A 44,691-nucleotide genomic window follows, 5' to 3' on the forward strand; every position below is an offset into this window, starting at 1 on the left:
CGTCGGCAGCGTCAGATGTGTATAAGAGACAGGCTCGAGATCACCGGGCGCATTCCGGGGCGACTGCACGCCTGGGCGCGAGCGGCGGACGGAACGTGGTTGGGGCTGGTGGAATTCGAGTTGCGCACCGGGAACGGGCGCAGCCGATTACCGGTGACCCAATGGTGCCCGGCGCACGCGCTGATCATGCGCGGCGGGTGCGGGCCGCCCGAGTAGACGGCCCGCGACATCGCTACGCGGAGCGGAGATTTCCGGCCGCCGCGGGCGCGCCGACCGGGACCAGACCGGTCAGTGCCGTGGGCAGCGGGTCTCGGTGCAGCACCCCGAGCCGCTGCGTCGCGCGAGTGAGGGCCACGTAGAGTTCGGCGGCGCCACGCGGCCCGTCGGCGAGGATGCGCTCGGGTTCGACGACGAGGACGGCATCGAACTCGAGGCCCTTGGTCTCCGACGCCGGGACCGTGCCGGGCAGCCCGGGCGGGCCGATCACGACGGCGGTGCCCTCACGGCCTTCCTCCTCGCGAACGAATTCCTCGATGGCGGAGGCCAATTCGTTCTCGTCGACTCGGCGCGACCACGGGCGCACGCCACAGGCGCGCACCGACTCGGGCGGGCGCACGGCCGGGGCGAACTCGGCGAGCACCGCGGCGGCGACCGCCATGATCTCCGCCGGCGTGCGGTAGTTCACCGTGAGCGAGCGGTAGCGCCACCGGCCGGGGACATAGGGCTCGAGCACGGCATCCCACGACGTCGCACCGGCGGTCGACCGACGCTGGGCGAGATCGCCTACCACGGTGAAGGAGCGGCCCGGACACCGCCGCATGAGCACCCGCCAATCCATCTCGGAGAGTTCCTGCGCCTCGTCGACCACGATGTGGCGATAGGTCCAATCCCGGTCGGCGGCAGCGCGTTCGGCGAGATCGCGGGTGTCCCGATCAGCGAATCGGTCGGCGAGGTCCTCGGCGTAGAGCAGGTCGGTGGCGAAGAGGTGGTCCTCGTCGTCCATCGAGTCCTCGCGGCCGGTCATGAGCTCCAAGACGCCTGCGGCATATCGGGCTTCGGCCGCGCGTTCGCGTTCCGCGGTGTCGTCCGCCGGTTTCTCCCGGCCCAGCAGATCGACCAATTCGTCGAGCAGCGGTACATCCGACACCGTCCACGCGGCGCCGTCGGCACGCCACAGGGCCGGGTCCGCACCTGCCGCGCGCAGCCGCTCCGGGGACGAATACAGCTCGGCCAGCAGCTCTTCCGGGGTGAGTACGGGCCAGAGCCGGTGGAGGGCGGCGGTGAACTGCTCACTCTCGGCGAGTTCGGCGACGAGATCAGCGCGCAGGTTCTCCCACGCCTCCCGGTCGTCGCGGGTGATCCAGCCCTTGCCGATCCGGGCGATCGCTCGCTCGGTGATCACATAGGTGACGATCTCGCGGAACACCGCACGCGCCTCGTTGTGCGGCAGACCGCTCGTGCGCGCCTCCTCCCGCGCCCATTCCGCGGTGGCCGCGTCGATGCGTGCGGTGACATCGGCCAATTCGATGGTCAGCGGTTCCACCGGCAGGCTCTGCCGGTCCGCGACCGCGGCCGCGAGCACATCGAGCATCCGCAGCGAACCCTTGACGCGCACCGCGTCCGGAGTGTCCTCGGCGGTAACGTGCAGGCCCGGCACCAGATCGCCCGTGGTGGTGAAGACGACGTTGGTTTCACCGAGCGACGGCAGTACCCGATCGATATGGCGCAGGAAGGCCGGATTGGGGCCGACCACGAGAACGCCGTGACGTTCCATCTGCTCGCGCTGGGTGTAGAGCAGATAGGCGACGCGGTGCAGCGCCACCACCGTCTTGCCGGTCCCGGGACCGCCCTCGATCACCAGCACGCCGGGATGATCGAGCCGGATGACCTCGTCCTGTTCGGCCTGGATGGTGGCGACGATGTCGCGCATCCCCTCGCCGCGGGGCGCGTCGACCGCCGCGAGCAGCGCCGCATCCCCGCGCTCCCCGGCGCCCGGGCGGCCGAAGATCTCGTCGGTGTAGTCGACGACACGGCGGCCGCGGGAATGGAACTGGCGGCGCCGCCGCATCTGCTCCGGGCTGGCGGCGGTGGCGGTGTAGAACGCGCGTGCCGCCGGCGCCCGCCAGTCCAGCAGCAACGGCTCGAAGTCGTCGTCCTGGTCGAACAGCCCGATCCGGCCGATATAGGAGCGCTCGCCGGAGTCGCTGTCCAGTCGGCCGAAACACAGTCCGTTGTCGGCCACGTCCAACCGCTTCACCTCCCGCGCCAGCGTCCGCACCTCCACATCGCGATCCACCAGCGCACCGCCGCTGCCACGCAACGCCGCGCTGTAGCGGCGCTTCGCCTCGGCGCGCTCGCCGTCGAGTCGCGCGTAGAGCGCGGACACGTAGTCCTGTTCGGCCCGCAACTCGTCCTGGTACCCCGGATCCGACATGTGTCCCTCACTTCCCTGGCTCGACATGGTTCATGTGGACACCTGTGTCCGTCCCGGCCGCTGCGGGTCTCCTCCCGTTTTCGCAGGTACACGGCCTCGGCGGGCCATTGTGCGGCACAACCGGGGCCTTGCCGCAAGCCCCCCACTCCGCTATATATTGAATATGGAAAGAGGTGCAGAGCCCTCTTCCGTCTCCCCCACTCGTCGGATCATTCTCCCGTGAGCTGCGTGGCCACCTCGCGGACCGCGGCCCGCACCATGTCCGTGTAGTCGTCCACATCCACCACCTGCGGATCGGCGTGGATGGACAGGGTGACCGTCGTTCCCAGCCCGTGCAGGCCGTGGGTCAGATGCATCACCGCGCCGAGGGCGGGGAAACCGGCGGTGAAGCGGACCGCGCCGCCGGCGATCGACAGATCCGCCTCGCCGCGATGGACGCTCGACAGCACGGTATGTCCCGATATCCGCTCGGGGACCAGGTCCAGCGGATAGCCGGCGATATCGCGACGGAGAACCGGGGCCGGGATCGCGTCGGTGACGCGGTCGCGCGCGGACTGCAGCGGATGGGTGGCGCGGACTCGTCGTTCCGCCAGCGCCGAGGCGATGCGGCGCGCCCGCAGTCGCAGGTCAGGTTCCGCGGCGCACAGATCGACGCCGAGGTCGCGGTAGTTGTTGTGCGGGATCACTTTTCGATCCGCCGGCACGGGCACGGCCATCGAGACCTGCGCACCCAACGGGTCGCCGGATTCGCCGTGGCCGGCGAGATAGCCGCTCAGCGCGACGGATATCGCGGTCAGCGCGACGACCGTGACCGTGTACCCGGGAACGTGCAGGTTCTCCCCCACGATCACGCGGACGACCCGGCGGGCGGGCGCCGGCGGGCGGTTCAGTGCGGTGGGAGCGAAATTCGGTGCGGCGGGCGGGATCTCACCCGCCTCGGCGAGGCTGTGCAAATCCCTGTCCGCGCGTGCCGCGACGAGACCCCGGCGCACCGTGCGCGCCATACCGGGCAGAAACGAAACCAGCGATATCGCTTCGGCAGCAAAGGTTTCCACGTCTCGCCCTAGTGCGGGGCGGGTCCACCTGCCGTAGCGCCGATTCACCGCCGAACCGTCGGGTGGTCCCGCGCCGTCGGGCGATCCCGCATGACCCGAACCGCCACCGAAATCGGCGTCCCCCCGCGCTGCCGTATCCCGGCCCCGCAACAACTCGCGCGCGATGGCGGCGGCCCGTTGCCCGTCGGCCAGCGCGTGCGAAAGTTGCAGCACCACAACGAGTGCGGGCATCGAGCCACCCGGCGCGTCCCGGATTCCGCGATACAGATGAACGCGCCAGGTGTATCGCTGCGCCGGTACCGATTCCCCGAGAATCTCCCCCAGTGAGGCTTCCACAGTCGTCCACAACGGCTCCTCGAGTGTGTGGACGACGACCTGCGCATCATCGAAATCCGCAGGCTCCCAGGTGGGATAGGCGAAGCGGTGTTCGCGGATCCGGACGCGCAATTCCGGGATTTCGGCGCTGCGGGCGATCACCGCCGCCCGCAGCGCGTCTGCGGACCATCCGGTGTCGTCGAAGCAGTAGAGCAGGAACAGGTCGTTGCAGGCCCGGCGCGACAGCCAGAACCTCGTGGCATCCTGCGGCGTCAATAGATCCACCCGCCGACGATATCCACAACCGTCCACAATTCCCGCACCGACACTATCGACGCAGGTCAACTCCAGTGCTACGCTTTGTAGTAGACAATCTCGACCACACCCGGGGCGGGGTGAGTGCCATGGCAATCCCGGACGGCGCCAACGAGAGATTTCGCGCGGCGCCCTTCCTCAGAAGATCCATCAACAAGGTCTTTCCGACACACTGGTCGTTCCTGCTCGGGGAGATCGCGCTCTACAGCTTCGTCATTCTGCTGCTGTCGGGCGTCTATCTGACGCTGTTCTTCGATCCGTCGATGACCGAGGTCGTGTATCAGGGCTTCTACCAGCCGTTACGCGGCGTATCGATGTCGCGGGCCTACGAATCGGCGCTGAACCTCTCCTTCGAGGTGCGCGGCGGCCTGTTCGTGCGGCAGGTGCATCACTGGGCCGCATTGCTTTTCGCCGCCTCGATCGTCGTGCATCTGTGCCGCATCTTCTTCACCGGCGCGTTTCGCAAACCACGCGAAGGTAATTGGGTGATCGGCTCGTTGTTGCTGATCCTGGCGATGTTCGAGGGTTTCTTCGGCTACTCGCTGCCCGACGATCTGCTGTCCGGGACGGGCCTGCGGGCGGCATTCGCCGGAATCACCATGGGTATTCCGCTGATCGGCACCTGGCTGCACTGGTTGATGTTCGGCGGCGACTTTCCGGGCACGATCATTCTTCCGCGCCTGTACATCGCGCACGTACTGCTCCTGCCCGGCATCATGCTGGCATTGATCGCCGCGCACATCGCCATCGTCTGGTATCAGAAGCACACGCAGTTCCCCGGCCCGGCGCGCACCGAGAAGAACGTGGTGGGCACGCGGATCGTGCCCGTCTTCGTCCTGGATCAGGGCGCGTTCTTCATGTTCACTCTCGCCGTGGTCGCGACCATGGGCGGGGTGCTGCAGATCAATCCGCTCTGGAATCTGGGTCCCTACAACCCTTCCCACGTCTCGGCCGGCACCCAACCCGATTTCTACCTGATGTGGACCGACGGCTTCCTGCGCCTGTTCCCGCCGTGGGAACTGTATCTGTTCGGGCACACCGTGCCGAGCGCATTCGCGGTGGCGGTGCTGATGACGCTGGTGTTCGCTCTGCTGATCGGCTATCCGTGGATCGAGAAGCGACTCACCCACGACCGTGCGTCACACAATCTGCTGCAGCGCCCGCGCGATGTGCCGGTGCGCACCGCGATCGGCGCGATGGCCCTCGCCTTCTATCTGGTCCTCACACTGGCCTGCGTCAACGACATCATCGCGCTGAAATTCGATATCTCGCTCAATGCCACGACGTGGTTCTTCCGGATCGCGCTGCTGCTCGTTCCGCCGCTCGCCTACTTTCTCGCGTACCGGATGTGCCTGGCGTTGCAGCGCGCGGACCGGGCCGTCCTGGCGCACGGCATCGAAACCGGCATCCTGCACCGGCTGCCGCACGGCGAGTACATCGAAATCCATCAACCGCTGGGACCGGTGGCCCGCGACGGGCGGCCGGTACCGCTCACGTATCAGGGCGCCCCCGTGCCGAAGCGGGTGAATCGCCTGGGGTTGTCCGGCGCACCCGGCAGCGGGAGCTTCCTGCGCCCGGATCCGGCCGGGCAGCGCGAACAACTGGATGCGGCCGCCCACGAACAGGAACACCTTCTCACGGCCGCGCTGCGCGGGCACCAGGATCAGCCGCACTGATCGGGGTGGGGCGACCGGCATCGGCGTCACACCACAAGGCCCCGAGTCGGCGATGACTCGGGGCCCATCACCTGTCGCCCGAGGTCAGGCGGAGCCTAACTTCCCGTCGGTCACGCCCGAGACGAACGCATCCCACTCGCCGGGTGTGAAAGCCAGAATCGGCCCGCGGCCGCAGTCTTTGGTATCGCGAACCCCGACATTGCCGTCACCCAGAAATGCGACCTCGACACAGTTTCCGTCGGGACCGCTGTATTTACTCTTGCGCCACACCGCACCGGTCGAATCAACCTTCACCTGAACCTCTCCTTTACCACCGTAGATAACGCGACAATCGTGCTTTCCTCGTCGCCGGACCCGGACTTCTCGAGACTCGACGGCTCCACAATGCGCCTGGTCATAGCGCACGAACTACTCAGTGAACGGACTGGTTCACGAGTCACACACCGCCGTGGTGCGCCCTCGCGTTCATCCCGGGAGAGCACCCTAGCAGCACCCACAATCGCTGTCCCGCGTCTTTTCATTTTCAATCACTCGAATTGCCGGTAAAGAATTCCCGTTCACTAATAGCGGGAGAATTGCCAAATGACCGGAGAATGATCCGCTAAACAAAACCACCCTGGGAAATTCCCCGATCCGCGGCCGCGCCCCGCCCCGGATAAACCGTGCGGTTGCTCGGTATGGATCATGGAGTAGTGGTGGAACGAGATCGCGACGATGCCGGACACGCCCGAAATGCCCGTCCTCGAGACCGGTTCGGGCGACCACTACCGCCCGGTAGCGTGGGCGTCGCCCGTATTCCGGATGATCTCGACCTCCCACCGGGCGAAACCCTGGACTATGCCCAACGCCTCCTGGACGAGGGACTGGCCTTCAACGCACACGAGGTACTGGAGGCGGCATGGAAGAACGGACCGTTCGCGGAAAGGATGCTGTGGCAGGGTCTGGCCCAGTACGCGGTGGGACTCACCCACATCCAGCGCGGTAATCCGAAGGGCGCTCGCACCCTGCTCGAGCGGGCGATCGGCCGATTGTCGGCCACGCCGGCACCGCCGTACGGCATCGATGCGGCCGGGCTCGTCGCACATGCCGAGGGTCTGCTGGCGGATCTGGCTGCCGGTCGCGAGATTCCGGAGGACGCGCTGTGTCCCCGGCTGCGCGGATGATCCCGCACACCGCCGGCGCCGGCCGCTTCGCCCCCAGCCCCTCCGGCGATCTGCATCTGGGCAATCTCCGCACCGCCCTGCTGGCATGGCTGTTCGCACGCAGCACGGCCCGCAATTTCCGGCTGCGCATCGAAGACCTGGACCGGGTGCGGGCGGGTGCGGAGCAGCGCCAGCTCGAGGATCTGGCCGCGATCGGACTGGATTGGGACGGCGAGGTGGTCCGGCAATCGGACCGCACCGCGCGCTACGCGGCGGCGATCGAGCGACTCGGCGCGGCCGGAATGACCTACGAATGTTATTGCACGCGAAAAGAGATTCAGAAGGCCGTCTCCGCACCACACGGCCCGATGGGCGCCTATCCGGGAACCTGCCGCGACCTGACCGAGGCGCAGCGGGCGGCCAAACGCGCCGAAGGACGGCCCGCCGCACTGCGGTTGCGCTCACAGACAACGGAATTCGAGATCACCGACGAGATCCACGGCCGGTACCGAGGGCTGGTCGACGATTTCGTGCTGCGCCGCGGTGACGGAACGGCGGCCTACAACCTCGCGGTGGTGGTGGACGATGCGGCACAGGGCTTCGACCAGGTCGTTCGCGGAGACGATCTGCTGCCCTCGACACCGCGGCAGGCCTATCTGGCGACCGTCCTCGGATTCGCCGTGCCCGCGTACGCGCACGTCCCGCTGGTGCTCAACACCGACGGTGCGCGGCTGGCCAAACGCGACGGAGCCGTAACCCTGCGCGACAGAATCGCTCTCGGTGAGACGCCGCGTCAGGTTTTCACCATGCTCGCGGCCTCGCTCGGCCTGCGAGGCGAGACACCGCGAGCACTCCTGGATCAGTTCACTCCGGCGACGGTGCCGCACGCACCGTGGATTCTGGATCCCGCACATCCGGATCCGCTGCGGCACAGCTGATCCTGCGAACGTGCGCCCGGCGGTCCGGACGCACTGCCGCTCCTACCAGTTCGCCGCCGCGATGTTGACGATCACCCACACGATGGTGAGCACGATGCCGACGGCACCGACCCAGATTCCGCCGAGCGCCATACCGCGGCCCTGGCCGCCGCGCTCCTTGATCTGGTTCAGCGCGATCACACCCAGGATGATCCCGACGATCGATCCGATACAGGTGCACAGCCCCAAGATCGACGCGATCAGCGAACCGATCGCCAGGCCGTTGGTGCCCTGCTGCGGCGCCGCGTAGCCGTAGGGCTGATACGGCGTCGCGGCCGGATAGCCGTAACCGGGCTGGCCGTAGGGCTGCTGCTGCGGATAGCTCGGATAGGACTGCTGCTGTTGCGGCGGCGGGGTCGGCTGCTGGTAGGGAGACGACTGCTGATGCGGAGCCGAGGAGTATCCGGCCTGCGGATTGGGCGGCGGGGTGGGCTGCTGCGGCGGGGTCGGCGGAACCGACTGGTGGCCGCCCGAATCGGACGAGACACCTTCGCCGCCGTACTGTTTCCACCATTCGTCGGAATCGCCGGGATTCGTCATCGGTCCAGCCTATTCCACCGGGGCGGTTGCCGGTATCGTGCACAGGTCGTGAGTGAGACACAAGAAACGACACCGACCGGGGAGTCTGGACGCCCCGCGGTCGAACACGCAGCATTCGCGCAGGCCGCGGGGGGTCCCTTCACGTTGATCGTGACCTTGTTCACGGCGACGCTGATGATTTCCAACATCTGCGCGACCAAGGGCGTGCAGTTCTTCACCGGCCACGAGGTGTCCCTCGGACCCATCGAAATCCTGCCGATCACCACCGACGGAGCGTTCTTCCTCTTTCCGCTCGCCTATGTGATCGGCGACGTGCTGAGCGAGGTGTACGGCTTCAAGGCCGCCCGCCGCACCATCTACTACGGCTTCGGCATGCTGATCCTGATGGTGGTCTGCTTCTGGATCGCGATCGGACTGCCCGCGGCCGGGTTCTACGAGAATCAGGACGCCTTCCGCACCGTCGCCGGGACCACACCGCAGCTCGTCGCCGCCGGGCTCGCCGGCTACGTGGTGGGCCAGTTCCTGAACTCGGCGACGCTGGTGCTGATCAAGGAGCGCACCAAGGAGAAGCATCTGTGGGCGCGGCTGCTGGGCTCCACCGTCGCCGGCGAATTCGGTGACACGCTCGTGTTCTGCTCGATCGCGGCGACCGCCATCGGGATCAACACGTGGGGCGCGTTCATCAACTATGTGATCGTCGGCTTCGTGTGGAAGACCCTGTGCGAGGTGCTGATCATGCCGATCAGCTATCGCTGCATCGCCTACCTGAAGAAGCACGAACCCAGCTACGCACCGCTGGACAAGCCCGCGCTCTACAGCTGACGCGGCACCGGGGGCAGGGCCGTTCCGTTCAGTCGAAGCGGATCCGGCCCTGCCACCGTCCCAGGAATTCCGCCTTGAAGTCGTCGTAGTAACCGCCCTCGATGCTCGCGCGGATATCGTCCACGAGCCGAATCGTGAAGCGCTCGTTGTGAATCGTGCACAGCGTGGCGGCGAGCATCTCCTTCGCCTTGAACAGGTGATGGATATAGGCGCGGGTGTAGTGGGCGCAGGTGTAGCAGTCGCAGGTGTCGTCGATCGGGGTGAAATCACGGCGGAACCGGCTGGTGTTGATGTTGAATCGGCCGGCGGCCACATAGATCGCGGCATTGCGCGCGACGCGGGACGGATTGACGCAGTCGAAGGTGTCGGCGCCGTTCTCGATCGCGACGAAGAAATCCTCGGGTTCGCTGATGCCCAGCAGATGCCGCGGTTTCTCCGCCGGCAGTTCGTCACAGCACCAGCCCACGATGGTGCCGAGATTGGCCTTCTCCAACGCTCCGCCGATGCCGTAACCGTCGAAACCCGTTCCGCCACTTCCCCGCATCGCGTCCAGATCGCGACATGCCTTGCGGCGCAGATCTTCGTACTGCGCGCCCTGAATCACCGCGAACAGCGCCTGGTACGGCCGGTGCGTGCGTTCGGCGGTGAGCCGCTCGTGTTCGTCGATGCAGCGCTGCGCCCACTCGTGCGTGCGGCGCAGCGACTTCTCCTGATAGCCACGGGTATTGAACAGCGTGGTCAGTTCGTCGAAGGCGAACATGATGTCGGCGCCGAGGCGGTGCTGGATCCCCATCGACACCTCCGGGGTGAACCGGTGGCTCGAACCGTCCAGATGGGAGCGGAAGGTGACGCCGTCGTCGTCGACCACGGCCAGCCGTTCCTTCCCCTTCGCGATCACCTCGTCGCTCTGCACGCCGACGGCCTCCATGGCCAGCACCTTCTTGAAGCCGACACCCAGCGACATCACCTGGAATCCGCCGCTGTCGGTGAACGTGGGGCCGGGCCAGTTCATGAACCGGCCCAGACCGCCCGCCTCGTCCACGATGTCGGAACCCGGCTGCAGATACAGGTGGTAGGCGTTGGCGAGCAGGGCCTGCGCGCCGATCTCGGCCATCGCCTCCGGCAGGACCGCCTTGACCGTGGCCTTGGTGCCGACCGGGATGAACGCCGGAGTGGCGATCTGCCCGTGCGGTGTGGTGATCACCCCGGTGCGGCCGTGTCGCCTCGGTAGCGACGTACCGACGGAAAAGGAGAACTGGGCGGGATCGGACACGCCGCTATCCTGCCAGGCGGCCCGGCTAGACCACGTCCAGTGTCTCCTCGTCGACCAGATCCTGGTCGACCGCCGCACCGGTGAACTGCGCGTTGTAGAGGCGGAAGTAGGCGCCGCGCGCGGCCAGCAGCCGCTCGTGGGTGCCCTGCTCGACGATGTGGCCACCCTCCATCACCACGATCAGATCGGCATCGCGGATCGTCGAAAGACGGTGCGCGATAACGAAACTGGTGCGATCGCGGCGCAGCGCGGCCATGGCCTGCTGCACCAGCAGTTCGGTGCGGGTGTCGACCGAACTGGTGGCCTCGTCGAGGATCAGGATGGTCGGCTTGGCCAGGAAGGCGCGGGCGATGGTGATCAGCTGCTTCTCACCGGCGCTGACCCCGGAGCCCTCCTCGTCGATCACCGTGTCGTAACCCAGCGGCAGCGAATGGACGAAGCGGTCCACATAGGCGGCGCGGGCGGCCGCGAGGATCTCCTCGTCGCTCGCCTCCGGATTGCCGTAGGCGATGTTCTCGCGGATGGTGCCGCCGAACAACCAGGTGTCCTGCAACACCATGCCGATTCGCGAGCGCAGCCGGTCGCGGCCGATGCCGGTGATGTCGACCCCGTCGATGGTGATCGCGCCGGAATCCAGTTCGTAGAACCGCTCCAGCAGATTGACCAGCGTCGTCTTACCGGCGCCCGTCGGACCGACGATGGCGACCACATGGCCGGGCTCGGCGACCAGGGAGAGATCGTCGATCACCGGCTTGTCGGCCTCGTAGCGGAACGACACCGCGTCGAATTCGACCCGGCCGCGATCGATCGGACGCGGGTCCTCTTCGCGCGGATCCGGGACCTGCTCGTCGGCGTCGAGGATTTCGAAGATCCGCTCGGCCGAGGCGACACCCGACTGCAGCAGGTTGATCATCGAGCCGATCTGGGTGAGCGGCTGGCTGAACTGTCGCGAGTACTGGATGAAGGCCTGTACCTCACCCAGCGACAGGCTGCCCGAGGCCACGCGCAGACCACCGACGACGGCGATCAGCACATAGTTCAGGTTCCCGATGAACATCATCACCGGCATGATCAGCCCGGAGATGAACTGCGCCTTGAAACTGGCCTGGTAGAGCCTGTCGTTGCGCTTGTCGAACTCCTCGCCGACCTCGCGGATGCGACCGAAGGCCGTGACCACCTCGTGGCCGGTGAAGGCCTCCTCGACCTGCGCGTTGACCAGGCCGGTGTACTTCCACTGATCGACGAAATGCGGTTTCGACCGCTTCGCGATCTGGGCCGTGACGATCACCGCGGCCGGCACCGTGAGCAGTGCGATCACCGCCAGCAGCGGCGAGATCCAGAACATCATGATCAGGATGCCGATCACCGACAGCACCGATATGACCAGCTGGCTCATGGTCTGCTGCAGGCTCTGCGCCACATTGTCGACGTCGTTGGTCACGCGGGAGAGCACATCGCCGCGGGCGTTGGTGTCGAAGTAGCTCAGCGGCAGCCGGTGGATCTTGTCCTCCACCTCGCTGCGCAGACGCTGCACCGCGCGGTTGATCACGGTGGCCAGCAGATACGCCTGCAACCAGTTGAACAGCGCGGCCAGTACGTACAGCACCAGAACCAGCGTCAGCACCTGGCCCACCGCGCCGAAGTCGACGCCGTGGCCGGGGTTGATGTTCATCGCGGACATCATGTCCGCGAGCCGGTCCTGGCCCTGCGCACGCAGGGAAGCCACCGCCTGATCCTTGGTCAGTCCCGCCGGCAACTGCTTGCTGACGACACCGTCGAAGATGAGGTTGGTGGCCTTGCCGAGGATCTGCGGCCCCAGGGTGTTCATGACGACCGACGCGACGGCCAGCACCAGGATCGCGATCACCGCCACCCGGTCCGGGGCCAGGCGACGCAACAACCGCTTCAGCGTCGGCCCGAACGATTTCGCCTTCTGCCCGGGAGCACCCGGCATCGGCCCCCCGGGCCTCATCGCGCCGCCTCCTGTGTTCTGGGGCTCATCGGGCCGCCTCTTCCGGACTGAACTGCGATTCCACGATTTCCCGGTACTCCTCGCATTCGCGCAACAGCTGTTCGTGGGTGCCGAGGCCGACCATGGCACCGTCCTCGAGGACGACGATCTGGTCGGCGTCGCGGATCGTCGACACACGCTGGGCCACGGTGATCACCGCGGATTCGCGCGTCTCCGGACGCAGCGCGTCGCGCACCCGGGCGTCGGTGGCGACGTCGAGTGCGGAGAAACAGTCGTCGAACAGGTAGATCTTGGGCTTCTTCACCAGAGCTCGGGCGATGGCGAGCCGCTGCCGCTGACCGCCCGAGACGGTGGTGCCGCCCTGGGCGACGGGTGTCTGCAACCCTTCGGGCATGTCCCGCACGAAATCCGCGGCCTGCGCGATCTCCAGTGCGTGCCAGAGTTGTTCGTCGGTCGCCTCGGGATCGCCGTAGCGCAGATTCTCCGCGATGGTGCCGGAGAACAGGTACGCCTTCTGCGGCACCAGACCGATCTGCGAGCGCAGCAGCTCCATATCCACCTGCCGCACATCGGTGCCGCCGACGCGCACCACGCCGGAGGTGACGTCGATCAGCCGCGGAATCAGATTGATCAGCGTGGTCTTACCTGATCCGGTGGAACCGACGATCGCGGTGGTCTGCCCGGGCGAGACCCGGAAGCTGATATCGCGCAGCACCGGTTCCGCGGCGCCCGGGAACGCGAACTCCGCGCCGGCCACCTCGACGGTCCCCGGGTCGGCGACGAAGGCCTGCGGCTGTGCGGGCGGCACCACCGAGGAATCGGTTTCCAGCACCTCGGCGATGCGCTCGGCCGACACCGCCGCGCGCGGGGCGATCATCGCCAGGAAGGAGGCCATCATGACCGCCATCAGGATCTGCATGATGTAGGACAGCAGCGCGGTCAGCGAACCGATCTGCATACTGCCGGAGTCGATGGCATGCCCGCCGAACCAGATCACCGCGACCGTGGTCACGTTGCTGATCAGCATCACGGCCGGGAACATCAGCGCGGCCAGCCGGCCCACGAACAGCGAGGCCGAGGTCAGCTCGTCGTTGGCCACGCCGAACCGCTGCGATTCGTAGCGCTCGCGCACGAACGCCCGCACCACACGGATACCGGTGATCTGCTCGCGCAGCACCCGGTTCACCGCGTCGATGCGCTCCTGCACGCGCCGGAATCCGGGAACCATCCGGGAGATGATCAACGCCATCGTCAGGCCGAGCAGCGGCACGGCGACCAGCAGGATCCAGGAGAGTCCGAGGTCCTGGCGCAGCGCCATCACGATGCCGCCGATGCACATGATCGGCGCCATCACCAAAATGGTCACACTCATCACGACCAGCAGCTGCACCTGCTGCACATCGTTGGTGTTGCGGGTGATCAGCGACGGCGCGCCGAAGATGCCGACCTCGCGGGCGGAGAAGGTGCCCACCCGGTGCAGCAGCGCCGCGCGCATCTCCCGCCCCGCACCCATCGCGGCCTGTGCGCCCAGATAGACCGAACTCGCCGACGCGACGATCTGCACTCCCGACACCAGCAGCATCCAGAGACCCGTGGACCAGATGTAGCCGATATCGCCCTTGGTGACGCCGTTGTCGATGATGTCGGCGTTCAGGCTGGGCAGATAGAGCATCGCGATGACGGAGATGAGCTGCAACACAACAACCCCCACCAACTGGGTGCGGTAGGGGGCGAGAAAGGCGCGCAGCAACCTGATCAACATGATGGGTGCAGGCTACCGTCATTCCGGAGCGGTGTCGGCAAGATTTTTCGCTCGGCGAAAGCCGGCCCCGGCAGCGGTGAAACCGGCTCGACCGGCACAGTCACCACCTCCCGGCCTAGGCGTCGACGCCGGGCGGAACGGGGGCGGGCCGCCGCGTCCAGGCCCCGGGATCGGCCACCAGGTCAGCGACGAAAGCCGGCAGCTCGTCGGTGGCGATATCCGCGATCGAGACCTGTTCCAGCACCGCGCGGATATTGACCCGCAGCGCGATCCACACCCGCTGCAGCGGTTCGGCCACCCCCGAATACACCACGTCCTCGGGGCGCTGCCCGCGTACCGAGGCGAGCGGCCCCTCGACCGCGCGGATCACATCGGCGATGCTGATCTCACCGGCCGTGCGGGCCAGCCGGTATCCGCCGTCGGGGCCGCGCCGGCTGACCACCAGGTCGGCCCGGCGCAGTTGCGCCGCAATGGATTCCAGAATCTTCGGCGAAATGTCCTGCGCCGTGGCGATCGTCTCCGCCTTCACCGAATTCGGTTGTGCGCGAGCGATTTCCAAGAGGATGCGGACCGCGTAGTCGATCCTTGCCGAGATGTGCACTAGCGCTGTCCACCCGGTCCGTTCAGTACGCCGAGAGCGGCCTCGATCAGGACCCGCTCGATCACCTCGTCGCCGGCATCGGGCACGAGTTCGTTCGACCACAGCGCCGTGCCCAGCACCTCCAGGGCGGCGCTGGCTCGCAATTGCGCCTCGTGGGAGGGGTCGGGCCCGGCCAGCCAGACGCACAGACGCCGGTGCATATCGAACATGTCGGGGTGCCGATCTCCGATCGCGTTGAGGATGGCCACGGTGTCGCGCACACACATCGCGCCCGCGGTGCGGTGCCGTAACAGCGTCCGGAGCTGGCGATTCAGCACTTCCCGAGCACCCGCCGGACTGTGCGGCACCCCGTCGAGTTCGTCGACCACGAGCTTCATGTCGTCGAAGATCGGTTCGATGATCGCGAGCAGCAGATCGAGCTTGGACGCGTAGTGATAGTAGAGCGACGCCTTTGTGATTCCCACCGCATCCGCGACCTCGCGCAGGCTGGTCTGCTCGAATCCCTTGTTCGAAAAAAGCCGGATCGCCGCCTCACGAATCGCGTCCTTGGTGCTCTGACCTGCGGCAACAGATCCGGAGGTAGTTCGGGCGCTCATGCGATGATCCTCTCACCAACCGATCGAAGCGCCAGGACACGCCCCGAAAATCGAGGTTGTTCCTCCGCTTATCGATTGGGTAGTCTACCTACCGCACGGTAGGCAGAAAGCGTCGATGGAGGCGGATCGCAGTGCGGCGTCCGCAGTAGTGCTGTCTACGGGGCCTGAACTCAGCACCGCAAATCAGCTATCGCTAGGAGATACCGCGTGTCCGTGTACCTCTATCGGTGGGGGAAGTTCGCCTTCCGCCGAAAATGGATCGTGCTACCGGTCTGGTTGCTGATCTTCGTGATCGTGGGCGCCGTCGGCGTCGGGCTGAAGAAACAGAGCCAAGACGACTTCAACATGCCGGATCTGCCCTCGCAGAAGGCCACCGACATCCTGGACAGGGAATTTCCCGGACAATCGGCGGCCTTCAAATTCGACGCGGTGACCGGCACTTATGTCGCCGCGGCCACACACGGCAAGCTCACCGATCCGGACAATCACAAGGCACTCACCGCGCTTGTCGAGAAGATCAACAACCTCGACATCGTCGACAAGTCCAAGATCAAGCAGGACCCGCAGAACCCTGGCGTCCTGACCGATCCGGTCGCCGCGACGACGGCGATCGGCTGCACCTCCGGTGATCGCACCGACCCGAACTTCGTCGCGAAATGTGGTCTGGCGCCGCTGAACGTGCTCGGCAAGAACAACAATGCCGATACCGTCGCCTACTTCAGTGTGCCGTTCAAGATCAAGTCGTTCTCCGATATCACCAAGGCCGATCGGGACCAGGCCTACAAGGTCGCCGACGAAGCGCGCGCGGCCGGACTGGACGTGGAGATCAGCGGCACCATCGCCACCGAGCAGGCGCCGCCGGGCGGACAGTCGGAAATGATCGGTTACGCCGTCGCCTTCATCGTGATGATGATCGCCTTCGGCGCACTGATCGCGGCGTTCGTGCCGATTCTGACCGGCATCGTGGGTGTCGGCATGGCGTCCTCGCTGATCATGGCCGGCACCTCGATCGCCAACATCCCGAACTTCACCACCGTGCTGGCGGCGATGATCGGTATCGCGCTGTCGATCGACTACGCGCTGTTCATCGTCTCGCGCTACAAACATGAACTCGCCGTGCAGGATTCGCCGGAAGAGGCTGCGGGCGTCGCCATCGGCACTGCCGGTTCCGCGGTGGTCTTCGCCGGTATGACGGTCATCATCGCGCTGTGTGGCCTGAGCATCGTCGGCGTCAGCTTCCTCACCTGGATGGGTCTGGGTGGCGCGCTGGCCGCGCTGTTCGCGATCCTGGTCGCGCTGACCCTGCTGCCCGCGATGATGGGCGCCTTCGGCCGCTTCCTGTTCAAGCCGAAGCTGCCGCTGGTCGCGCGCACCGATACCGAGGACGACAACGCCGTCACCAACGGCAAGCGTTTCGCCCGGCTGATCGCCAAGGCGCCGTGGCTGACCCTCGGCGCGAGCGTGATCGTGCTCGGCCTGCTGGCCGCACCCGCGGTGAATCTGAGCCTCGGCCTGCCCGGTGAGGACAGCCAGCCCAAGACCACCACGGTTCGTAAGGCCTACGACCTGCGTACCGAAGGGTTCGGCGAGGGCAGCAACGGCACCCTGCTGGTGGTCGCGGATCTGACCAAGGTCAGGCCGGAGCAGCGTCAGGAGGCCGTCATGGCCCTGCACGACAAGCTGGCCGGCTACCAGGGCATGGACTTCGTGACCATGCCGTCGACGAACAAGCTCACGCCGCAGAAGACTCCGGACTATGTGAACAGCACCGGCGCCCAGCTGACCGCGGTGCCCGATCACGGCCCGAACAACTCCGAAACGCAGGACCTGGTGAAACATGCCCGGGACGCGGAGTCGGACCTGCAGGCGAAATACGGTATGGAGTACGGCATCACCGGCTCGACCGCGATCTACGCCGATGTGTCCAATGCCCTGCTCGGCAAGATCGTGCCCTACATGACGATCGTGGCGATCGCGGCGTTCATCCTGCTGGTGCTGGTGTTCCGCTCGGTTCTGGTGCCGCTGACCGCCGCATTGGGATTCCTGTTGTCGATGGCGGCCACCTTCGGCGCCACGGTGCTGATCTTCCAGCAGGACAAACTCGGCCTGATCGGCGATCAGCATCCGATCGTGAGCTTCCTGCCGATCATGTTGATCGGCTTGGTATTCGGTCTCGCGATGGACTACCAGGTGTTCCTGGTGACCCGGATGCGAGAGGAATACGTGCACGGCAAATCCCCGAAGGAGGCCATGGTGTCCGGTTATCACCACGGCGCTCGCGTGGTCACCTCCGCGGCCATCATCATGATCTCCGTCTTCGGCGGATTCATGTTGGAGTCCGATGTGACCGCGAAGTCGATGGGCTTCGCACTGGCGGCCGGCGTGCTGTTCGACGCCTTCCTGGTCAGGATGGTACTGATCCCGTCACTGCTGGTGCTGCTGGGCGAATGGGCCTGGTGGATGCCGAAGTGGCTGGACCGGATCCTGCCCGATATCGACGTCGAGGGCACCAAGCTGCGCGAGCTGCAGCAGCGTGACCGCGACGCTGCGGCGGAGAAGGAGCCGGTCCCGGTCGGCTGATCCGCGAACCACGGCACGGGCCCTCATCCGAACATCGGATGGGGGCCCGTGGCGTATCCGGCTTGATCTTGCAGCAACGAGCCAGCAGACTCGAACCCAATGCTCTCCAGCTCGGCCACTCGACGGACCGACCGGAACGGCGAGTGCACCGGCTACCGCACAGCTCGATCAGCGACCGGCCCCGGTTCGCAGTCATCGGCAATCGAGGCCAGCGACCACTAGGAGCGCCTCGTGTCCGTGTATCTGTATCGGTGGGGAAGATTCGCCTTTCGGCACAAGTGGATCGTGCTCCCGGTCTGGCTGATTCTTTTCGTGATCATCGGCAGCCTGGGCACGCAGCTGAAGAAGCCGATGAACGACGACTTCACGATTCCGAACCTGCCGTCGGAACGTGCCACCGAGATCATGGACAAACACTTTCCGGGGATGTCGCAGGCGTTCAGTTTCGAGGCGGTCACCGGCACCTATGTCTTCGGGGCGGCACCGGGACAGAAGCTCACCGACGCCTCCCAGCGGGCGGCCGTCGCCGGGACGGTTACCAAGCTGAACGATCTGAACATCGTCGATCACAAGACTCCGCTGGTGGATCCGATCACCGCCACCGAACAGATGGGCTGCTTCGCTCCCGATCGCAGTTCGCCGGAATTCGTCTCGCGCTGCAGTGCCGCGCCGGTGAACGTCCTGAACAAGGAGAATCCGGATACCGTTGCGGTGCTGACCGTTCCGTTCACGATCCAGAAGTTCACCGACATCACCGCCGACGATCGCGCGGCCGCCTACGCGGTCGGTGACGATGCGCGCGCCGCCGGACTGCAGGTGGAGATGAGCGGGTCGCTGGCGATGGAACAGCAGCAGCCCAGTGGGCAGGCCGAGATGATCGGCATGGCCGTGGCGCTGGTGGTGATGGTGGTGGCCTTCGGCGCGATCGTGGCCGCCTTCGTGCCGATCATCACCGCGATCGTCGGGCTCGGACTGGCGACCTCGGTGATCTTCCTCGGCACGTCGTTCATGTCGGTTCCGAGCTTCACCACATTCCTGGCCTCGATGATCGGCATCGCGCTCTCGATCGATTACGCGTTGTTCATCGTCTCGCGCTACAAACACGAACGCGCCGTGCAGAGTTCGCCGGAGATCGCCGCGGGCACGGCGCTGGGGACGGCCGGTTCGGCGGTGGTGTTCGCGGGCGCGACGGTGATCATCGCACTGGTCGCGCTGGCCATCGTGAACATCCGCTTCCTGACCTTCATGGGTCTGGGCGGGGCGATCGCGGCGGCGTTCGCGGTGCTCACCGCCATCACCCTGATGCCGGCACTACTCGGCGCTTTCGGAAAGTACCTGTTCGAGCCGAAGCTTCCGGTGATCGCGCAACACGATCCCGAGGACGATTCGGTGGTCACCAACGGTATGCGGGTGGCGCGGGTGATCGGGCGGATGCCGTGGCTGACGCTGGTCGCGAGCATCATCGTGCTGGGCCTGCTGGCCGCACCCGCGTTGAGCCTGAATCTGGGCCTGCCGGGTGAGGACAGCCAGCCCAGGACCACGACCATTCGCAAGGCCTACGACCTGCGCACCGAGGGATTCGGTGCGGGCAGTAACGGCAAGCTGCAGGTCGTCGCCGACTTGTCGCAGGTGCCCGCCGATCAGCGTCAGGCCGCGCTCACCGCACTGCACGACGAATTGGCCGCGTATCCGGGTATGGATTACGTGACCCAGCCGCAGCCGAGCAGGGACGGCGCGGGTGCGTTGATGACCGCGGTGCCCACCACCGGACCCAATGATCAGGCCACCAAGGATCTGGTCCGCAATGCCCGCGACGCCGAATCCGCACTGCACGACCGATACGGCATCGAATACGGAATCACCGGCACCACAGCCATTTACGCGGACGTCGACCATGCGCTGCTCAGCAAGATCCTGCCCTATCTGGCCATCGTGGCGGGTGCGGCATTCCTGTTGCTGATCGCGGTATTCCGTTCGGTGCTGGTGCCTTTCACCGCCGCACTGGGATTCCTGCTATCCATGGCGGCGACGTTCGGCGCGACCGTGCTGATCTTCCAGAAGGGCGCGCTCGGACTCATCTCCGAACCCCGGCCGATCGTGAGCTTCCTGCCGATCATGTTGATCGGCTTGGTCTTCGGCCTCGCCATGGATTATCAGGTCTTCCTCGTCACCCGCATGCGCGAGGAATACGTGCACGGGAAATCACCTACCGATGCCATGATCTCCGGTTACCACCACGGCGCGCGCGTGGTGACCTCGGCCGCCGTCATCATGATCTCGGTCTTCGGTTCGTTCCTGCTGGAATCGGATGCGACGGCCAAGTCGATGGGTTTCGCCCTCGCCGCGGGCGTGCTGTTCGACGCCTTCCTGGTGCGGATGGTCCTGATTCCGTCGCTGCTGGTGCTGATGGGCAAGGCGGCCTGGTGGATTCCGGGGTGGCTCAGCCGGATCGTGCCGGATATCGACGTGGAGGGTGCGCGGTTGCGCGAACTCCACGTCGACGATCCGGACGAGCCCAGGAGTCCGGTGAAGGTCGGCTGAGCCGGCACTGCCACCGCGTACCGGGTCGTTCAGCCCAGCTGGGCGGCGACCTCGCCGGCGACCAATTCCAGGTGGTCGAGGTCGGACAGGTCCAGGACCTGCAGGTAGAGCCGGGTGATGCCGGTGGTCTCGCGGTAGCGGCCGATCTTGTCGACCACCTCCGCCGGGGTGCCGGCCAGGCCGTTGGTGCGCAGTTCGTCCACCTCGCGGCCGATCGCCTCGGCGCGGCGGGCGATCTCGGCCTCGTCCCGGCCCACGCACAGCACCTGCGCGGCCGAGCGGACGATCTCACCCGGATCGCGGCCGATGTCGCGGGCCGCCGCGGCGACCCGATCGAATTGCGCCGCAGCGTTTTCCGCATCCGTGAACGGCAGGTTGAACTCGTGCGCGTACCGCGCGGCCAGGGCCGGGGTCCGCTTCTTGCCCGCCCCACCGATGATCACCGGCGGACCCGGCTGCTGCACCGGCTTGGGCAGGGCCGGACTGCCCTGCAGCACATAGTGTTTGCCCGTGAAATCGAAGGTCTCCCCCACCCGGGTCTGCCACAGGCCGGTGATGACCGCCAGTTGCTCGGCGTAGCGGTCGAAGCGCTCACCGAGATCCGGCAGATCGATGCCGTAGGCGCGATGCTCGTCGGCGAACCAGCCCGAACCGAGCCCGAGTTCGACCCGGCCGCCGGACATCTGGTCGACCTGGGCGACCGAGATCGCCAGCACCGACGGATGCCGGAACGTCGCCGCGGTGACCAGTGTGCCGAGCCTGATCCGGGAGGTCTCGCGCGCGAGCCCGGCCAACGTGATCCACGCGTCGGTCGGGCCGGGCAGACCGGACACCCCGCCCATCTTCAGATAGTGATCCGACCGGAAGAATGCGTCGAACCCCGCCTCCTCGGTCACCTTCGCAACCCGGAGCAGATCGTCGTAGGTAGCCCCCTGCTGGGGCTCGGTGAAGATTCGTAGTTCCACGAGCACCAACGTACCGGTCGGCCGCGTACCGGTACGCCGGCGCGGAGTTCAGCCGGTCACGCCCAGGTCCGGCAGTTGGGCGGCGCCGGCGACGGCCTCCTGCAACAGGTCGGCGGCGGCCTCCAGCTGGGCGGGTTCGTGTTCGGAGGTCAGGAAGAAGCGCAGGCGTTCCTGACCGGCGGGCACGGCCGGTGACGAGATCGCGCCCGCGTAGACGCCGCCCTGCAGCAGCGTCGTGGCGACGTAACCGGCGCGCAGTTCGCCGGGGACGATCACCGGGCAGATCGGGGTGCCCTCGGAGATGCCGAGGTCGATGCCGCGCTCGCCGAGCAGGGTGCGAAAGTGCTCGGCGTTGGACCACAGCCGGCGCAGTCGCTGCGGTTCGGCCTCGAGGACGTCGAGTGCGGCCAGCGCGGCACCGATGGTCGCGGGTGCGGGGCCGCCGGTCAGCATGGCCACACCCGGCGCGGCGGCCTTCATCGCGGCGATCAGGTCCGCATCGGCGGCGATGAAACCGCCGCAGCTGCCCAGCGCCTTCGACAGGGTGCCCATCCAGATGTCGACCGCGTCGCCGGGCATCCCGTAGTGCTCGCGGATGCCGTGGCCGCGCTCCCCGAAGACGCCGAGGGAATGCGCCTCGTCGACCATGACGGCACAGTCGAATTCCCGTGCGATGGCGGCTATTTCGCTCACCCGCCCGACCGTGCCGTCCATGCTGTAATGACCCTCGACCACGACCAGCGCCCGATCGAAGTTCCCGCGCGACATGCGCAACACCGAACGCAGCGACTCCGGATCGTTGTGGCGGAAGTTGAGCCGCCGAGCTCCCGACCACTGCACGCCGGAGATCACGCTGCCGTGGATGAGCGAATCGCAGATCGCGACGTCGTCGGCGCCCAGCAGGAAGCCGATCACCCCGGCATTGGTGAGATAGCCGCTGGTCGTGACCATCGCGTCGCCGACGTCGTACATCGCGGCCAGGCGCTGTTCGAGTTCGGCGTAGATCGGGATCTCCCCGGCGACGATGCGGCTGGCCGAGGCGGAGGCGCCATAGGTGTCCAGCGCGTCCTTGGCCGCCTGCACCACCTTCGGATGGTTGCCCAGGCCGAGATAATTGTAGGCGCTGAAGTTCACCAGATCCCGGCCCTGCCACCGAATCACGGTGTCGTTCGGGCTCTCCCGCACGAGGAACATCGGATTCGGTGTGCCGCTGTGCTCGTGCACCGCCGCGATCGCCGCACGCTTCTGCACCATCGCCGCGACCTCGGGGTGGTCGGCGAATTGGCGTCCGGGGCCGCGGCGCGGGCGGGCCGGTCTGGTGTTGGCGCCCGTGCGCGTAGCGCTCGGGCCACCGGACGTCACGGGAGCCGACGCCGGCGCACCGGTCGCACCGGATGCCGTGCCGGACAACAACTTCCGCGCCAGATCCCGCGCCGATTCACTCATCCCGCATCCTTTCCGGCGCAGCAGACGGCTGCGGCCTTCTCATCCCGTCGCCCCCTGCACGATCGCCTCGGCCACCCGCGCACCCGCTTGTTCGAGGCTGAACGAGCGGCCCATTTTCATCGACATCAGTTCCACGCCCAGCGATTTCGTCACCAGCGCACCGAATTCCACCGCCATCAGCGAGTCCAATCCGAGCTCGGGCACCGGGACCGTCAGGTCGATCGAGTCCGCGGAGACGCCCATGACCTGCGCCAATTGCTCGGCCAGCATGAAGGCGACGACCTCGTTGCGCTTACCCTCGTCGAGTTCGGCGAGCTGGACGCGCAGCCGCGCGGCGGCCGAATCATCCTGTGCCGCAGCGGCGATCAGTTCCTTCGTGCGCCCGGTCTGAGCGAAGAACGGTGCGGTGGCGTTCACCTTGGCCCAGTCGACCGGAATGATCGAGGCCTGCGTGACGCCCAGTCGCAGCGCCTGCTCCAGATATTCGGTCCCCTCGTCCATGGTGATCGAATCGAAGCCGGTGTTGCGCAGATATCGCGCGATGTGCTCGTCGTCGGCCATACCGCCGCCGGACATATGGCCCCAGCCGACGACCAGTGCGGTGCCGCCCGCGCGGATCACCGTATCCCCGATCGCCTGCAGCGCGATATTGGCTGCGGTGTAGGCGTATTGGCCCACACCACCGAACATCGCACTACCGGAGGACCACAGCGCGAACTGGTCGAGCCGCGCCCCCGCGGCCTGGACACCGGCGACGAGCGCACGCGCACCGTCGGCCTTCGCCCGGAACACCTTCGCCAGACTCTCGGCATCCATCACGGTGATGCGCTTGTCGTCGATGGCGCCCGCGGTGTGGAACACCCCGCGCAGCGGATGCTCGGGCCGGTGCGCGCGAGCGACGACCGCCGCCACGGCATCGGCATCGGTGATGTCGACCCGCTCGATCGTGACCTCGATGCCCTGGGCCTCCCAGGCCGCGAGCTGCGCGACGGCGGCCTCGGTGGTGGCGCCGCCGCGGCCGAGCAACGTCAACCGGCGGGCGCCGTGGCCCACCAACCACCGCCCGGTGGCCAGGCCGAAGGCGCCGAAACCACCCGTGACCAGGTACTGCGCCGCGGGATCGATCTCGATCTCGGGCAACTGCGGACGGACCAGCGGTCGGTCCTCGGTCAGATCCAGCGCGACGCGGCCGATCCGGGTCGAGCGGGCCACCTCCTCGAAGGCCTGAGCCACCTCGGCGGTTCCGTACTTCTGGAACGGCAGCGGCCGATAGGTGCCGTCGTCGAAACTGGCATTGACCTTGCGGCCCAGCTCCATCACCTCGGTGTGCCGCAGCCGCAGCATCCGGTCCAGATCGAAGGAGAAGTAGGAGACGTTCTTGTCGAACGCCGACAGATCCAGCATGCCGCCGGTGTAGATATCGGCCTTGCCGATCTCCACGATGCGGCCGAATTCGGCGATCACCGCGAAGTTCTGGCGCAGGATCTCTCCCGGCGCGGAGCTGATGATCACGTCCACGCCGCGGCCGCCGGTGAGGGCGAGCACCTCGTCGACGAAGGTGAGCGACCGCGATCCGACCGCGTGATCGGCACCCTCGGCCAGCACGTAGGCGCGCCGCTGCTCGCTGCTCGCGGTGCCGATCACGGTGGCACCGTGCAATTTCGCGATTTGCACCGCCGCGCTGCCGACGCCACCGGCCGCACCGTGCACCAGGACGGTCTCGCCGGCCCGGATCCGCGCGAGTTCCAGCAACGAGTACTCGGCGGTGGTGAAGGCCGTGACGCTGCTGCACCGGCCCGCGTCGGTGTCGGGGTGAACGTGGGTGAGCGAATCGGTCGAGGTGGTGTGGTAGCGCGCGACCATGCCCTTGGAGGTCAGGCTCACCACGTCGCCGACGGCGTAGTCGGTGACCCCGGGACCGACCCGGACCACCTCGCCGCCGCCTTCCATACCCGGCACCAGGCCGAAGAAGGTCTCCGACAGTTCACGTTCACCGAGGACGCCGATCACCTTCAACGCGTCCTTGTAGTTGAGGCCCACGGCACGCATCCGGACCTCGACCTCGCCCGGACCGGGTTCGCGCCGATCGCAGCGCCGCCAGCCCAGCCGCGCGAAGGTGCGCGAACGAGGCAGTTCCAGTTCGAAATTCGCCTCGGGGTCGGTGAGCGGTTCGGCGGTGTCGAGGGCGTCGAGCCGCTCGGGCAGCGTTCGGGTAACGACCGTGGTCCAGCGCAGGCCGTTGCGCAACACGGCCTCGTCGACCAGGTCGTATTGGAAGCCACCGGGGATCGCCAGTTCCGCGGACAGGTCCGCGACCGTCGTACCGGCATCGATATCGACCAGTCGCCAGCGCAGCCGGGACTGTTCGTTGAGCAGCACGCGACGAGCGCCGGCGATGGCCGCCTGACTGGGATCCGGCGCCGTCTCGTCCGCGGGATGGGCGTACGCGTGGGCGCTGACCACGGTCACGTACATCGAGCCGTCGCCGGTCAGCGGAATTTCGATCTCGTGCTCGGTGACCCGCTCCTCGAGATAGCCGTCCAGCGTCACCGCGATCCGGCGCAACGTCCACAGCGCGGCCACATCACCGTCGGGCGCGTGTCCGGGGACCACGCACACGTGCAGCCGTCGCACGTCCTCGTCGTCGAAGATATCGCGAAGTCGTTGTGCCAGTTGCGGTTCCAGCTCGGCGTCGGCCGGGTCCAGCAGGAGGACGGCCGAGCCGGCACCGCCCGCGACGGCATCGCGCACCCGCTCGACCCGCGAGTCGATGTTCTCGCCGTAGCCGAGGACCAGGGTGTACAGGCCGTCGTTCCCGGGGAGTGCGGTCGTGTCGACCGGATCGCGCAGCTCCCACCGTTCCTCGTAGAACATGTCGGTCATGCGCTGCAGCGGGCCGCGGCCCGGAGTCAGGGATCCGAATTCCATCCCCCTGATCTGCATGACCACGGTGCGTTCGGCGTCGAGCAGATCGATATCGGCCAGCGGCCGGTCGCCCTCGGTGAACCGGGCCACGGCGGTGACCTCGACCGGCAGCGGCGCCAGGCGGCGCACGGTGCGCACGCCGACCGGCACCATCGCGCCCTCCTGGGCACCGCCGCGCCCGGCGAGCAGGGCGGCCACACTCTGCAGCGCCGCATCGACGATCGCGGGATGGGCGAGATACCGCTCGCCCCGGCCGATGGTGCCGTCGAGTTGTGCGACCACGGTGTCGGGCGAGATCCGGATCGCGGTGGCGCGCTGGAAGGTCGGGCCGTATTCCAGTCCGCGCGCGGCCAATCCGGCGTAGAACTCGGCCGGGTCGACCGCGAGCATCCGCTCGACATCGGGCACATCCGCGGTGATCGGCGCGTAGCTGCCTTCGACCAGGCGGCCCAGTGCGTGAACGGTCCAGATGGTTCCGGCCGCGCCCCGGGAGCGGATGGTGAAGCGTCCGGTCGAATCCTCCACGTGGAGTTCGACGATCGGCGCCTCGCCCTCCTCGACCACCAGCGGCGCGACGAACCGCACGCCTTCCACGGCCACCTGATCCGATTCGGTGCGTACCGCGGCGGCGCTCAGCGCGGCATCCAGATATCCCGCGCCGGGCAGGATCCGGGTGCCGCCCACGACGTGATCGGCGAGCCACGGTAACGCCGCCAGCGACAGTTCCACCCGCCAGGCGTTGGAATCGTCGGGATGCTGATCACCGAGCATCGGGTGCGCGTCGGGTGTGCCGTGGCGCAGCAGCCGGAATTCCGGCAGTTCGTTGCGCAGCCGGGTGCGCTGCCACGGATAGCGCGGCAGATCGATATGCGGCGTCGGATCCGGCACTCCCGCGAAGAGCGCGTCGATGTCGAGAACTCCGGCCGCGTACAGCCCGGACAGGGTCTGGCGCAGACTGTCGGCGTCCTGCTGTTTGCGATGCAGGGTCGCCACGGTCGTCCCGGTTTCGCCCGCGCCGATGAGGATCTCGCGAATATTGGCCCCGAGCACCGGATGCGGGCCGACCTCGACGAACACCCGGTTGCCGGAGCGGACCAGCGCGGTGATCGCATCGGCGAACCGCACCGGCTGCCGCACGTTCGCGCACCAGTAGTCGGCATTCCAGTCGGCCGTGGTGACCTGTTCGCCGGTGACCGTGGAGTACAGCGGGATGCGCGGTTCGGCGACGGTGAGCCCGGCCAGCACCTCACGCAGCTCGTCCAGGATCGGATCCATCAGATGACTGTGGTAGGGCACCTCGACCTGTAGCCGGCGCGCGAAAATGCCGTCGGCGGTGAGTTTTTCGGCGATCTCGTCGAGGCGGTCTGCCGCACCGGCCAGCGTGACGGCCGAGGGTGAGTTGATCGCCGCGATATCGACCGAACTGTCGGCGGCGATGACCTCGCGAGCCGCCTCGGCGGGCAATCCGATCGCCAGCATGCCGCCCGTCCCGGCCGTCGTGGCCTGCAACCGGGCACGGTGGTAGCTGACCAGCAGCGCGTCGCGCAACGACAGCATTCCGGTCACGTACGCGGCCGAGACCTCGCCGACGCTGTGTCCGACGACGACGGCCGGTTCGATTCCGTATTCCCGCAACGCCGCGTACAGCGCGACCTGGACCAGGAAGTTCGCCGGTTGCGCGACGGCGGTCGAGGTGACCCTCGACTCCTCTTCGGGGCGCAGCAACTCATCGACGACGGACCAGCCCGCGATGTCGGTGAACACGGCGTCGATGCGGCGCGCCTCGTCGGCGAAAGCGGTGTCGGTAGTGAGCAATTCGCGCGCCATACCCCACCACTGCGGGCCCATACCGGTGAAGACGTACACCGGCTCGGCGGTGCGCTTGGCGACCGTGCGACCGACTCGGCCCTCGCCGTTCGCCAACTCCACCAGGCCCCGGACCAGTTCGGTGTCGTCACCGAAGGTGATCGCGGCGCGATGGTTGTGGTGATTGCGACGCCGCCACGCGGCCTCGGCCAGCCGGCCGGGGTCGGCCCCCTCGGCGATCAGTTCGGCGACGCCGCGAGCCAGTTGCCGGACCGCAGTCTCGTTTCGCGCGGAGAGCGGCAGTACACCGAAATGCTCTGGCGCTCGGTCGGTTTCGGTAGCACCCGCATACTCCTGCAGAATCGCGTGCGCATTGGTGCCGCCGTATCCGAAACCGTTGACGGCCACCGTCATGCGCTCGACCTCGGGGCCGACCGGTTCGGCCTCGGTCTGGAGGCGAATTCCCAGTTCCTCGAACGGAATATCGGGGTTGGGAGTGTCCAGCCAGCCCTGCGGCGCGATGGTGCGGTGGGTGATGGCCAGCGCCGATTTGATGACACTCGCGATACCCGACGCGGCCTCGGTGTGGCCCAGCGTCGCCTTCACCGAGCCGACGCCGACCGGGCCCGGCCGTCCGGTGGCGGCGCCGTAGGCCCGGCCGATGGCTCGCAGTTCCAGCGGGTCGCCCACCGGCGTTCCGGTGCCGTGCGCCTCCACGTAGGTGATCTCGTGCGCCGGGATTCCGGAGCGCTCGATCACGGTCTTGGCCAGCGCTTCCTGGGAATCCGCGTTCGGAACCGTGATGGCCGTGGTGCGGCCGTCCTGATTCGATCCGGTGGCCTTGACCACCGCGTAGATGCGGTCGCCGTCGCGTTCGGCATCGGCGAGCTTCTTCAGCACCACGATGCCGGCGCCCTCGCCACGGCCGTAACCGTCGGCGGCGGCGTCGAACGGTTTGCTGCGGCCGTCGGCGGCGAGGAATCCGCCCTTGCACATGGAGACGAACGGTTCCGGCTGCGCCATCACGGTCACGCCGCCGGCCAGCGCGTATTCGCAGTCTCCGCTCTCGATGGCCTGGCAGGCCAGATGCAGGGCGACCAGCGACGAGGAACAGGCCGTGTCGACGGTGACCGCCGGGCCGGTCAGGTTGAGCGCGTAGGCGATCCGGTTCGAGAGCATCGTGTACGACGCGCCGGCCGCGGTGTGCATGTCGACATGCGGCAGCGCCGGTCCGCCGACCGATACCGCCAGCTGGTCGAGGGTGAAGGCGCCGATGTAGACGCCGAGCCCCGAGCCCGCGCTGCGCCCGGCGACACCCGCGTCGTCGAGCGCCTCCCACACCACTTCCAGGACGAGTCGCTGCTGCGGGTCCATGGCGGCCGCCTCGCGCGGGGAGATGCCGAAGAAGTCGGGATCGAACTCCCACGGATCGCCGGTCATGAAGGCGGCGCGTTTGGTGTACATGCGTCCGGGGGTGCGGCGGTCGGCGTCGTAGTAGCGCCGCCAATCCCAGCGGTCGGCCGGGATCTCGGTGACCCCGTCCCGTTTGTTGATCACGAAGTCCCAGAAGGATTCCGGCGAATCGATACCGCCGGCATACCGGCATCCGATTCCGACGATGGCAATGTCAGACACAGCGACTCCTCGGCCGACTCGAAAATTCCCGCTGATCAGAGCGGTCGCGGTCGGCGAATCATGATGTTCATTTCCGGGCCCGTCCTGCCCAGCCGGACGGACCCGGTGCGTTCGTTACCCAGGGCCTCGTAGTAGCCGACGTTCTCGTCCTTGCAGATTCCGCACAGGAGTACGCCCTGCCGGTCGGCCTTGTCGGTGAACGACGCGTACAGCGCCCGGCCGACGCCGCTGCGCTGCAGTGCCGGATCGGTGCCGAGGTAGACGTGGAACAGATGGGGTTCGGCCGGGGCCGCCCGATCCATGGTCCGGTCGACCTCGGTTCCCCTTCCCACGGCGGTGCCCATGCCCGCGAGAAACAGCGGGCCCGCGAGGAATTCGCGGAGCCCGCCGGGCCGGTAACCGTCGGGGTACCAGAGCAGGGCGCCGACGATCCGGCCGTCCAACTCCGCCACCTCGGCACCACCGGCCGGCAGGAAGCGGTGCTCGATCATGGTCCGCAACATCCGGGGCGCGCGCCGGTGCCGGACGTTTTCGTCCGGAAAGACGTATTCCTCGATCGGATCGTCGTGGGCGAAGGCCGCGGCCAGTACCCGCACCATTCCGGTGATGTCGTCGCGCGTCGCGGTCCGCACGACCGGACTCTCCGGTGTATTCAAAGTTGTTGTCCCTCACATGATCTGCGCACTGCCCGACTGCGTCGGCGGGACGTCCGGCAAGCAACTGGTCGCTAGATTACCTCAGACCGCCGCACTTCCTACTAGTCGGTAATGTGCAGTAGAACACGCGGGTACGACACGACGCTAGGAATGTGCACAGTCCTCGGCGCCGGGCAATCGCCGCGAAACCCTTACTTCCACAAGGAAATACACAACGGTGTCGGCCGCTAACGGCGCGAAGGGTTGCCGTCGGCACGGTAAACCTCGGTGGCACAGCGACATTGGGGCAAACGGCGGCGATGTCCGTCCGCGCAGCCGGATACGACCCCCGGCTTACCGGTGACGGGGAATCAGCACCCCGACCGAGACGGAAATACCGGACAATCGGGAGCGCGACGGTGTCGTCGCCGCGACGGTACGAGTCCGGACCTCGACCGTGAGCGTCGCGTAGAGGTCGAAAGGAACCGGACATTTGAACGCACGGATTCTCGCCGTGGGCATCGCTTCGGGCGCCGTCTGCGCCGCGGTCGCCGCCCTCGCTCCCTCGGCCTCCGCACAGCCGTTTCCCGCGGGGGTCTCGTGCACGGAGACGACCTGCACCAACGACACGGACGAGACCTACCTGATCGAGGCGTGGCAGCACTGCCGGGTCGTCGGCGGGATCTCCGAGACCGAAACCCCGTTCAACCTGGTCGTGCGGGCACATCAGACGGTGCGGGTCGAGGGGGTGGATTGCCCGCCGCTGGTGATCGAGCGGCCCGGACACATCGGCGGCGCCGACACCACGGTGCTGCGAACCGAGCCGACTCGGGTCAGCTACTTCAAGGCCGTCCGCCACGACCCGGACGCACCGAAGACTCGCACCGGTTCGGCCGGATGACGACGACCGGCGCGAACGAAAAAGCCCCCACCCGGAATCCGGGTGGGGACTGTGGCGGTGGCGGAGGGATTTGAACCCTCGGTGGGGGGTTACCCCACACACGCTTTCGAGGCGTGCTCCTTAGGCCGCTCGGACACGCCACCGCAGGTGACTTTACCGGACGGGCGCAGCGAAACCGAAATCGGGTGGTCAGCGACACCGGGAGCAGAGCTCAGGGGCGTTGAGCGCGGAAGAAGGCGTCCAGGACGGCCGCGCATTCGGCCTCCAGCACGCCCCCTCGGACCTCGGGCCGATGGTTGAGGCGACGGTCACGCACCACGTCCCAGAGCGAGCCGACCGCACCGGTCTTGGGCTCCCAGGCGCCGAAGACGACGCGGCGGACCCGGGCCAGGACCAGCGCCCCGGCGCACATCGTGCACGGTTCCAACGTCACCGCCAGCGTCGCGCCCTCGAGCCGCCAGCCGTCGCCGTACACCTGGGCGGCGCGGCGCAGCGCCAGGATTTCGGCATGCGCGGTCGGGTCGCCGAGCGCCTCCCGGGCGTTGCCGGCCCGGGCCAGTTCGCGGCCGTTCGCGTCGAAGACGACCGCGCCGACCGGGACGTCGCGCGGGTCGGTCTGCGCCGCGGCGGCAAGGGCGGCCCGGACGAGATCCTCGTCTGCCGGAGGTGACCCCGGACTCGGCGCTGCCCCCGGGCTCAACGGTGCAGCTTGTCCAGGACCGCGGAGAATTCGTCGGCGAAGCCCAGCCGCTGCGCGACCATTCCCAGCTGTTCGTCCGGATACAGATCGGTTTCCGCGAGGATCACGCTGAGCACGGGCTCGGGCAGGCCGAGGTCCGCCAGGACACCCAGATCGCCTTCCTCCCACGGATCGATATCATCCAGTTCGTCCGGATCGATATCGGGGACTTCGACATTCAGCGCGTCGAGCACCTCGACGGCGATGTCGTAATCGATCGCGGCGGTGGCGTCCGAGATCAGCAACCGGCTCCCGGTCGGACCCGGCCGCAGGACGATGAAGAATTCGTCGTCGACGTCCAGCAATCCGAATACCGCACCGGTGCTGCGCAGGGCGCGCAGTTCGTCCTCGGCCGCGGACAGACTCGACAACGCCGCGGCGCTGAGCGGGCTGCAGCGCCACGTGCTGTCTTCGCGGACGACCGCCACGGCGAACCCTTCCACATCGTCGTAATCGTCCGACGCGGCCCTGTTCGTGCTCGAGCGCTGTGCCATGGCCGCAACGGTAGTCGGCTTCGGCGGAAATGTTGAAGTCGTATGCGAATCTGATCCGATGACAGGCGATCGGAATTCCTCGGTGTGCGTACTGGGTACGGGTTTGATCGGCGGTTCACTGCTGCGCGCGGCGGCCGCGGCCGGCTACCGGGCCTGGGGTTACAACCGGTCGGCTCCGGGTGCGCAGGCCGCCCGGGCCGACGGATTCGACGTCGAATCCGATATCGCGGCGGTGCTGTCCCGGGCCGCCGCCGACGATGCGCTGATCGTGCTGGCGGTGCCGATGCCGGCCATCGACACCGTTCTCGCCGATGTGAAGACGTTCGCGCCCGACTGTCCGCTGACCGATGTGGTGAGTGTGAAGGAACCGGTGCGTGCCGAGGTCCACCGCCAGGAACTGGGCGCGCGCTACGTCGGCGGGCATCCGATGGCGGGAACCGCCGAATCCGGCTGGGCCGCATCGTCTCCCGACCTGTTTCGCGACGCGGCCTGGGCGGTCGGCGTGGACCCGGGCACCCGCGCCGAGCCGTGGCGCCGGGTCGCGCGGCTGGCGCTGGACTGCGGTGCGATCGTGGTGCCGGTCCTGGCGGACGAACACGACCGTGCGGTGGCCCGCATCTCGCATCTGCCGCACGTGCTGGCCGAGGCGCTGGCGGTCGCGGGAGCCGCGGGCGGCGATCTGGCTCTGGGTCTGGCCGCCGGATCGTTCCGCGACGGCACCCGGGTCGCGGCGACCGCTCCCGAGCTGGTGCGCGCGATCTGCGAACCGAACGCGGCCGCGCTCACGGAGGCGATCGACGACGCGCTGCGCCTGCTCGAGGCCGCGCGCGACAGCCTGCGCGACGAGGGCACCCTCGGCGAACTGATCGACGCGGGCTACAGCGAACGCGACCGCTACGACACCCTGCGGCGCTGGGACATCACCGATATCCGCCCCGGCGATCAGGATTGGCTGGAACGGTTGCGCGATGCGGGACGCCAGGGCGGCGTGATCCGCTCACTGGACTGAGAACCGAGCGGGGTCAGACCCGCTCGGCGAGGCCCGGATAGTCGAGGACGAATCCGTCGTCGTCGACGGTCACGGTCGCGCTCGACACCGGCGAGAGCACATGGATCCCGTCGGCGCCGCTGCTGTAGGTGAGGATCGCCTCCTGCACGAGCAGATCCGGAACCCGCACGTAGACAACCGGAACCTGCACGTCCTCGGTGGCGTGCGCCAGCCCGAAACGGCGGATCGGCAGGGTGTTGAAGAGCGGGCTCAGCACCACGTCCACATCCAGCGCACCGCCGAACATGGACCGCACGTGAGTGCCGCCGGCATCGACGAGCCAGTAGTTCTCCTCGTCCCGGGCGATCGAGGCATGCCGTTCACCGGAGGCGACGGTACTGCGCAGCGACAGCCGCTTCGTGCGGCCCACCTCGTCGGTGACCAGGTCATAGGACGCGCTGAACGCGGGATGTTCACCACAGCCCCCGGCGATGATGCGACCGGAGGCACGGATCCGGTTACCGGTGAGGACCACGCGGACCGATTCCATCCGGGACGCGTCGTGCGCGCGCCAGGTGAGCACCGCCGGCCAGCGGGGCGCCGCGGCCTCGCTCGCCTGGGCGGTCTCGGAATTGCCCTGGGCTGGCTTACTCACCCCTCTACCGTAGGTGACAACCGGGCTCGCGGTGTGGTCGCGGGGCGCGAGTTGTTCACCTGCGCTACACCAGTGATTCGCGCCACGCGGTGTGCAGCGCCGCGAAACGTCCGGTCGATGCGATCAGATCCGCGGGCGTACCGTCCTCGACGATCCGCCCGGAATCCATCACCAGCACCCGGTCGGCGATGGCGACGGTCGACAACCGATGCGCGATGATCACCGCGGTGCGCCCGCGCAGCACGGTCTCGAGCGCGCGCTGTACCTGCCGCTCGCCCGGAATGTCGAGGCTCGAGGTCGCCTCGTCCAGCACGATCACCGCGGGATCGGCCAGGAAGACGCGAGCGAAGGCGACGAGCTGGCGCTGACCGGCCGACAATCGCCCGCCGCGTTTGCGCACATCGGTGTCGAAGCCGTCCGGCAGCGACATCACGAAGTCGTACAGTCCGACCGCGCGGGCCGCCGCGAACACCTCGGCATCGGTGGCATCGGGCCGGCCGAGCCGGATGTTGTCGGCGACCGAACCGGAGAACAGGTACGACTCCTGCGTCACCATCGCGACCGCACGGCGCAGATCCGCGTCGGCGATCGTGCGCAGGTCGATGCCGTCCAGCGACACCGTGCCCGACGAGGGGTCGTAGAACCGCGCGATCAGCTTGGCCAGGGTCGACTTTCCGGCACCGGTGGCACCGACCAGCGCGACGATCTGACCGGCCTCGACGGTGAGCGAGAACCGCGGCAGCACCGACCGCGCGGGCCGAGCCTCGCTGCCGGACACATCGTCGCGGCGCGGGTAGCCGAAGACGACATCCGTCAGGCGCAGTTCACCTCGCGCGCGCTCGAGCGGATGCGGGGCATCGGGTTCGGCCACGCTCGGCCGCTCCTCCAGCACGCCCGATATCCGCTCCAGCGCGGCCGCCGCGGACTGATAGGAGTTGAACACCTGGGCCAACTCGTCCAGCGGGCCGTAGAACTGCCGAAGGTACAGCAGGAAGGCCGCGAGCACACCGATTTCGGTGTGGCCGTGGATGACTCGCCACGCACCGACGACCAGGATGACGACGTTCGTCACATTGCTGATCAACCGAACCAGGCCGATGTAGGCCGCCATCCCGTGCAGCGCAGTGATATTCGCGGCTCGGTATTCGGCATCGGAGTCGACCAGAATGGCCTCGTTGCGCTCCTCGCGCCGGAAGGCCTGTACCGCGCGGATTCCGCCCATGGTCTCGACGAAATGCACGACCACCTTCGCGATCGCGCCCCGGGTGCGGCGGTAGCCGGCGCGCTGGCGCCGCTGCGCCCAGCGCGTCACGAAAACCAGCGGAACGAAACCGAGCAGCACCACCGCGGCGAGCGGAATATCGAGCCACAGCAGGATCGCGGCGATCGTCACCACCGACAGCACAGCGCTCAGCGCGTCGTTGAGCGCACGCTCGAGCAGATCCTCGAGCGACTCCAGATCACTGGTGAGCCGCGCGACGATCTTGCCGGAGGTGTAGTTCTCGTGGAAGTCGATCGAGAGCCGCTGCACGTGCGTGAAGACCCGCAGCCGCAGATCGAACAGCACCTGCTGGCTCAACCTGCCGGAGATGCGCAGGAAGAGGAAGGTCGTCACGCCACCGAGCGCGGTGCAGCCCAGAATGCCGCCCACGGCCAGCGCCAGCGGCAACCAGTCGCCGTCGAGCGCGCGGTCCACCCCGGTGTCGACGCCGTGGGCGACGAACAGCGGCGTCGCCACGAGGGCGGCATTGTCGATCACGATCAACACCAGCGCGGCGGCCGCCCACCTGCGGTAGGGCCGGATCAGCGACCACAGCAGGTGGCGCGACCGTGCCGCCAGGGCGAGGTTGACCGCATCCGTCTGCTCCCCCTCCTCGGCGGCTACCCCGCGCCAGTCGGCCGCGGAATCGGCGTCGACGCGCAGGGCCCCGGCTGCCTCGCCGTGGGCCGCGGCGTCCGGGCGGTCGGTGACCGTGCCCGCCCGGTCAGTGTTCGTGCGCGAAGCTGCGTCCTCGCTCGGGTTCTCCGGCATCGAGGTCACCTCCCATCAATTCCCGGTAGCGCGAACAGGTTTCGAGTAGTCGTTCGTGAGGTCCGTCGGCGATGATGCGGCCTCCGTCGAGGACGGCGACCCGGTCCGCCCAGGCAGCGGTCGACGGGCGGTGGGCCACCAGCAGCACGGTGGCTCCGGCCAGCGCCTCGCGCAACCGCACCTGGACCTGTTCCTCGGTGCTCACATCCAGGGCGGAGAGCGGGTCGTCCAGGACCACGATGTGCCCGCCGGAGTGTTTCTGCCGGTCCAGCACGGCTCGCGCCAGCGCCAGCCGCTGCCGCTGACCGCCCGACAGGCTCAAGCCCTGCTCCCCGATCCGGGTACGCAGGCCCCACGGCAACTCGTCGACGAACCGCGCGGCGCAGGCCACCTCGAGTGCGGCACGGATCCTCTCCTCGTCGGCGTCGGGATAGCCGAGGGTGATGTTCTCCCGCACGCTGGCCGAGAACAGCACCGGATCCTCGAAGGCCACCGAGACCTGCGACCGCAGATCCGACAGCCGCATCGAGCGCACATCGATTCCGTCGATCGTCACCGCGCCCGCCGCGACGTCGAACAATCGCGGCACCAGGCCCAGCAACGCCGACTTACCGCTGCCGGTGGCGCCGACCACCGCGACCGTCTCGCCCGGCCGCAGCCGCAGCGAAATGTCGTGCAGCAGATCGCGGTCGGCGTCCGGGAAGCGAAAACGCACCCGGTCGAAACGCAATTCACCACGCAGCGGCCGCGGCGGGGCCACGGGATGTTCCGGATCGGTGATCTCGACGGGTGTATCGATCACCTCCCAGAACCGTTGCGCCGCGGTGCGGGCGTGGTTCATCTCGGCCAGCAGGAAGCCGAAGCCCATGATCGGCCACTGCAGGTAGGTGGTCAGCGTGATGCCTGCGACCAGGGCGCCGACCGTCATCGCCTGTTCGGTGAGCAGATATCCGCCGACGGCGAGCGCGGCCGCGATACCCAACGCGGACAACGTGTTCAATGCCGTCCACAGCCGTGCGGCCAAGCGCACCTTGGCCAGCTCGAGGGTCTGCAGTTCCCGCGCCTCGGCGCGGAACCGGCGGCCGAACCACGGGCCGCGGCCGAACGCCTTCAGCACGCGGATACCCTGCGCGGACTCCTCGACCGTCGTGGCGAGATGCCCGGACTGGTCCTGCGCGCGACGCGAGGCGCGACCGTAACCCTGTTCGAATTGCAGCGCGAGCAGGACGAGCGGAACCGCGATGAGCAGTTCGATCAGCCCGATCTGCCAGCTCAGGACGAACAGCAGTGCCACGCCGACGCCCAGCGTCGCACTCAGCGACAGCAGCGAGGGCGCGACGAAGGCGAAGAAGCGCCGCAGGGTGGACATGTCGGTGATCGCCCGCGAGGTGAGCTGTCCCGACTCCATCCCGTCGTGTACGCCGACCGAGAGCACCTGCAATCGCTGGAAGAGCTTGCCGCGCAAGGACACCTCGAGCCGGCTCGCCGGCGCCGCGATGATCCACCGCCGCCACCACGAGGTGACCGTGCTGAGCACCGCCAGCCCCACGACCAGCCCGATCGGCACCCAGATGCCGCCGAAATCCCGCTGCGCGACCGGGCCGTCTACGATCCGGGCGGTGACGAACGGCAACGCGATATCGCACAGCATGCCGAGCCCCGACAGCACGGCACTGCCGAACAGCGCCGCCCGATAGGGCCGGATCTCCGGCCACAGACGCCGCAGCGAACCCGCACCCGTCACTCGGGCGCCGAAGTTCTCGTCGACCGTTCCGGTTCTGTCGTCCTCCGAATCGGACACGGTCTCCGTCGTAGCGACGGACACAACAATCCCCCTTCGCCAGGTCGTCTTTCGCCGAATCGATCACTACCGCACCGCCCCGGCCCCCGACCGAGCGCGCGTACGACCTTCCAGATTGCCAGCGCTCCCGCCGCCCGCCAACCGATTTTCGACCGCGACGCCGCTGCGCCCACCCGAGCCGCGCAGCTGAAAGCTGAGCGCCTGGGCCCACTTCGTGCTGCACCTTCCGCAACTGTGCACAGTGGTCGGTCTCGGCCCAGGGGGCCGAGACCCCGCCGGAGCGAAGCGGAGGCCAAAAACACAGCCAGTGCCTCACCGGATAGTCCGCCTCCAATACCCCACGCCCCCGCGCACATCCGCAGAACACCCCACTGATTGCTGACGTCCCCCACCTGCTCGAGTAACCTCCACACCCGGGCCCTTCGCGACCGCGCCGGTGCCCGACGGGGATTCGGGCGAAAGGACCACCGGCTGTGAACAACACGCGGATGGTCGGGTTGTTCGCCGGAATCGGGGGGTTGGAACTCGGGCTCAGCGCCCATGGCTGGCATACCGATCTGCTCTGCGAGATCGATCCCGGTGCTCGCGCGGTCCTGTCCGCCCGCTTTCCCGAGGTCGAAACCCATGCTGATGTCACCCGCCTGCGCGCGCTGCCCGCGGGGACCGAATTGGTGGCGGCCGGATTTCCCTGCCAGGACCTCTCGCAGGCGGGACGGACGGCGGGGATCACCGGCGAGCGTTCGGGTCTGGTCGACGAGGTGTTCCGGCTGGTTCGCCGCAAGCGCGGCCCACGCTGGCTGCTGATCGAGAACGTCCCGTTCATGTTGCAGCTGGGACGCGGGCAGGCGATGCGGCACATCACGGCCGCGTTGGAGGAGCTGGGCTACACCTGGGCCTACCGAGTGGTCGACGCGCGCGCGTTCGGGCTGCCGCAGCGGCGGCAGCGGGTGCTGATGCTGGCGTCGCGGTCGGAGGATCCGCGGCCGGTGCTGTTCGGCACCGATGCGGGGCCGCGCACGATCGGCGATCCCGAGGTGGACCCCTGTGGCTTCTACTGGACCGAGGGGGTGCGCGGACTGGGCTGGGCGGTGAATGCGGTGCCGACGTTGAAGGGCGGGTCCGGGCTCGGTATCGCCAGTCCGCCCGCGGTCCGGTTGCCCGCCGGTGAGATCGTCACCCCCGGCATCACCGATGCCGAACGGCTGCAAGGCTTTTCCCACGACTGGACCGCGCCCGCACTGGCCGCCGCGGGGGTCCGTCCGGGACATCGGTGGAAACTGGTCGGCAATGCGGTGAGTGTGCGGATGGCGTCATGGATCGGCTCCCGCCTGGCCGCCCCCGCCGACGGGGTGGCCGCGGAGTACGCGCCGCTGACCGCGCATCGCTGGCCGGCGGCGGCGTGGGGCCATGCCGGTAAGGCCTATCGGGTCCCGGTGTCGACGTGGCCGGTGCACGAGCCGTACGAGGATCTGCGCTGGTTTCTCGACGATGCCCGCCTGCTGTCGGCCCGCGCGACCGCCGGTTTCCTGCGCCGTGCCGCGCGCGGCACGCTGCGCTTCCCGCCCGGTTTCATCGCCGATATGGAGAACCACCTGATCCGCATGGGAGGCCTGCCGCGGGAGAGTCCGGGTGTCCCGTACGTCTCGGCGGCGGTGTGACGTGTCGAATCGGTCACCGAATCGGGCCCCGGGAACACCGGCCCGCCGGTGGACGCTGTAAGGGTTGTGCATGAGTTCCGGCCGTCCCGTCACCGACGCGGTGACCAGTGCCCGGATGGCCCGGCAGCGGCGCGCGGGTACCGCCCCGGAGACCGCGCTGCGTACCGAACTGCACCGGCGGGGCCTGCGGTATTTCGTGGACCGCGCTCCGCTTCCGGGTCTGCGCCGCCGCGCCGACCTGGTGTTCCCGCGTCGCAAAGTGGCGGTGTACGTGGACGGGTGTTTCTGGCACCGCTGCCCCGAACACGCCACCTATCCGAAGAACAACGCCGAGTGGTGGGCGGAGAAATTGGCCGGCAACGTGGCCCGCGACCGCGATACCGATGCGCGGCTCACCGCCGCGGGCTGGCTGGTGGTGCGGATCTGGGAACACGAGAATTCGGTCGCCGCCGCGGATCGGGTGCAGTCGGCTTTGTCCGGGCGATAGACCATGATGGAAGTGCAGCCGACATTGCAGCGGGAATATTGCAACGGGAATCCGGCACTTTCCGAACGTGGGCGATGACGTGAAACGAGGGCAATGACGCCGAGCGGGCCGCACGATCGTGCGGCGGACGAATCCGGTGCGGTCGCCGTACTGGAGCGAGACCACGCGCCCGTGCGCGTGCGGTTCCGCCTCGTCCGCTCGTTGATCGCGGCCGCCGTCGCCGTCGCGGGCGTCTGCTATTCGTCGTGGATCCTGGAGTTCGTCCTGCCGATCCATCTGAACCCGATCAGGTCGTTCCTCAGCGAATTGGATGCCGAGGGCCGTCCTTTTCGCTGGGTGTTCGATTTCGGCGACACGATCGCCGGTTCGCTCACCTTGATTTCCGCGGTCGCGGCGATGTTCGTCTTCTCGCGGCGACGTCTGTCGACCGTGGGCTGGGTGGCGCTGGGCTGTTTCGGCGCGTCCACGATCGCCGATGCGCAATGGCCCTTGCACACCTGCTCGGTGCCGTGCCCGCCGTCGGACAGTGGCATGTTTCCGCAATTGCACCAGATTCACGCGCTGACCAGCACGCTGGCGGTCACCTCGATATTCGTGGCGATGATCGCGTTCAGCGTCGCCGCCTTCCGCTATCGGCGCTGGCCGATTCTGCGACATTCCGGATTGTGGATCCTGATCATCGGGTCGGCCGCGACCGCCTGGATGCTGATCGCCGACAATCTGCCGGGCAATTACGCACTGGGCATCGCCCAGCGCATCCAGGTCGGATCCATGTCGCTGTGGCTGATCGCGCTCGCCGTGCAGATCTGGGTCGCGCAGCGTGCGATCAGCGGCGACGGGCGGAAGCGCGCACGGCCTCCGGCTCCTCGTTCCCCAGCATGACCAGCGAGCGGGGCGCCGATTCCGCCACCGCGCCCGCGATCGCCATGGCCGCGAAGGTGGCCAGCATGACGCCCATTACCAGTACCTCGACAACTGTGCTCATATACCCACGGTGACAGCGTCGACTGGCATGCATTTGTGCGGAACTTGGGTAAAGCCTGAGAATGCCGGCTAGCCCACCGAGACGGTGAGGGTGTGCGTGGCGGTGCGCGCCGGAAGCGCCCCGGTATCGACCCGCAGGATTTCACCGGTGTCCTGACGGCCGTCCGGCAGAGTTTTCGGTTTCAGGCCGAAGGGCGCCACGCTGCCGGTGCTTCCGGCCACGCCGAAATCGCTGTCGTCGGAGATGTAGAGCGTGCGGCCGCCGTCGGTGGTGGCGACGCCTTCGATTTTGTCGTGACCGAAGAATCCGCCGGCCGGATTCAGTCCCGCGACCAATCCGGCGAGGTCCAGGTTCGCTTTCTTCGCGACCGGGGTGATTCCGGCCTTGCCGAGCGCGGCGATCCCGTCGGCGGTCGATACCTTGCCGACATAGGTTTCCAGCGGTGTGTCACCGACGAGCAGCCCGAGATTCGGGTCGTATCGGGTGCCGGGCACATTCGCTCGGGGTCCGATATCGGTGGCGCCGTTCAGATCGATCGTCCACAGTTTCTTGTTCGCCTTGGGCGCGAGTTCACCGTCGCGTTCGTCCACGAGAAAGGTGTGGTCGTCGAGTGCGGTGATTTCGGAGACGGCGAGCTTCCGTTTCGGATCCTCGAGGGGATAGACGAATTCGGCGACGGCGCGGGTCTGCAGATCCACGGTGACGATCCGGGTCATCGGGACTTCCCGTGCGGAATCCAGACCCGGTGTCTGCAAACCACTTTGAATCACACCGACCAATCGCCGGCCGTCCGGTGTGACGGTCAGCCCTTCCATTCCCTGATTCGGCGTTCGCAACGACAGTTCCCGGGGCAGGCCGGAACCCGGTGCGAGACGCTCGATTTCGGTGCCGAACGCGTCGAAGTGCACGAGGAACGGGCCGTATTCGTCCGAGACCCAGAAGGTGCCGTCGGGCAGGGCGACCAGCCCCTCCGGGTCCAGGCCGTGGTCGATGGGCGGCAAGGTGTGGCCGTCCAGGTCGCGCATGGTCTCCCCGGTCGACGCGGCGGTGTCGACCAGTCCGTTGAAGCCGACGCCGGTGTGGTTCTTCAGGTCGATGGTGGATTCCAGTACCGCGCGCGTCCCGGTCAGCCGGAATTTGCCGATCTTCGGCACGAAATTCGGGATGGGAACGAGCTTTTCGTTCTTGCCGGGCCCGTCGACGTTCGGGCCGCGGTCGGTGAGCCCGTAGAACTCGTCGGCGGACCCCGGCACCGGTGTCCACGCGGACCCGAATCCGCTGCCCTGCACCGTGGTGCCGCCGAAGTCGCCGAGCGGCGCGATATCGGTGGTGTAGAGGTGCACCGCATCGGAGGTGGTCACCGTGAAGGTGTCCTCGCCCTGGTAGCCGGGCTCCGGCGTGTAGCGCACGGAACCGTCGGCGGTGCGGTCGAGGTGGCCGTGCGCCGGTGCGCCGAAGGCGACGGCCGCGCCGCCGCCCGTGCGGGCGGACAGGTCGTCGAGCGATACGACGAGCGGCCGGTCCCGGTCGGTGTGCCATTGCGGTTCGCCGCCGCCGGACGAGCAGGCGGCGGCCGCGCAGAGTACGGCGCCGGCGAGGGCGAATCGGAGCAGATGACTGGTTCCCACCGGTGATACCTATCCTGCCGAGTCGACGATCAGCTGTCGGGAACCTGAACAGTTATCCGACGGCAATCGAGTTCGCCCAGCGAGCGTTCCCAGCGCTGGGTAGGGTCACCCGGGTGACCAGCGAAGCGCCGGAATCATCCGTTCCCGTCGACCTGCTCGAAGCCGTGCACGCGGCGACCGAGTCCCTGGTCGGCGCGGTGGAAGCGTTGCACGACAGCGATATCGCCGAACCCTCACTGCTGCCGGGCTGGACTCGCGGCCATCTGCTGGCCCACCTGTCCCGCAATGCCGACGGACTGGTGAACCTGCTGCTGTGGGCTCGCACGGGCATCGAAACCCCGCAGTACGCAAGCCAATTGCTGCGCGACTCCGATATCGAGGCCGGTGCGCCGCGCCCGCTCGCCGAGCAGCTGAGCGACCTGCGCGCGTCCGCGGATCGCTTCCTCGGCCTGGCCCGGGCCATGCCGCCGGAACGCTGGCAGTACCGGGTGCGGGCGCGCACGGGTAAGGAACTGGCCGCCGCGGTGGTGCCGTGGTTGCGGCTGCGCGAGATCGAGATTCACCGCGTCGACCTGAACATCGGCTACCGGCCCGCCGACTGGCCAGCCGCCTTCGTGGCCCGGATGCTGCCGGAGGTGGCCGCCGGATTCGACCATGCGGCCTCCGCCCACCGCCCCTCCGATGCCAAGCCGATGACCTCCGACCCGGATCAGCCACCGCCGCCGAGCTTCACCCTCGTCGCCACCGACACCGATTTCACCGCCAAGGTGGGCCCCGACCCTTCCGACACCATTTCCGGGCCCGCAGCGGAGCTGCTGGCATGGTTGATCGGCCGCAGCGAGGGCGTGGGGCTCACCGGATATCTGCCGAATCTGCCCGCGTGGTTGTGAGGCGCCGGACTTACCGGTTCACGCGCCCTGGAACCTCGAGCCGCTCGGCGAGAAAATCCAGCACGCGGTGCAACGCGGCCTGAGTCGGTTCGCCCGGTTCGTCGATGAGATGTTCGGTGAGCACCGAATGCGCGTTCAGCACACCGTCCGGGTTGGCCGCGGCGTCGTCGAGTTCGATGGCGATGAACGCGTCGCCGAGCTGCGCGCGCAGGAAGTCGAAACGCTCGGCCGGGGAACGACGGTCACCGCGGAAGCGCAGGCCCATCACGGAAAGCCCTGCGGCACATCGCTGTTTGATGCGGTCGAGATCGTCGGGTGAGACGTCGATCGAGCTCTTCTGCCGCGCGGTGAAACCCAAAGGCAGACCCGGCTGGGAGAGCACCGGCGCGACCAGCCGATCGTCCACAGCCATCCCCAGCGCGAATCCCCCGGTGAAACACATCCCGACGGCGCCGACTCCGGGCCCGCCGCACCGCCGATGCTCGGCCTCGGCCAGCGCCCGCAACCACTGCACCACCGGTGAGGTGCGCCCCGTCGCCAGCACCACGAACTCCCGGCTGACGCAGATCGGCCCGAACTGACCGGCGATATTCGCCACCGCGGCGAGAGTGCCGTGCGCGGCGGGATCCGGGTCCCGCCCCGGATTCCCGTACAGATGCGGCACCACCGCGGTGCAGCCGATGCGCGCCACCCGCCGGGCGAAGTCGAAGACATCCGGCGAGATGCCCGGAAATTCCGCCATGACGATCACCGCGGGCCCGCTGCCCTGCCGAAAAATCGTGCGGGACTTGCCCTCATGAGTGAAAGTCGCGTGTTCGAAATCGTGAAGATCGTCGTCTGCCATGGCCGGCCCTTTCTCGTTCGGGCCTTCACTCTCGGCCGGCCACCCCCGCCGGGTCTTGAAAAAATGTTCCCCAGGCTCGGTAGCGGTGCTCACCGATCAGGGTGTGCGTCTCACGTGCCAGCGCGCCCGGCGTGCGACCGGCGAAACTCGCGATCTCCCGGGACATGTGCGCCTGATCGCTGTACCCGCAGAACGCCGCGACATCGGCGGCCGCCCGGCCCGCCACCAGCCCCTCGACCGCATGCCGGAACCGCACCAGCATCGCGGCCCGCTTGGGCGTGAGCCCGACCTGCGATTCGAACCTCGTCCACAACCGTTTGCGACTCCAGCCGCACGATTCGGCCACATCGGCAACTCGAACCTGCCCACGGTCCGCGACGATCCGATTCCACCCGGCCACCACTTCCGGGTCCGGTGTGCGATCGGGCCGGAAGCGTTGCGCCAGAAACGCTCGCGTGAGCGCGAACCGCTCCTCCCAATCCCTGTCTCTTATACACATCTCCGAGCCCACGAGACCGATCGGTAGCTCGTATGCCGTCTTCTGCTTGAAAAGATGAGACTTGGTGGTGAGTCTGG

Annotated in this window: 34 protein-coding genes, 1 tRNA gene and 1 pseudogene; 13 read left to right on the forward strand and 23 right to left on the reverse strand. The window is 67.7% G+C overall.

The window, feature by feature from the left end:
• Positions 1-216, forward strand: a pseudogene (locus C8258_RS33450) (hypothetical protein); the annotation flags it as partial.
• A gap of 16 nt (positions 217-232) precedes the next feature.
• Here the strand turns inward: C8258_RS33450 and helR are convergent.
• Both helR and C8258_RS30705 read right to left on the reverse strand, forming a co-directional pair.
• The gene (helR, locus tag C8258_RS30700) at positions 233-2,434 is read right to left on the reverse strand and encodes an RNA polymerase recycling motor ATPase HelR (RefSeq protein WP_199195908.1); all 2,202 of its coding nucleotides are present in this window, start codon (positions 2,432-2,434) and stop codon (positions 233-235) included.
• A 209-nt stretch (positions 2,435-2,643) separates the two neighbouring features.
• The gene (locus C8258_RS30705; RefSeq protein WP_106958117.1) at positions 2,644-4,089 is read right to left on the reverse strand and encodes a hypothetical protein; all 1,446 of its coding nucleotides are present in this window, start codon (positions 4,087-4,089) and stop codon (positions 2,644-2,646) included.
• Positions 4,090-4,208: 119 nt separating this feature from the next.
• On the opposite strand from C8258_RS30705, the gene C8258_RS30710 reads away from it, so the two are divergent.
• Entirely contained in the window at positions 4,209-5,795 is a 1,587-nt protein-coding gene (locus tag C8258_RS30710) for a cytochrome bc complex cytochrome b subunit (protein ID WP_106958118.1), read from the forward strand.
• An 84-nt stretch (positions 5,796-5,879) separates the two neighbouring features.
• Here the strand turns inward: C8258_RS30710 and C8258_RS30715 are convergent, their stop codons facing one another.
• Positions 5,880-6,089 carry a DUF397 domain-containing protein gene (locus C8258_RS30715; protein WP_062994672.1) on the reverse strand — a complete coding sequence of 70 codons (210 nt, stop codon included), beginning with the start codon at positions 6,087-6,089 and terminating at the stop codon, positions 5,880-5,882.
• A gap of 398 nt (positions 6,090-6,487) precedes the next feature.
• On the opposite strand from C8258_RS30715, the gene C8258_RS30720 reads away from it, so the two are divergent.
• Positions 6,488-6,958: a DUF309 domain-containing protein gene (locus C8258_RS30720; protein WP_106958119.1), complete on the forward strand. Its 471-nt coding sequence runs from the start codon at positions 6,488-6,490 to the stop codon at positions 6,956-6,958.
• Positions 6,955-7,875, forward strand: coding sequence for a tRNA glutamyl-Q(34) synthetase GluQRS (gene gluQRS / locus C8258_RS30725; RefSeq protein ID WP_106958120.1), 921 nt, complete (start codon positions 6,955-6,957; stop codon positions 7,873-7,875). Before C8258_RS30720 ends, gluQRS begins: the two co-directional genes overlap by 4 nt.
• Positions 7,876-7,917: 42 nt before the next feature.
• Here gluQRS and C8258_RS30730 read toward each other — a convergent pair whose 3' ends face one another.
• Positions 7,918-8,454: a DUF4190 domain-containing protein gene (locus tag C8258_RS30730; RefSeq protein WP_036497165.1), complete on the reverse strand. Its 537-nt coding sequence runs from the start codon at positions 8,452-8,454 to the stop codon at positions 7,918-7,920.
• Positions 8,455-8,502: 48 nt separating this feature from the next.
• Between C8258_RS30730 and C8258_RS30735 the strand changes: the two genes are divergently transcribed.
• Positions 8,503-9,276 carry a queuosine precursor transporter gene (locus C8258_RS30735; RefSeq protein ID WP_063063575.1) on the forward strand — a complete coding sequence of 258 codons (774 nt, stop codon included), beginning with the start codon at positions 8,503-8,505 and terminating at the stop codon, positions 9,274-9,276.
• 28 nt (positions 9,277-9,304) lie between these two features.
• Here the strand turns inward: C8258_RS30735 and tgt are convergent, their stop codons facing one another.
• The 5 genes from tgt to C8258_RS30760 form a co-directional block, all read right to left on the reverse strand.
• Positions 9,305-10,549 (reverse strand): tRNA guanosine(34) transglycosylase Tgt, encoded by a 1,245-nt coding sequence (tgt, locus tag C8258_RS30740; RefSeq protein WP_106958121.1) that lies wholly within the window; start codon positions 10,547-10,549, stop codon positions 9,305-9,307.
• Positions 10,550-10,574: 25 nt separating this feature from the next.
• Positions 10,575-12,521, reverse strand: a complete 1,947-nt coding sequence (locus tag C8258_RS30745) for an ABC transporter ATP-binding protein (RefSeq protein WP_106958122.1) — start codon at positions 12,519-12,521, stop codon at positions 10,575-10,577.
• Between the two features lie 25 nt (positions 12,522-12,546).
• Positions 12,547-14,283 carry an ABC transporter ATP-binding protein gene (locus C8258_RS30750; protein WP_106958123.1) on the reverse strand — a complete coding sequence of 579 codons (1,737 nt, stop codon included), beginning with the start codon at positions 14,281-14,283 and terminating at the stop codon, positions 12,547-12,549.
• 115 nt (positions 14,284-14,398) lie between these two features.
• A complete protein-coding gene (locus C8258_RS30755; protein WP_036497160.1) occupies positions 14,399-14,884 on the reverse strand; it encodes an Rrf2 family transcriptional regulator in 486 nt (161 codons plus the stop codon).
• Entirely contained in the window at positions 14,884-15,480 is a 597-nt protein-coding gene (locus C8258_RS30760) for a TetR/AcrR family transcriptional regulator (RefSeq protein ID WP_036497159.1), read from the reverse strand. The genes C8258_RS30755 and C8258_RS30760 overlap by 1 nt, the downstream gene beginning before the upstream one ends.
• Before the next feature lie 207 nt (positions 15,481-15,687).
• Between C8258_RS30760 and C8258_RS30765 the strand changes: the two genes are divergently transcribed.
• On the forward strand, positions 15,688-18,060 hold the full coding sequence (locus C8258_RS30765) for an MMPL family transporter (protein WP_106958124.1): 2,373 nt from the start codon (positions 15,688-15,690) through the stop codon (positions 18,058-18,060).
• Between the two features lie 231 nt (positions 18,061-18,291).
• Complete coding sequence (locus tag C8258_RS30770) at positions 18,292-20,601, forward strand: MMPL family transporter (RefSeq protein WP_106958125.1); 2,310 nt, start codon at positions 18,292-18,294, stop codon at positions 20,599-20,601.
• A 29-nt stretch (positions 20,602-20,630) separates the two neighbouring features.
• On the opposite strand, the gene C8258_RS30775 is transcribed toward C8258_RS30770, so the two are convergent.
• The 4 genes from C8258_RS30775 to C8258_RS30790 are packed head-to-tail and all read right to left on the reverse strand — an operon-like array spanning position 20,631 to position 30,010.
• On the reverse strand, positions 20,631-21,566 hold the full coding sequence (locus C8258_RS30775) for an LLM class F420-dependent oxidoreductase (protein ID WP_106958138.1): 936 nt from the start codon (positions 21,564-21,566) through the stop codon (positions 20,631-20,633).
• A 48-nt stretch (positions 21,567-21,614) separates the two neighbouring features.
• Positions 21,615-23,012: an aminotransferase class I/II-fold pyridoxal phosphate-dependent enzyme gene (locus C8258_RS30780; protein WP_106958126.1), complete on the reverse strand. Its 1,398-nt coding sequence runs from the start codon at positions 23,010-23,012 to the stop codon at positions 21,615-21,617.
• A 39-nt stretch (positions 23,013-23,051) separates the two neighbouring features.
• Positions 23,052-29,378 (reverse strand): type I polyketide synthase, encoded by a 6,327-nt coding sequence (locus C8258_RS30785; RefSeq protein ID WP_106958127.1) that lies wholly within the window; start codon positions 29,376-29,378, stop codon positions 23,052-23,054.
• A 35-nt stretch (positions 29,379-29,413) separates the two neighbouring features.
• A complete protein-coding gene (locus tag C8258_RS30790) occupies positions 29,414-30,010 on the reverse strand; it encodes a GNAT family N-acetyltransferase (protein ID WP_233225448.1) in 597 nt (198 codons plus the stop codon).
• Between the two features lie 496 nt (positions 30,011-30,506).
• Between C8258_RS30790 and C8258_RS30795 the strand changes: the two genes are divergently transcribed.
• Positions 30,507-30,914: a hypothetical protein gene (locus C8258_RS30795; protein WP_106958128.1), complete on the forward strand. Its 408-nt coding sequence runs from the start codon at positions 30,507-30,509 to the stop codon at positions 30,912-30,914.
• A gap of 52 nt (positions 30,915-30,966) precedes the next feature.
• Here C8258_RS30795 and C8258_RS30800 read toward each other — a convergent pair.
• The 3 genes from C8258_RS30800 to C8258_RS30810 all read right to left on the reverse strand — a co-directional run bounded on the left by C8258_RS30800 (position 30,967) and on the right by C8258_RS30810 (position 32,147).
• Positions 30,967-31,057: transfer RNA gene (locus C8258_RS30800), tRNA-Ser, on the reverse strand.
• Positions 31,058-31,125: 68 nt separating this feature from the next.
• Positions 31,126-31,614, reverse strand: coding sequence for a nucleoside deaminase (locus C8258_RS30805; RefSeq protein WP_106958129.1), 489 nt, complete (start codon positions 31,612-31,614; stop codon positions 31,126-31,128).
• A complete protein-coding gene (locus C8258_RS30810) occupies positions 31,611-32,147 on the reverse strand; it encodes a tRNA adenosine deaminase-associated protein (RefSeq protein WP_036497141.1) in 537 nt (178 codons plus the stop codon). Before C8258_RS30810 ends, C8258_RS30805 begins: the two co-directional genes overlap by 4 nt.
• 58 nt (positions 32,148-32,205) lie before the next feature.
• On the opposite strand from C8258_RS30810, the gene C8258_RS30815 reads away from it, so the two are divergent.
• Positions 32,206-33,156 (forward strand): prephenate dehydrogenase, encoded by a 951-nt coding sequence (locus tag C8258_RS30815; protein WP_106958130.1) that lies wholly within the window; start codon positions 32,206-32,208, stop codon positions 33,154-33,156.
• A gap of 13 nt (positions 33,157-33,169) precedes the next feature.
• On the opposite strand, the gene C8258_RS30820 is transcribed toward C8258_RS30815, so the two are convergent.
• From C8258_RS30820 to C8258_RS30830, 3 genes are all read right to left on the reverse strand, one after another.
• Positions 33,170-33,790 (reverse strand): putative glycolipid-binding domain-containing protein, encoded by a 621-nt coding sequence (locus C8258_RS30820; protein ID WP_083870521.1) that lies wholly within the window; start codon positions 33,788-33,790, stop codon positions 33,170-33,172.
• A gap of 64 nt (positions 33,791-33,854) precedes the next feature.
• A complete protein-coding gene (locus tag C8258_RS30825; protein ID WP_106958139.1) occupies positions 33,855-35,822 on the reverse strand; it encodes an ABC transporter ATP-binding protein in 1,968 nt (655 codons plus the stop codon).
• On the reverse strand, positions 35,776-37,623 hold the full coding sequence (locus C8258_RS30830; RefSeq protein WP_255420477.1) for an ABC transporter ATP-binding protein: 1,848 nt from the start codon (positions 37,621-37,623) through the stop codon (positions 35,776-35,778). The genes C8258_RS30825 and C8258_RS30830 overlap by 47 nt, the downstream gene beginning before the upstream one ends.
• 488 nt (positions 37,624-38,111) lie before the next feature.
• On the opposite strand from C8258_RS30830, the gene C8258_RS30835 reads away from it, so the two are divergent.
• The 3 genes from C8258_RS30835 (at position 38,112) to C8258_RS30845 (ending at position 40,650) form a co-directional block, all read left to right on the forward strand.
• On the forward strand, positions 38,112-39,281 hold the full coding sequence (locus tag C8258_RS30835) for a DNA cytosine methyltransferase (RefSeq protein WP_199195910.1): 1,170 nt from the start codon (positions 38,112-38,114) through the stop codon (positions 39,279-39,281).
• A 70-nt stretch (positions 39,282-39,351) separates the two neighbouring features.
• The gene (locus C8258_RS30840; RefSeq protein ID WP_106958133.1) at positions 39,352-39,768 is read left to right on the forward strand and encodes a very short patch repair endonuclease; all 417 of its coding nucleotides are present in this window, start codon (positions 39,352-39,354) and stop codon (positions 39,766-39,768) included.
• A 93-nt stretch (positions 39,769-39,861) separates the two neighbouring features.
• Positions 39,862-40,650 (forward strand): DUF998 domain-containing protein, encoded by a 789-nt coding sequence (locus C8258_RS30845; protein ID WP_106958134.1) that lies wholly within the window; start codon positions 39,862-39,864, stop codon positions 40,648-40,650.
• On the opposite strand, the gene C8258_RS32740 is transcribed toward C8258_RS30845, so the two are convergent.
• Both C8258_RS32740 and C8258_RS30850 read right to left on the reverse strand, forming a co-directional pair.
• Positions 40,595-40,753, reverse strand: coding sequence for a hypothetical protein (locus C8258_RS32740; RefSeq protein ID WP_157121598.1), 159 nt, complete (start codon positions 40,751-40,753; stop codon positions 40,595-40,597). The genes C8258_RS30845 and C8258_RS32740 overlap by 56 nt on opposite strands.
• Before the next feature lie 68 nt (positions 40,754-40,821).
• Positions 40,822-42,381: an esterase-like activity of phytase family protein gene (locus C8258_RS30850; protein WP_233225449.1), complete on the reverse strand. Its 1,560-nt coding sequence runs from the start codon at positions 42,379-42,381 to the stop codon at positions 40,822-40,824.
• A gap of 113 nt (positions 42,382-42,494) precedes the next feature.
• Between C8258_RS30850 and C8258_RS30855 the strand changes: the two genes are divergently transcribed.
• Positions 42,495-43,271, forward strand: a complete 777-nt coding sequence (locus C8258_RS30855; RefSeq protein ID WP_106958135.1) for a maleylpyruvate isomerase family mycothiol-dependent enzyme — start codon at positions 42,495-42,497, stop codon at positions 43,269-43,271.
• Positions 43,272-43,281: 10 nt separating this feature from the next.
• Here C8258_RS30855 and C8258_RS30860 read toward each other — a convergent pair whose 3' ends face one another.
• The gene (locus tag C8258_RS30860) at positions 43,282-44,115 is read right to left on the reverse strand and encodes a dienelactone hydrolase family protein (protein WP_106958136.1); all 834 of its coding nucleotides are present in this window, start codon (positions 44,113-44,115) and stop codon (positions 43,282-43,284) included.
• A 25-nt stretch (positions 44,116-44,140) separates the two neighbouring features.
• Positions 44,141-44,691: AraC family transcriptional regulator (locus C8258_RS30865; protein ID WP_146161374.1), on the reverse strand; the 551-nt coding region annotated here is incomplete at its 5' end.

This window comes from Nocardia sp. MDA0666 (assembly GCF_003023875.1).
Lineage (GTDB): Bacteria > Actinomycetota > Actinomycetes > Mycobacteriales > Mycobacteriaceae > Nocardia > Nocardia aobensis.

Coding starts and splice junctions, on each gene's coding strand:
- helR (WP_199195908.1), bottom strand. CDS start 2,434: ATGTCGGATCCGGGGTACCAGGACGAGTTGCGGGCCGAACAGGACTAC.
- C8258_RS30710 (WP_106958118.1), top strand. CDS start 4,209: ATGGCAATCCCGGACGGCGCCAACGAGAGATTTCGCGCGGCGCCCTTC.
- gluQRS (WP_106958120.1), top strand. CDS start 6,955: ATGATCCCGCACACCGCCGGCGCCGGCCGCTTCGCCCCCAGCCCCTCC.
- C8258_RS30730 (WP_036497165.1), bottom strand. CDS start 8,454: ATGACGAATCCCGGCGATTCCGACGAATGGTGGAAACAGTACGGCGGC.
- C8258_RS30745 (WP_106958122.1), bottom strand. CDS start 12,521: ATGAGGCCCGGGGGGCCGATGCCGGGTGCTCCCGGGCAGAAGGCGAAA.
- C8258_RS30750 (WP_106958123.1), bottom strand. CDS start 14,283: ATGTTGATCAGGTTGCTGCGCGCCTTTCTCGCCCCCTACCGCACCCAG.
- C8258_RS30760 (WP_036497159.1), bottom strand. CDS start 15,480: ATGAGCGCCCGAACTACCTCCGGATCTGTTGCCGCAGGTCAGAGCACC.
- C8258_RS30780 (WP_106958126.1), bottom strand. CDS start 23,012: ATGAGTGAATCGGCGCGGGATCTGGCGCGGAAGTTGTTGTCCGGCACG.
- C8258_RS30810 (WP_036497141.1), bottom strand. CDS start 32,147: ATGGCACAGCGCTCGAGCACGAACAGGGCCGCGTCGGACGATTACGAC.
- C8258_RS30815 (WP_106958130.1), top strand. CDS start 32,206: ATGACAGGCGATCGGAATTCCTCGGTGTGCGTACTGGGTACGGGTTTG.
- C8258_RS30825 (WP_106958139.1), bottom strand. CDS start 35,822: ATGCCGGAGAACCCGAGCGAGGACGCAGCTTCGCGCACGAACACTGAC.
- C8258_RS30835 (WP_199195910.1), top strand. CDS start 38,112: ATGGTCGGGTTGTTCGCCGGAATCGGGGGGTTGGAACTCGGGCTCAGC.
- C8258_RS30840 (WP_106958133.1), top strand. CDS start 39,352: ATGAGTTCCGGCCGTCCCGTCACCGACGCGGTGACCAGTGCCCGGATG.
- C8258_RS30845 (WP_106958134.1), top strand. CDS start 39,862: ATGACGCCGAGCGGGCCGCACGATCGTGCGGCGGACGAATCCGGTGCG.
- C8258_RS32740 (WP_157121598.1), bottom strand. CDS start 40,753: ATGAGCACAGTTGTCGAGGTACTGGTAATGGGCGTCATGCTGGCCACC.
- C8258_RS30860 (WP_106958136.1), bottom strand. CDS start 44,115: ATGGCAGACGACGATCTTCACGATTTCGAACACGCGACTTTCACTCAT.